The 55775-nt window shown below is 65.6% G+C and carries 51 protein-coding genes and 4 pseudogenes (2 of these 55 cut by a window edge); 20 read left to right on the top strand and 35 right to left on the bottom strand.

Annotated features, from left to right (window positions below):
* Window positions 1-1358 carry the 5' portion of a mannitol dehydrogenase family protein gene (locus tag CI805_RS15155; protein WP_260928937.1) on the bottom strand. The gene continues 61 nt to the left of window position 1, outside the view, so the window shows 1358 of its 1419 coding nt (coding positions 1-1358); its start codon is at window positions 1356-1358; its stop codon lies off the left edge, out of view.
* The gene (uxaC, locus tag CI805_RS15150; protein ID WP_260928936.1) at window positions 1358-2800 is read right to left on the bottom strand and encodes a glucuronate isomerase; all 1443 of its coding nucleotides are present in this window, start codon (window positions 2798-2800) and stop codon (window positions 1358-1360) included. The genes CI805_RS15155 and uxaC overlap by 1 nt, the downstream gene beginning before the upstream one ends.
* 79 nt (window positions 2801-2879) lie before the next feature.
* Between uxaC and CI805_RS15145 the strand changes: the two genes are divergently transcribed.
* Window positions 2880-4424, top strand: a complete 1545-nt coding sequence (locus tag CI805_RS15145; RefSeq protein ID WP_260929762.1) for a UxaA family hydrolase — start codon at window positions 2880-2882, stop codon at window positions 4422-4424.
* A 14-nt stretch (window positions 4425-4438) separates the two neighbouring features.
* Here CI805_RS15145 and CI805_RS15140 read toward each other — a convergent pair whose 3' ends face one another.
* The 4 genes from CI805_RS15140 to CI805_RS15125 all read right to left on the bottom strand — a co-directional run bounded on the left by CI805_RS15140 (window position 4439) and on the right by CI805_RS15125 (window position 8579).
* Window positions 4439-5284, bottom strand: coding sequence for a hypothetical protein (locus tag CI805_RS15140; RefSeq protein ID WP_260928935.1), 846 nt, complete (start codon window positions 5282-5284; stop codon window positions 4439-4441).
* On the bottom strand, window positions 5281-5754 hold the full coding sequence (gene ybaK, locus CI805_RS15135) for a Cys-tRNA(Pro) deacylase (RefSeq protein WP_260928934.1): 474 nt from the start codon (window positions 5752-5754) through the stop codon (window positions 5281-5283). Before ybaK ends, CI805_RS15140 begins: the two co-directional genes overlap by 4 nt.
* Before the next feature lie 66 nt (window positions 5755-5820).
* Window positions 5821-7263: a glutamine synthetase family protein gene (locus tag CI805_RS15130; RefSeq protein WP_260928933.1), complete on the bottom strand. Its 1443-nt coding sequence runs from the start codon at window positions 7261-7263 to the stop codon at window positions 5821-5823.
* On the bottom strand, window positions 7260-8579 hold the full coding sequence (locus CI805_RS15125) for an aromatic ring-hydroxylating dioxygenase subunit alpha (protein ID WP_260928932.1): 1320 nt from the start codon (window positions 8577-8579) through the stop codon (window positions 7260-7262). Before CI805_RS15125 ends, CI805_RS15130 begins: the two co-directional genes overlap by 4 nt.
* A 199-nt stretch (window positions 8580-8778) precedes the next feature.
* On the opposite strand from CI805_RS15125, the gene CI805_RS15120 reads away from it, so the two are divergent.
* Window positions 8779-9366, top strand: coding sequence for a TIGR00730 family Rossman fold protein (locus CI805_RS15120; protein WP_260928931.1), 588 nt, complete (start codon window positions 8779-8781; stop codon window positions 9364-9366).
* A gap of 194 nt (window positions 9367-9560) precedes the next feature.
* Here CI805_RS15120 and CI805_RS15115 read toward each other — a convergent pair whose 3' ends face one another.
* Entirely contained in the window at window positions 9561-10322 is a 762-nt protein-coding gene (locus CI805_RS15115; protein ID WP_260928930.1) for an SDR family oxidoreductase, read from the bottom strand.
* 132 nt (window positions 10323-10454) lie between these two features.
* Between CI805_RS15115 and CI805_RS15110 the strand changes: the two genes are divergently transcribed.
* Window positions 10455-11408 carry an AraC family transcriptional regulator gene (locus tag CI805_RS15110; protein ID WP_260928928.1) on the top strand — a complete coding sequence of 318 codons (954 nt, stop codon included), beginning with the start codon at window positions 10455-10457 and terminating at the stop codon, window positions 11406-11408.
* Window positions 11409-11560: 152 nt separating this feature from the next.
* Window positions 11561-12061 carry a TlpA family protein disulfide reductase gene (locus CI805_RS15105; protein WP_260928926.1) on the top strand — a complete coding sequence of 167 codons (501 nt, stop codon included), beginning with the start codon at window positions 11561-11563 and terminating at the stop codon, window positions 12059-12061.
* Between the two features lie 21 nt (window positions 12062-12082).
* Here CI805_RS15105 and CI805_RS15100 read toward each other — a convergent pair whose 3' ends face one another.
* The 4 genes from CI805_RS15100 to CI805_RS15085 are packed head-to-tail and all read right to left on the bottom strand — an operon-like array spanning window position 12083 to window position 16056.
* Complete coding sequence (locus tag CI805_RS15100) at window positions 12083-13546, bottom strand: aldehyde dehydrogenase family protein (RefSeq protein ID WP_260928924.1); 1464 nt, start codon at window positions 13544-13546, stop codon at window positions 12083-12085.
* Window positions 13547-13550: 4 nt separating this feature from the next.
* A complete protein-coding gene (locus CI805_RS15095) occupies window positions 13551-13970 on the bottom strand; it encodes a DUF3830 family protein (RefSeq protein ID WP_260928923.1) in 420 nt (139 codons plus the stop codon).
* A 35-nt stretch (window positions 13971-14005) separates the two neighbouring features.
* Window positions 14006-15214: a cystathionine beta-lyase gene (gene metC, locus CI805_RS15090; protein ID WP_260928921.1), complete on the bottom strand. Its 1209-nt coding sequence runs from the start codon at window positions 15212-15214 to the stop codon at window positions 14006-14008.
* 29 nt (window positions 15215-15243) lie between these two features.
* Entirely contained in the window at window positions 15244-16056 is an 813-nt protein-coding gene (locus tag CI805_RS15085; protein WP_260928919.1) for an SDR family NAD(P)-dependent oxidoreductase, read from the bottom strand.
* Window positions 16057-16310: 254 nt separating this feature from the next.
* Here CI805_RS15085 and CI805_RS15080 point away from each other — a divergent pair, with 254 nt between their 5' ends.
* The 4 genes and pseudogenes from CI805_RS15080 (at window position 16311) to CI805_RS15065 (ending at window position 21073) form a co-directional block, all read left to right on the top strand.
* On the top strand, window positions 16311-17321 hold the full coding sequence (locus CI805_RS15080; RefSeq protein ID WP_260928917.1) for an isopenicillin N synthase family dioxygenase: 1011 nt from the start codon (window positions 16311-16313) through the stop codon (window positions 17319-17321).
* Window positions 17305-17807: pseudogene (locus CI805_RS21150) on the top strand (hydantoinase/oxoprolinase N-terminal domain-containing protein); the annotation flags it as partial. The gene CI805_RS15080 and the pseudogene CI805_RS21150, both read left to right, overlap by 17 nt.
* A gap of 60 nt (window positions 17808-17867) precedes the next feature.
* Window positions 17868-19409, top strand: a complete 1542-nt coding sequence (locus CI805_RS15070) for a hydantoinase/oxoprolinase family protein (protein ID WP_409934987.1) — start codon at window positions 17868-17870, stop codon at window positions 19407-19409.
* Window positions 19406-21073 carry a hydantoinase B/oxoprolinase family protein gene (locus CI805_RS15065; protein ID WP_260928914.1) on the top strand — a complete coding sequence of 556 codons (1668 nt, stop codon included), beginning with the start codon at window positions 19406-19408 and terminating at the stop codon, window positions 21071-21073. Before CI805_RS15070 ends, CI805_RS15065 begins: the two co-directional genes overlap by 4 nt.
* A gap of 450 nt (window positions 21074-21523) precedes the next feature.
* Here CI805_RS15065 and CI805_RS15060 read toward each other — a convergent pair whose 3' ends face one another.
* The 4 genes from CI805_RS15060 to CI805_RS15045 all read right to left on the bottom strand — a co-directional run bounded on the left by CI805_RS15060 (window position 21524) and on the right by CI805_RS15045 (window position 23356).
* Window positions 21524-21661 (bottom strand): hypothetical protein, encoded by a 138-nt coding sequence (locus CI805_RS15060; protein WP_260928913.1) that lies wholly within the window; start codon window positions 21659-21661, stop codon window positions 21524-21526.
* A gap of 162 nt (window positions 21662-21823) precedes the next feature.
* On the bottom strand, window positions 21824-22216 hold the full coding sequence (locus CI805_RS15055) for a VOC family protein (protein ID WP_260928912.1): 393 nt from the start codon (window positions 22214-22216) through the stop codon (window positions 21824-21826).
* A gap of 127 nt (window positions 22217-22343) precedes the next feature.
* On the bottom strand, window positions 22344-22844 hold the full coding sequence (locus CI805_RS15050; RefSeq protein ID WP_260928910.1) for a LysR family transcriptional regulator substrate-binding protein: 501 nt from the start codon (window positions 22842-22844) through the stop codon (window positions 22344-22346).
* Window positions 22844-23356 (bottom strand): LysR family transcriptional regulator, encoded by a 513-nt coding sequence (locus tag CI805_RS15045; RefSeq protein WP_260928909.1) that lies wholly within the window; start codon window positions 23354-23356, stop codon window positions 22844-22846. Before CI805_RS15045 ends, CI805_RS15050 begins: the two co-directional genes overlap by 1 nt.
* Window positions 23357-23559: 203 nt before the next feature.
* On the opposite strand from CI805_RS15045, the gene CI805_RS15040 reads away from it, so the two are divergent.
* The 4 genes and pseudogenes from CI805_RS15040 to CI805_RS15025 all read left to right on the top strand — a co-directional run bounded on the left by CI805_RS15040 (window position 23560) and on the right by CI805_RS15025 (window position 28496).
* Window positions 23560-24348: an SDR family NAD(P)-dependent oxidoreductase gene (locus CI805_RS15040; protein ID WP_260928908.1), complete on the top strand. Its 789-nt coding sequence runs from the start codon at window positions 23560-23562 to the stop codon at window positions 24346-24348.
* Between the two features lie 37 nt (window positions 24349-24385).
* A complete protein-coding gene (allB, locus tag CI805_RS15035) occupies window positions 24386-25810 on the top strand; it encodes an allantoinase AllB (protein ID WP_260928907.1) in 1425 nt (474 codons plus the stop codon).
* A gap of 126 nt (window positions 25811-25936) precedes the next feature.
* Window positions 25937-26362 (top strand): GlcG/HbpS family heme-binding protein, encoded by a 426-nt coding sequence (locus CI805_RS15030; protein ID WP_260928906.1) that lies wholly within the window; start codon window positions 25937-25939, stop codon window positions 26360-26362.
* Window positions 26363-26373: 11 nt separating this feature from the next.
* Window positions 26374-28496: pseudogene (locus CI805_RS15025) on the top strand (malate synthase G).
* Window positions 28497-28574: 78 nt separating this feature from the next.
* On the opposite strand, the gene CI805_RS15020 reads toward CI805_RS15025, so the two are convergent.
* The 14 genes and pseudogenes from CI805_RS15020 to CI805_RS14955 all read right to left on the bottom strand — a co-directional run bounded on the left by CI805_RS15020 (window position 28575) and on the right by CI805_RS14955 (window position 42542).
* Window positions 28575-29849, bottom strand: a complete 1275-nt coding sequence (locus tag CI805_RS15020; RefSeq protein WP_260928905.1) for an MFS transporter — start codon at window positions 29847-29849, stop codon at window positions 28575-28577.
* Window positions 29850-29851: 2 nt separating this feature from the next.
* Window positions 29852-30280: a MarR family winged helix-turn-helix transcriptional regulator gene (locus CI805_RS15015; RefSeq protein ID WP_260928904.1), complete on the bottom strand. Its 429-nt coding sequence runs from the start codon at window positions 30278-30280 to the stop codon at window positions 29852-29854.
* 588 nt (window positions 30281-30868) lie between these two features.
* The gene (locus CI805_RS15010) at window positions 30869-31099 is read right to left on the bottom strand and encodes a hypothetical protein (RefSeq protein WP_260928903.1); all 231 of its coding nucleotides are present in this window, start codon (window positions 31097-31099) and stop codon (window positions 30869-30871) included.
* An 841-nt stretch (window positions 31100-31940) separates the two neighbouring features.
* Window positions 31941-33191: a replication initiator protein A gene (locus CI805_RS15005; protein ID WP_260928902.1), complete on the bottom strand. Its 1251-nt coding sequence runs from the start codon at window positions 33189-33191 to the stop codon at window positions 31941-31943.
* An 82-nt stretch (window positions 33192-33273) separates the two neighbouring features.
* The gene (locus tag CI805_RS15000) at window positions 33274-34410 is read right to left on the bottom strand and encodes a ParB/RepB/Spo0J family partition protein (protein ID WP_260928901.1); all 1137 of its coding nucleotides are present in this window, start codon (window positions 34408-34410) and stop codon (window positions 33274-33276) included.
* 97 nt (window positions 34411-34507) lie between these two features.
* Window positions 34508-35700, bottom strand: a pseudogene (locus CI805_RS14995) (AAA family ATPase).
* A 153-nt stretch (window positions 35701-35853) separates the two neighbouring features.
* Window positions 35854-36675 carry a TorF family putative porin gene (locus tag CI805_RS14990; RefSeq protein ID WP_260928900.1) on the bottom strand — a complete coding sequence of 274 codons (822 nt, stop codon included), beginning with the start codon at window positions 36673-36675 and terminating at the stop codon, window positions 35854-35856.
* Window positions 36676-36974: 299 nt separating this feature from the next.
* The gene (locus CI805_RS14985) at window positions 36975-37697 is read right to left on the bottom strand and encodes a response regulator (RefSeq protein WP_260928898.1); all 723 of its coding nucleotides are present in this window, start codon (window positions 37695-37697) and stop codon (window positions 36975-36977) included.
* A gap of 93 nt (window positions 37698-37790) precedes the next feature.
* Window positions 37791-38105, bottom strand: a complete 315-nt coding sequence (locus tag CI805_RS14980; RefSeq protein WP_260928896.1) for a hypothetical protein — start codon at window positions 38103-38105, stop codon at window positions 37791-37793.
* A 110-nt stretch (window positions 38106-38215) separates the two neighbouring features.
* Window positions 38216-38716: a spore coat U domain-containing protein gene (locus CI805_RS14975; RefSeq protein WP_260928894.1), complete on the bottom strand. Its 501-nt coding sequence runs from the start codon at window positions 38714-38716 to the stop codon at window positions 38216-38218.
* A 19-nt stretch (window positions 38717-38735) separates the two neighbouring features.
* Window positions 38736-39398 (bottom strand): fimbria/pilus outer membrane usher protein, encoded by a 663-nt coding sequence (locus CI805_RS14970; RefSeq protein ID WP_260928892.1) that lies wholly within the window; start codon window positions 39396-39398, stop codon window positions 38736-38738.
* A complete protein-coding gene (locus CI805_RS14965) occupies window positions 39305-41071 on the bottom strand; it encodes a hypothetical protein (protein WP_260928891.1) in 1767 nt (588 codons plus the stop codon). The genes CI805_RS14970 and CI805_RS14965 overlap by 94 nt, the downstream gene beginning before the upstream one ends.
* Window positions 41072-41197: 126 nt before the next feature.
* Complete coding sequence (locus tag CI805_RS14960; protein WP_260928890.1) at window positions 41198-41944, bottom strand: molecular chaperone; 747 nt, start codon at window positions 41942-41944, stop codon at window positions 41198-41200.
* A gap of 37 nt (window positions 41945-41981) precedes the next feature.
* Entirely contained in the window at window positions 41982-42542 is a 561-nt protein-coding gene (locus tag CI805_RS14955) for a spore coat U domain-containing protein (protein ID WP_260928889.1), read from the bottom strand.
* 227 nt (window positions 42543-42769) lie between these two features.
* On the opposite strand from CI805_RS14955, the gene CI805_RS14950 reads away from it, so the two are divergent.
* The 3 genes from CI805_RS14950 (at window position 42770) to CI805_RS14940 (ending at window position 45888) form a co-directional block, all read left to right on the top strand.
* Window positions 42770-43807: an alpha/beta hydrolase gene (locus CI805_RS14950; protein ID WP_260928888.1), complete on the top strand. Its 1038-nt coding sequence runs from the start codon at window positions 42770-42772 to the stop codon at window positions 43805-43807.
* Window positions 43808-44323: 516 nt separating this feature from the next.
* The gene (locus tag CI805_RS14945; protein ID WP_260928887.1) at window positions 44324-45229 is read left to right on the top strand and encodes an OmpA family protein; all 906 of its coding nucleotides are present in this window, start codon (window positions 44324-44326) and stop codon (window positions 45227-45229) included.
* A 203-nt stretch (window positions 45230-45432) separates the two neighbouring features.
* Entirely contained in the window at window positions 45433-45888 is a 456-nt protein-coding gene (locus CI805_RS14940; RefSeq protein WP_260928886.1) for a tRNA (cytidine(34)-2'-O)-methyltransferase, read from the top strand.
* A 150-nt stretch (window positions 45889-46038) separates the two neighbouring features.
* Here CI805_RS14940 and CI805_RS14935 read toward each other — a convergent pair whose 3' ends face one another.
* The 4 genes from CI805_RS14935 to CI805_RS14920 all read right to left on the bottom strand — a co-directional run bounded on the left by CI805_RS14935 (window position 46039) and on the right by CI805_RS14920 (window position 50963).
* Window positions 46039-48327: an FdhF/YdeP family oxidoreductase gene (locus CI805_RS14935; protein WP_260928885.1), complete on the bottom strand. Its 2289-nt coding sequence runs from the start codon at window positions 48325-48327 to the stop codon at window positions 46039-46041.
* Window positions 48328-48449: 122 nt separating this feature from the next.
* Window positions 48450-49250, bottom strand: coding sequence for an SDR family NAD(P)-dependent oxidoreductase (locus tag CI805_RS14930; protein WP_260928884.1), 801 nt, complete (start codon window positions 49248-49250; stop codon window positions 48450-48452).
* Window positions 49247-50104, bottom strand: coding sequence for a phytanoyl-CoA dioxygenase family protein (locus CI805_RS14925; protein ID WP_260928883.1), 858 nt, complete (start codon window positions 50102-50104; stop codon window positions 49247-49249). The genes CI805_RS14930 and CI805_RS14925 overlap by 4 nt, the downstream gene beginning before the upstream one ends.
* Window positions 50094-50963, bottom strand: a complete 870-nt coding sequence (locus CI805_RS14920) for a D-glutamate cyclase family protein (protein WP_260928882.1) — start codon at window positions 50961-50963, stop codon at window positions 50094-50096. Before CI805_RS14920 ends, CI805_RS14925 begins: the two co-directional genes overlap by 11 nt.
* A 132-nt stretch (window positions 50964-51095) precedes the next feature.
* Here CI805_RS14920 and CI805_RS14915 point away from each other — a divergent pair, with 132 nt between their 5' ends.
* Window positions 51096-51821, top strand: a complete 726-nt coding sequence (locus CI805_RS14915) for an SDR family NAD(P)-dependent oxidoreductase (RefSeq protein ID WP_260928880.1) — start codon at window positions 51096-51098, stop codon at window positions 51819-51821.
* Here the strand turns inward: CI805_RS14915 and CI805_RS14910 are convergent, their stop codons facing one another.
* Together CI805_RS14910 and CI805_RS14905 are read right to left on the bottom strand one after the other, a co-directional pair.
* The gene (locus CI805_RS14910; protein ID WP_260928879.1) at window positions 51822-52583 is read right to left on the bottom strand and encodes an MFS transporter; all 762 of its coding nucleotides are present in this window, start codon (window positions 52581-52583) and stop codon (window positions 51822-51824) included. It lies immediately after the preceding gene.
* Complete coding sequence (locus CI805_RS14905; protein WP_260928877.1) at window positions 52472-52993, bottom strand: MFS transporter; 522 nt, start codon at window positions 52991-52993, stop codon at window positions 52472-52474. The genes CI805_RS14910 and CI805_RS14905 overlap by 112 nt, the downstream gene beginning before the upstream one ends.
* 382 nt (window positions 52994-53375) lie before the next feature.
* Between CI805_RS14905 and CI805_RS14900 the strand changes: the two genes are divergently transcribed.
* The 4 genes and pseudogenes from CI805_RS14900 to CI805_RS14890 all read left to right on the top strand — a co-directional run.
* Window positions 53376-54608, top strand: coding sequence for a lipase family protein (locus CI805_RS14900; protein WP_260928875.1), 1233 nt, complete (start codon window positions 53376-53378; stop codon window positions 54606-54608).
* A 22-nt stretch (window positions 54609-54630) separates the two neighbouring features.
* Window positions 54631-55137: pseudogene (locus tag CI805_RS21145) on the top strand (urease accessory protein UreD); the annotation flags it as partial.
* Window positions 55138-55220: 83 nt separating this feature from the next.
* Window positions 55221-55490, top strand: a complete 270-nt coding sequence (locus CI805_RS14895; RefSeq protein ID WP_260928874.1) for a hypothetical protein — start codon at window positions 55221-55223, stop codon at window positions 55488-55490.
* Window positions 55481-55775: the 5' portion of an urease subunit gamma gene (locus CI805_RS14890; RefSeq protein WP_260928872.1), read on the top strand. It continues 8 nt past the right edge of the window; the window shows 295 of its 303 coding nt (coding positions 1-295); the start codon lies at window positions 55481-55483; its stop codon lies off the right edge, out of view. The genes CI805_RS14895 and CI805_RS14890 overlap by 10 nt, the downstream gene beginning before the upstream one ends.

Here is a 55775-nt window from a genome sequence, read left to right as displayed (position 1 = left end):
CTATCGGCGCCAAGATCGCCGAACACTTCCGTCAGCGCCAGCATCGCCCGCCAATCGCCGGCCCGCGCCAACAATGTATCGGCCAACGGATCGACGAGCGAACGACCCTCACGCGCCGCCCGGTCCACAAATCGCACCCATGCGGCAACCGGCAGTACCAACCGCTCGACACTGCGCCCCGCCGAAAGCGTATCGCGCACCGTCCCGAGCAGACGATAGGGCAATTTTTGCGATCCATCCCAGGCGATCTGCGAGAGCAGGTGACGGATCGCCGGATTGGCGAAGCGCGCCAGAACATCCGTGATATAGTGCCCAAGGTCCAGTCCGGGCGGCGGCGACACCGTAGGTGCGATGTCCTCACGCATCAGGCGCTCGACAAAGCTCGCCAGTTCGGCATCGGCCATCGCATCAGCGACGGTTTCGTGGCCCCGTCCCAGCCCGATGTAGGCAAGCGAAGAATGCGCGCCGTTGAGCAACCGTAACTTGGCCTGTTCGAACGGGCGGACGTCCGCTGCAAACGTAACGCCCGCGCATTCAAGTTCGGGGCGCTCTGTAACGAAGCGATCCTCGATCACCCACTGCGAGAAGCGCTCACGCTGGATCGGCCAGGCGTCCTCCAGGCCGGTTGCTGCCATAACCTGCGCGCGCAGGGCATCGTCGGTCGCCGGTGTGATCGAATCGACCATCGCATTGGGAAAGCTGGCCAATTCCGGCAATGCCTGCGCCAGTTCCGGATCGACTGCTTCAGCAAGCGAACGCACGGCGCCTTCCAGCTTTCGGCCATTATCGGTGAGATTGTCGCACGACAGTACCGTTATCGGGCCTGCACCGGAATGGCGCCGCGCCTGAAGCGCTCGCACCACCCAGCCGGGGAAAGAGGAAGGCTGCCACACGGGAGCGTTTCGGGCGGCATCGATGTCGGCCAAGATCGCGGCATTCCGGATATCCAGAGCACCGCCCGCGTCAAGGCAATAGCCCTTTTCGGTCACGGTAGCCGAGATAATCCGGGTCTGCGGATCCGCCAGCGCAGCCAGGATCGCCGCAGTCTGGTCCCCGGTCAGAACCTGCCCGATGCTGCCGATAACGCGATAGTCCGTCACGGCATCGAGCAGCGCCAGCGTGTAAAGCCCGCCTTGTGGATTGAGCCCATCGGCGACACCGCGCGAATGCAGGCTGACGCCGGTTATGCCCCAGCGCGGATCATGACCCAGCAGCGTGTCGAAGGCCGCCGCCTGATGCGCACGGTGAAACGCGCCGGGGCCGAAGTGGACGACGCCGGCGCGCATTCCTGCGCGGTCGTAACCCGGCTTTGCCACGCCTGCGGGCAGGGCAGACAGGGCTCCTTGCGACAGGCGCATCAGGCGCCGACCATTTCCGGCTGCGGCGCCTTCAGGCCATAGGCCTTGCGCACCAGCCCTACCGTCAGTTCCCGCGCAAGTTCAGCGGCCTGCCAGTCTTCCATGCGATGCTCGGCAACCAGACGCGCAAGGAAACCGCAGTCGATCCGCCGCGCAACATCGTGCCGCGCCGGGATCGAGAGGAACGCGCGCGTATCGTCGTTGAAGCCCACGGTATTATGGAAACCGGCGGTTTCCGTGGTCATCTCGCGGAAGCGGCGCATGCCTTCGGGGCTGTCATGGAACCACCACGATGGCCCGAGGCGCAACGCCGGATAGTGCCCGGCCAGCGGCGCCAGTTCGCGCGAGTACGTCGTCTCGTCGAGCGTGAAGAGGATCACGGTCAGGTCCGGCTCGTTGCCGAACAGATCGAGCATCGGGCGCAGCGCCTCGACATATTCGGTCGCCTGCGGAATGTCGGCGCCCTTGTCGCGGCCATGGCTGGCGTAAAGCTGCGCGTTGTGGTTGCGGCACGAACCGGGGTGGATCTGCATGGTCATGCCATCCTCCAGACTCATGCGCGCCATTTCGGTGAGCATCTGCGCGCGGAACAGCTCTGCCTCGCCTGCATCCGACTGGCCGGATACGACTTTTCCGAACAATGCCTCACACTCGGCCGTCGAGAGATTGGCGGTGCGAGGGGTGAGGAAACCATGATCCGTCGCCGTCGCGCCCATCGCGCGAAAATCGGCGCGGCGACGGCGGTGGGCGGCGAGATAGCCCTTCCAGCTCAACACATCCTCGCCCGAGAGTTCGCCGAAACGCTTGAGCGCGCTGGCGAATTCCTCATGCTCCGGGTCGATCACCGAGTCCGGGCGATAGGTGGTAACGACGTTTCCGCGCCAGCCCGAAGCGCGGATCGCCTTGTGATGCGCAAGGTCGTCATCCGCACCTTCGGTGGTCGCCAGCAGTTCGATATTGAACCGCTCGAACAGCGCGCGAGGCCGGAATTGCGGCGTTTTCAGCGCCTCCCCGATCAGGTCGTAATAGTGATCCGCCGTCCCAGCATCGAGCGTGATCTCGATCCCGAACACATGTGCGAACACGTGGTTGAGCCACATGCTCGACGGTGTTCCGGCGAACAGGTGCCAGTGGCTGGCGAACGTGCGCCACGCCTCGCGAGGATCGGTGTCCGGCAGCACACCACCTCGGCGCGGCACCGCCAGAGCATCCAGCGCAACCCCTTGGGAATAGAGCATTCTGAACAGGTAGTGGTCCGGCGCGAGCAACAGTTCGGTCGCGTTCGACCATGCCTCGTTCCCGGCAAACCACGCTGGATCGGTGTGCCCGTGCGGGCTGACGATCGGCAGGTCGGCAATGTCGGCATAGAGTTCGCGCGCGATCGCCCGTGTGGTCGGATCGGCGGGGAACAGACGGTCGGGATGAAGCGTGAGGCGGGGCATCGGGTTTCTCCTGTCGCCCCTCGACTAGCCGCTTGTGCCAACGCTGGCAATGGCGTAAATCCGCCATATGCGTGAAACCATGACCACCTCTCCGCCACTCCCTTGCGCACCCTCTCCCGCCACGATTCCCGAGGCCTTGCGCATTGCCGAAAGCGACGATGTGGCGGTCGCGCTGAAACCCCTTGAGAAGGGGCAGCGAACGACCTGCAGCGACACAAGCCTGATCCTGCGCGACGATATCCCCGCCGGGCACAAGTTCGCCGTGCGTGCCATCGAGCCGGGGGAAGCGGTCCATCGCTACCGCGCCCCGATCGGCACCGCCACTCGCCCCATCGCGGCGGGCGAGCATGTCCATTCGCACAATCTGGCAACGGCCCTTCGCGGCGAGCAGGGGTACGTCTTCACCGCTTCCGCCGCGCCCCTCTCGCCCTCTTCCGACCCCACGTCCGGCTTTGCGGGATACCACCGCGCCGATGGCAGCGTGGGCACGCGCAACGAGGTGTGGATTCTCCCGACCGTCGGCTGCGTCGGGCGTCTGGGTGAACGCCTTGCCGCGCGGGGCAACCTGCTCTGCGCAGGCATGCCGCAGATCGATGGCGTTCACGCCTTCAACCATCCGTTCGGCTGCTCGCAGCTCGGTGCGGATCTCGACGGGACCGCCGCGATCCTCGCGGCGCTGGCGATGAACCCCAACGCGGGCGGCGTGCTGCTGCTGGGGCTGGGCTGCGAATCGAACCAACTCGACGCGCTGCTAACGCGCATTCCGTCCGAGCGCCGCGACCGCCTGCGCGTGCTGCGTGCGCAGTCCGAAGCCGACGAGTTCGCCGCGGGGGAGACGCTGCTGGCCGAACTGCTGGAGGTCATGGCGCAGGACCACCGCGCACCTGCGCCGCTTTCAGCCCTGCGCCTCGGCGTCAAATGCGGCGGCTCGGACGCGATGAGCGGGCTGACCGCCAATCCGCTGATCGGGCTGATGGCCGATGCCGTGACACAGGCGGGCGGCACCGCGATCCTGACCGAAATTCCGGAGATCTTCGGCGCCGAAACCCTGCTGATGGAGCGCGCCACCAGCCGCGAGGTGTTCGACAGCCTCGCCAGGCTGGTCAACCGCTTCAAGCGCTACTTCATCGACCATGGCGAGCCGGTTTCGGAAAACCCCAGTCCCGGCAATATCGCAGGCGGCATCACCACGCTGGAGGAGAAATCGCTCGGCGCGGTGCAGAAGGGTGGCCTCGCGCCGGTGGTCGAGGTACTCGACTACGGCGCGCGGATCACAGCGCCGCTGACGCCGGGTCTTGTCGTGCTCGAAGCGCCGGGTAACGACGCGGTTTCCACCACCGCGCTGGCAGCGGCAGGGGCAACGGTCACGCTGTTCTCGACCGGGCGCGGTACGCCGCTCGGCAGTCCGGTGCCGACGATGAAGATCGCCTCGAACGCCGCGCTCGCCGCACACAAGCCGGGGTGGATCGACTTCGACGCCTCGCGGGTGCTCACCGCAGGCATGGACAAGGCCGCCGAGGCGCTGCTGGCGCGGATTCTCGCCATCGCCAGCGGCGAACCCGCCCGCAACGAGGCCAACGACGAGCGCGCCATCGGCATCTGGAAGCGCGGCGTGACCTTGTAAGTCAGCGCTTCAGATTAACGCGCGCGAGGCGCCAGCTTGCGATAGACCCCGGTGAACGTCACGTTCATGCCGCCACAGGCATCGACCGGGGTATAGGCGATCAGATAGGGGCCGAGCAGCCGGAAGCTGGCGCTGCAATCTTGCGCATCGTCCTTGGGAAACACCCGCGTCCAGTCGGACGCCAGCCCCTTTTGCGCGGACAGCGCGGGCCAGTGGAAGCCGTGATCGTACTCGCCACCCCCTATTTCGGCATCCACTTCGGCAACAAAGCCGCCCCAGCTGCCGGTCGGCTTTACATAGGCGGCGAAATTGCCGAGATGGACGCCGCCGTTGCGCACCCGTTCGGGATCGCCCGCGCCCCATGTCGCATCGCCCATGAACGAGAACACACCGGGCGTGGCACTGCGCGTCACGGTGATCTGCTGCTCCGCGCTGTCCTGCCAGTCGCCGATCCAGTCCTGCGCGCCGGGCATCGGGCCAGACTGCGGCGCTGGCACGTTCTCCAGCAGTCGCGTCTCGATCGCGCCGTCGCTCGGCGTACCGGTCGGTCCGACGAAATCGACCACGGTGAACGCACCCAAAGTATAAGACGCGACCGCCACGTCGCCGGGCAACAGGTAGCCCTTGCGCTTGCAGGCCGCCGTCAGGTTCGGACAGCCCGGCGTGACAACGTTCTGATAGAAATAGGCCTTGGCCCCCGGCTTCACCCGCACCAGCCATGCGTGGCGCATCGCCGCCTGCGGCTCGGCCTGATGGCCCTGCGGATTGTTGTAGAACACACCCGCCATCGCCGCAGCCGGGAGCGCCAGCAGCGGCAGGACGAGAACGGCCATGACCTTGCGCATGGTGCGGCGCCTCACGCCGCGATCCCCGCCGCTTTCGCCCCCAGCACCACGATCGCATCGCGGCCTGCAAGCCGCACCTGCAAGCCGCGCCGTCCGCCGTTGAGATAGATCGCCGGATGGGCCAGCGCGCTCTCGTCGATCACCACGGGCACGCGGCGGGTCTGGCCGAAGGGGCTGATGCCGCCGATCTTGTAGCCGGAAATCCGCTCGGCATCGGCGGGCTTCATCATCGCGGCGGCCTTCACCCCCAGCGCAGCGGCAACGCGCTTCAGGGATACCTCACCGCTGCTCGGCGCGATGGCGCAGGCGGGCTTGCCATCGGCCATGACCATCAGCGTCTTGAACACGCAGGCCGGATCGACGCCCAGCGCCGCCGCTGCCGCCTCGCCGATGCTGTCGACGCCGGGGTCGTAATCGTACTCGAAGGTCTCGAAGGCGATCCCGGCCTTGCCCAGCATCGCCGTGGCCCGTGTTGCTGTTGCCATGCCCGGCCATCCTTCCTCGTTGTGCGAGAGACGGACTACCGGGCGGGGCACGGCGAGGCAACACTCTCAGAACAGGTCGAAATACTCGCGCTGTTCCCAGTCGGTCACGGCCTGGTTGTAGCGCTCCACTTCGGCGCGCTTGATCAGCAGGAAGTGATCGACGAAATCGCTGCCCAGCTTCTCGCGCAGCAGCGTGCTGGCATCGAGGTGTCCGAGCGCCGCCTCCAGCGTACGCGGCAGGGTCTCGACATTCGCCGCATAAGGGCTTTCGACCGGGGCGGGCGGCTCCAGCCCCCGTTCGATCCCGGCAAGCCCCGTCACCATCTGCGAGGCTAGGTAGAGATACGGATTTGCGGCAGGCTCGCCCACGCGGTTCTCGATCCGGCGCAGCTTGGCGGCACCGTTCGCCAGTACGCGCAGCATCGCGCCGCGATTGTCCTGCCCCCAGGCGATCCGGTCGGGCGCGAGCGAATTGGGGCGATAGCGCTTGTAGCCGTTGATCGTCGGCGTCGAGAGCGGCGCAGCAGCCATGGCGCCCGCCAGCAGGCCTGCGAGGAACTGGCGACCGAGCGTGGACAGCCCCGGCGCGCCGTCCTGCGGCGCGAAGGCGTTGGTCCCGGTCTTCGTATCGCGCAATGACTGGTGCAGGTGCCAGCCGCTCGCCATCGCCTCGGGCAATTGCGGGCGACACATGAAGCTGGCGTGCCAGCCATGACGCCGGGCGACCTGCTTCACCATCGAGCGGAACAGCACCATGTCATCGGCGGGGCCGATCCCGGTGCCGGTCTTGAACACGAACTCGCACTGGCTCGGCCCGAACTCGACTTCCATCGAGTGCAACGGCAACCCAAGCGCAAGGCAATGCCCGCGCAGGATCTCGACCATCGGCTCGATCTGGTCATACCGCTGTTCGGTGAGGTAGTTGTACCCGCGATGCAGCAGCGAGACGCGCGGCGGGGCCGGCGGCTGTCCCGCCTGCTCGGGCGCAAGGCTGGCGTCTTCCAGCTTGGTGAGGTAGAACTCCACCTCCAGCCCGCTGACGTACTCGAACCCGCGTTCGGCAAGGCGGCCAGCCGCCTCTCGCGCCAGCCGCCGGGTGGAGGCGACCACCGGGCGGCCATCGTGATGGTAGAGATCGCACAGGACCCACCCGGCCCTGTTGGCCCAGCCCAGCACCTTGAAGGTCGCCGGATCGGGCACCATCACCACATCGCCGCCGCCCTGCAGATCGGCATTGCCGATCCCCGCGCCTGCCGCGAAGACCGGAACGACCGTGCGGTGCGCGGTGTCCTTGAGCAGCAGCGTCGAGGTGATCGCGCAGCCGTCCTCGAAGGCGCCTTTCAGCGAGGCCGCCAGCAGCGTCTTGCCGCGCGGGATGCCGTGCATGTCGGCGAAGACGAGGCGGATCGTCTCGATCCCCTCCGCCTCGACACGGGCGAGCACTTCGCCCGCAAGGCGACGCTGTTCGTCCGACCACAAGCCGTGGTCGGCGATGAAATCGGCACTCACTCAGCCGCGATCCCGGCGAACCACGGCGCGGCTTCGCGACGGCGCGCGTCGACCATGCGCCAGTAGGCCTCGAGATCGGCACCCTGTGGCGCCACACCGTCCACCGTACCCGGATCAGCGACAGCCCGCGCTTCCTCGGGCGTGAGATCGAGCAGCGGACGCTCGCCCTTCTCCACCGCGCGGATCTGCTTCAACAGGAGCTGGCGATAGGCGACGATGCCCTTGTCGGTCGTCCCCAGATGCTCGCGCGTGCGGTCCTGAATACGGCCCATTGACTCGACCGCCCACTGGTCGTGAACGTTGATGTCCTCGCCCATGCCGGTGTAGGTCTTGCTCTTCTGCTCGACCACATCGTAGCCGTAGTCGTTGTGCCGACCGAGACGCGGCTTGTAGTCGGGCAGTTCATAGAGCGTCAGGCGCTGGCGGCGCATCTCGGCCTTGTCCACCGCCTCGGTGAAGCTGGTGAAGGCGGCGTACCAGTAGCACGAATGATCGTCGATCGGGACGTGCCACTGGGTGATCGTCATCGTTTCGGACAGCGGGATCACGAAGGCCTGCGGGAAGAACAGGTTGGTGATGCGCACATGGGTCTGCCCCTCGGGCAGCGGGCGCAGCGCGGTCAGACGGAAGCCGATATCGGTGGGCGTGATCCTGATATCGGGGTTCTCGAACTCGCGCAGGACCTGGATCATGGTCATGTCGCTGTCGGCCGAGCGGGCGCGGAATTGCTTGCCGTAGGCATCCGCCTCCTCGTCCTCGAAGAAGCGGTGGAGGAAGCTGGCATGGGCCGGATCGATGCCGACTTCCAGCGCCTGCAGCCAGTTGCAGTCGAGATAGCCCTTGAACGCGAAGACGTGCGTCGTCGGCGCGGCGAAACAGTCGAGGCCGGGAAAGGCTGGCGGCTCGCCTTCCCCCAGGAAGCCGAAGATCATCCCCGCCTGCTCCACCACCGGATAGGCGCGCTGCTTCACGCGGCTGCACAGCTTCGATCCGGCAGGCTCGCCCGGCGTCTGGATGCAGTTGCCATCCACGTCGAACAGCCAGCCGTGGAACAGGCAGCGCAGGCCGCCGTCCTCTAGCCGCCCGAAGGCCAGATCGGCGCCGCGATGCGGGCAGTCGCGGTCGAGCAGGCCAAGCCGCCCGGCTTCGTCGCGGAACAGCACCATGTCCTGCCCCAGCACCTTGACGGCCTTGGCCGGACGCGGACCTTCCAGTTCCTCCAGCAGCGCGATCGGCTGCCAGTAGCGGCGCAGCAGCGCCCCCAGCGGGCGGTCCTTGCCGCTCAGCGTGACCAGATCGTTCTGTTCGGGTGTCATGGCTCTCGTATCCGTCGCTAAAATCCGGTGCCCCTGTGGCGGAGCATCTCTCCTCCTTCATGCCCCAGACCCGCGCCCGCGTGTGTTGCCGAGTGGAGGGCAGCGCGTTGCCGAATGCGACAACGCGCCCGCTTGAAGCGTTGCCGTTTCGGCCATACAGATCGAGACTATCCTGATCCTTCCTGTCGTGAGAGTCCCGATGAGCCAGCCAGTCCGCGAAATCCGTCATGTCGCCGTGTTCTGCGGCTCGAACACCGGGCTTGGCGATACTTACGAGAAAGCCGCCGCCGCGCTCGGCAGCGCGCTGGCGAAGCGCGGGATCGGCATTGTCTATGGCGGCACCCACAAGGGTCTGATGGGCATCCTCGCCGATGCGGCGCTGGCCGAAGGGGGCCGGGTCCACGGCGTCATCAACCAGCGCCTGTTCGACCGGGGCCACCTGCACCCCGGCCTGACCGAGCACGAGATCGTCCCTTCGATGCGCGTGCGCAAGGAACGCATGCTGGACGTGGCCGATGCCTGCATCGCGCTGCCCGGCGGCATCGGCACGCTGGAGGAATTCATGGAGGCCTGGACGCTCAACCAGCTGGGCGAGATCGACAAGCCGGTGGGCCTCTACAACGTCGGCGGCTTCCACGAACCGTTCATGGCCTTCATCGACACGATGATCGCCCAGAAGTTCCTGCCGCCCGAACACCGCAACGGCGTCGTCCTCGAAGGCGAACCCGACGCGCTGATCGACGCGCTGGCCGCCTTCGAGAAGCCGGTCGTGCCCAAATGGCTGTAAGCGGCTGAGGCACCTCGCCCGCGCCGCCTACCCGCCTCAGTGACTGTTTGGAAAATGCCTGATTGGCATTTTTCCGAAGCGGCACCGGCCCTCTCCCCCACCCTACCACCCAACGGTAGTATCCTGCGGGTGGTAGGGTGGGGGAGAGGGCCGGTGCCGCAAAATTCGGCCATGCCGAATTTTCAAACGGGCTCTCAGGCCACTTCGTAACCCGCCTTTGCCGCCCAGATCTTCGCATCGGCCCCGGCAGGCAGGCGCATCGGCGCGTCCGCGTCGGTCGCTGCACGCCAGACCGCTTCGGCCACATCGATCGGGTGGGTCAGCGGCTGATCCGAATTCTGGAAATTGGCGAAGATCGCGGCGGCAATGTCGGCATAGGCTTCTGGAATATCCATGCCCATGCGCTCACGCGCGTTTTCGCCGAACGATGTGGTGGGCGCGAGACCGGGCAGCACGATCCGGGCGCGCACGCCGAACGGCTCCAGTTCCAGCGCCACGCTTTCAGTGAAGGCATTCACCGCTGCCTTGCTGGCCGTGTAGACCGACAGCAGGTGCAGCGGCACCAGCGTGACCGTGGACGTCACGTTGACGATGGTCCCCGATCCGCGCGTCCGCATCTGCGGAATGAAAGCACGGGTCATGGCGATGGTGCCGAAAGTGTTGGTCTCGAAAACCTCGCGCACGTTGTCCATCGTCAGCCCTTCGACCGCGTTGAGCAGGCCAACCCCGGCATTGTTGACCACCACGTCAACCGGACCTGCGGCCTCGACCACCGCCGCAATGCTGCCCGCATCGGTGACGTCGAGCGGCAGGATGCGCAGGTTGTCGGCAGCGGGGAGAAGCTCTGCATTCGGCTTGCGCATCGTGGCGATCACGTTCCAGCCGCGGGTCTGGAACAGGCGCGCGGTTTCGAGGCCGAAGCCCGACGAGCATCCGGTGATGAGAACGGTGTTCATGACATGAAACTCCTGTTTGGGGCACCGTCCTTGCGGCGCATGACCCAGAGTAGGCATGCCGCGCCGGACCTTCCACGATCCATCGTCCGCCATTCATTTGAATTTGTCCGAATGCGTTCCTACCTCACCGGCATGACCGATCCTTGCGCCTTCGATCCCTTTCCCACCACCGCGCTGGCCCATGATCCGCTGACCCAGATCGTCGGGCTGCTGCGCCCCAGCACGACGTATTCCAAGCTGGTCGAAGGCCATGGCCGCTGGCGCGTGCCGCGCATCGGCATCGACCGCCCGTTCTTCTGCGCGGTGCTGGAGGGCGCCTGCTCTTTCCGACTGGAGGACGGCGAGCCGGTGGAACTGCGCGCGGGCGACTTCGCGCTGGTGCCCAGCCTCGTCAACGATTTCACCAACACCAGCCTCGTGCCGCCGCCGCCCGGTATCGACACCTGGCCGGTCGAACTGGCGCCGGGGCATTACCGCCTCGGCGAGCCGGGCGATCCGGTGACGATCCGCATGGTGGTGGGCCACTGCGATTTCGGCTCGGACGATACGCAGCTGCTGCTCTCGCTGCTGCCGCGCTTCGTCCATGTGCGCGGCGAGCCCCGGCTGACCACGCTGGTCGAACTGGTCAATGGAGAGGCCCGCGCCCGCCGTCCGGGGCGTGAAGTGGTCATGGCGCGGCTGATCGAGGTCCTGCTGATCGAGGCGCTGCGCACCACCTCCGGCCCCAGCGCCCCGCCCGGCCTGCTGCGCGGCCTTGCGGATGAGCGTCTTTCGGTGGCGCTGCGCGCGATCCATGCGGACCCGGTGCATGGCTGGACGATCGACGAACTGGCGCGCGTTTCGGCGCTCTCGCGATCGAGCTTCCACGATCGCTTCCGCCGTGAGGTGGGGCTCGCCCCGATGGAGTACCTCACCGCATGGCGCATGGCCCTGGCGAAGGACCTGCTGCGGCGCGAGCGCATCGGCGTGGCGCAAGTCGCCGCGCGGGTGGGCTATACCTCGGCCAGCACTTTCAGCACCGCCTTCACCCGCCACGTCGGCCAGCCGCCGATAGTGTTTGCAAAGGGGATGCCGGAACCGGTGTAGGTGGTATCCCGCGTGTCCGAAAGTTAACCGCACGGCATGACCAAAGCCGCTGGCGTTGGCTCACGCCAGTGCTACATTGCCGGATTGTAACGGGTGGGGTTAATATGACGGTCTGGCAAAAGCTTATCGGTGCAATCGCGTCAGCCTTGCTGATGGCCTCCGTGCCAGTCGTCCCTGCTTTGGCGAAGGGCACGCCGGTCGTCGGGCAGCTCGCGCCCGACTTCCAGTTGACGCTGATGGACGGCTCCAAGGTGCGTCTGGCCGACCTCAAGGGACAGGTCGTGGTGCTCAATTTCTGGGCTACATGGTGCGTGCCCTGCCGCACCGAACTGCCGCTGCTGGACAGCTACTACGCCGCGATGCGCCAGCACGGGCTCAAGGTCTTTGCCATCACCACCGAGGACTCACTGCCGCCCTACAAGCTGAAGGCGCTGTTCGCAGCCATGAGGATACCCGCAGCGCGCGGCATCAAGGGGCCTTACGCTCCGATGGAAGGCGTGCCGACGAACTTCGTGATCGATCGCGCCGGACGCCTGCGCTACGCAAAAGCCGCCGCGTTCGACCTCGACGACCTCAACAGCGTGCTGGTGCCGCTGCTGCAGGAAAAGGCGCCGCCCGCCACCCCACCTGCGGTCGCCATGGCGGGGAAGTAAGGCTCTCCTTCCCCGACTTCCTCACACCGATGTGTCAATCCAGATCGATTTGGTCTGGAAGTGCTCTTCGACATGCTGGCGGCCGTATTCGCGGCCCTGCCCGCTCGCCTTGATCCCGCCCGACGATACTGCAGGGTCGATCCGGTTGTAGCAGTTCACCCAGACCGAGCCTGCCTTGAGCGCGCGAGACAGCCGGTGCGCGCGGCCAAGGTCGCGGGTCCACAGCCCTGCGCCAAGGCCGAACTCGGTGGCATTGGCGCGGGCTATGGCTTCCTCTTCGCTGTCGAAGGAGAGCGTCGCCAGAATGGGCCCGAATATCTCCTCGCGCACGCAGCGCATGTCGTCCTGCGCGCCAAGCAGCACGGTCGGTGGGAAGAAGAACCCGGCATCCAGCCCCTCGCCCGACAGCCTGCCGCCGCCCGAGATGGCCTCCGCCCCCGCCGTCAGGGCATCGGCCATATGCGTCGAGACACGTTCCAGCTGGCGCGCGGAAACCAGCGGGCCAAGGTCGGTTTCGGGATCGAGGCCATTGCCGATCTTCAGCGCCGCGGCGATCCGTGCCACTTCCTGCGCGAACTCGCGGTGGACCGAGCGCTCGACGAACAGCCGCGTCCCCGCGCTGCACACCTGCCCCGAATTGGCGAAGGCCGCGACCACCGCCATCTGCGCGGCCTTTTCCAGATCGGCATCGGCGAACACCACGTTGGGCGACTTGCCGCCCAGTTCCAGCGACAGCCGCTTGAGATTGCCCGCCGAAGCCTGAACGATCCGCCGTCCGGTCGCCTCCGAGCCGGTGAAGGCGATCTTGTCGACGCCCGGATGCGCCGCCAGCGCCGCCCCCGCATCGGCGCCGAACCCGGTGACGACGTTGAACACACCGGCGGGAACGCCCGCCTCCAGCGCCAGTTCGGCCAGCCGCAACGGGGCAAGGCTGGCGTCCTCAGCGGGCTTCAGAACCAGCGTGCAGCCGCTCGCCAGCACCGGGCCGAGCTTGAGGACCGAGGCCCAGAGCGGCCCGTTCCACGGGATGATCGCCCCGCACACGCCCACCGGCTCCTTCACCGTGGCGACGAACAGCGCGGGGTCCGACGGCGCAGGCACGCTGCCCTCGATCGACCGGGCGATCCCGGCGTAATAGCGCAGGAGGTCGACCAGCAGCGCCACCGATCCACGCGTGTGCCGGATCGGCGAGCCCATCTCGGTGGTGTCGAGCCGGGCGAATTCCTCGCCATGGGCTTCGAGCAGATCGGCCAGCCGCAGGATCAGCGCCTGCCGGTCTGCGGGCGAGAACTTCGGCCAAGGCCCGCTCTCGAACGCCCGGCGCGCGGCGGCCACGGCAGCGTCGATATCCGCCGAGCCGCCCTTGGCGATCTGCGCCAACAGTTCGCCGGTCGCCGGATTGCGCGTCTCGAACCACTCGCCCGAAACCGGGTCGGTCCAGACGCCATCGATCAGCAGCCGCTTGCTCGTTACCTCCGCGTTCATGCGATCAGGCCCTCAACCGGAAGCTGACGCTCTGCGCGCCGTCCCACAGCACTTTCTTGCCCAGCTCCGGCAGGTGCTCCAGCCCCTCGACGATGGTCAGGAAGTGGATACCCGCGAGCGGCCCCAGCTTGCTGGCGAACGCGACGCCGCCATAGGCAAGCAGGATCTCGCATTCGCTGTACCCGCCGGGATAGAAGATGAACTGGCCCGGTGCCGGATACCGCGTGGGGTTCTCCCAGGGCAGGTCGTAGACGGCATCGCCCAGCGGAATCCACACGCCCTCGCCGCTCCAGCGAACATGGATCAGCTTCTCGTCGTAAGGCAGCATCGCCTTGAAACGCGCGGCGGTGACGGGGGCCAGTTCCTCTTCCAGCTTCGCTACGAAGCTGTAGGGGCCGGCGACAATATCGATCAGCGTGGTCATCGGTATATCTCTTCGGAAAAGGTCAGGCCAAAGAATCAGGCCGCAGCGGCCATGCGCGCGAAGGCGCGGGTCAGGTCGTCGATCAGATCTTCCACCGCTTCGAGGCCGACGTGGATGCGCACCGCAGGTCCGGGCGCCGACCACTCGGAGGCCGAGCGCAGCGTTTCGGGGTAGGTCGGCACCACCAGGCTCTCGTACCCGCCCCACGAATAGCCGAGCTTGAACAGGTCCATGTGGTCCATGAAAGCCGCGAACTGCTTTTCGGTGCAGGCTTCCAGCACAAAGCCGAACAGGCCCGAGGCGCCATCGTAATCGCGACTCCAGATCGCGTGTCCGGGATCGGAGGGCAGCGCGGGATGCATCACGCGATGCACTTCGGGGCGCGCGGCCAGCCACTCGGCAATGGCAAGGCCCGAGACATGGTGCTGCTTCATCCGCAGCGGCAGCGTGCGCAGGCCCCGCATCGCCATGTAGATATCGTCCGGCCCGGCGCAGTAGCCCGACTGCGAGGCGATCTTCTTGACCGGCACGAACGCCTCCTCGGTCGTCACCGCGATGCCCAGCATCAGGTCCGAGTGGCCCGAGATATACTTGGTGGCCGCGTTGATCGACACGTCCACGCCGCGCTCCAGCGGGCGAAAGTTGATCGGCGAGCCCCAGGTGTTGTCGAAGATCGTCTTGATGCCCCGCGCGCGGCACTCTGCGGTGATCGCGGGCACGTCGGTCATCTCGAAAGTCAGCGAGCCGGGGCTTTCGAGATAGACCACCTTGGTATTGGGCTGGAACAGCTCGACGATCCCGGCGCCGATGTTGGGGCGGTAGTACGTCACCTCGACGCCGAATTTCTTGAGCACGCTCTCGCAGAAATCGCGCGCCGGGCCATAGAGGCTGTCGACGATCAGCAGGTGATCGCCCGCCGCCAGAAACGCCGTCAGCGAGGCGCAGATCGCGCCGAGGCCGCAGCTGGTGGTGATCGCGCGATAGCCGCCTTCCAGCAGCGTAACCGCATCCTCGAACGCGCGCGTCGTCGCCGTGCCCTCGCGACCGTAGGTGAAACCGACGAAGGCGCCGGACGCGCGATCGCGGCGGGTTTCCAGCAGGTCCTCGACCGAATCGAACAGCACGGTCGAGCAGTGATAGACCGGCGGATTGACGACACCGAAGTTCGCCTTGGGATCGCGCCCGGCGTGGAGCGCCTGCGTCTCGCGGCGGAAATCGGTGAGATCGGTCTTGGGATCAGTCACGGGGGAATACTCCTTAAACGACGTGCCGGTTAAACAACGGTGCCGGAATCAACGACGATGTCCTGCCCGGTAATCATGCGCCCACTGGGGCCGACGAGATGCAGCAGCGCGGCGGCAATGTCTTCCTCGGTCACAAGGCGCCCCAACGCGGTGGTGGCGAGAAAGCGTTCGAGCGGCGCGCCTTCGGGCTCACCGTTGCGTGCGGCGCTTTCGCGGAACAGGCGATGGATGCGCTCACCCTCGACCCCGCCGGGCGAGATCATGTTGACGCGCACGCCATGCGGCGCCCCGTCGAGCGCGGCGGATTTCACCAGCCCGCGCAGCGCCCACTTGGAAGCGGCATAGAGCGAGAAGCCCGCGACGCCCTTGTGACCATACGTGCCGCCGATGGCGACGACCCTGCCACTTCCGCGCGCGACCATGCCCGGCATCGCGGCGGCCATCGCATTGACGACGCCCAGCACGTTGATGTCGAAACAGCCGCGATAGTCCTCTGCCGTGGCTTCCCACACCGGGCGGCGCGGCGCGCCGACGCCTGCGGTGCAGACCAGCATCTCGACCGGGCCGGAGGCCGCTTCGGCAGCCTCGACGGCGGCTTTCAGGCCAGCGGCATCGGCAACGTCCGCCGCATAGGATCGAACAGTCAAACCCTCGGCCGCAAGCGCCTCGGCCGCCGCCGCGCCGGTCGCCCCATCGCGCCCCACCAGCGAGACGGCGGCGCCTGCCTGCGCCAGCGCACGGGCAAGGCCCAGCCCGAGACCGCGCGTCCCCCCGGTGACGAGCGCATGGGAGCCGGCGAGGGAAGCGCCAGCAAGAATAGGCGAGTTTCCGGGTTCATTCATCGATGCGACATCCGCTGCGGGTTTCAATTCTTACAGGGCCCTGACCCTGAGGGCAGGTGGTAGCGCATCGCGCGCAATCGCCAAGGTGATGATTAGGCGACGGACCCGTCACTAAAAAGCACAGCGGGCACGCTTTGTGTTGCCCTAAACAGTTCACGGGACGAATTATCCGCATTGCGACGCAGATATCGCGAGCCGCTCCGGCCTCACCGCCGACAGGAAGCGCCGCGCAAGGACACAGGAGTTGGGCAGACATGAGCCGTAGCGAAAGAAGCGAGGACGATATTGCGGCAGCCGCCGTCGTCTCGCTGGAGGAAGTCCCCGTCATCGATTTCGCGCCGTTCCTGGCGGGCGATGCCGCCGCGCGACAGGTCGTGGCCGACGAGATCGCCCACGCCTGCGAGGAGATCGGCTTCTTCTACCTGACCGGCCACGGCGTGCCGCAGGATGTGGTCGATGCGATCTTCTCCACCGCCGCCGAATTCTTCGCGCTGCCCGATGCCGAGCGCGCCAAGGCCAATGCGACGCCCGAATGGTATCGCGGCTATATCCCGATGCCAGAGCGCCAGCCGATGTCGCGCAACACCCGCATGTTCGAGCAGTACCGCCTGCAGCACGAATGGGGGCCGGATGCGAAAGACATGCAGCACGCGCGCATCTTCGATCAGGTCAACCGCTGGCCCGAAGGGCTCCCCGCCTTCAAGGATGCGGGCGAGGCATATCTTGCCGCGATGCTGGGGCTGGGCCGCGAACTGCTGCGCGCCTTCGCGCTCGGCCTCGGGCTCGACGAGAACCGCTTCGACGATACCTTCCGCCAGCCGCCCTCGCAGCTTTCGGTGAACTATTACCCGGTGCTGCCGCTGGAGGCCGAGAGCGACGTCTCGAACATGATCTCGCACACCGACGAAGGGCCGTTCACGATCCTGGCGCAAGGCGCGGTCGGCGGGCTGGAGGTCAAGCGTCGCGACGGTGCGTGGATCCAGGCGCCGCCGGTCAAGGGCGCCTTCACGATCAACGTTGGCGACATGATGATGTGGTGGTCGAACGGGCGGTTTCTCTCGAACTACCACCGCGTGCGCAACCGTACCGACGTCGAGCGTTTCTCGGTGCCCTATTTCGCCAATCCCGACCGCGACGTGACCGTCGCCCCGCTGCCCGAGCTGCTGAACGGCGAGGCCCCGCGTTACGAACCCGTACGCGTGGCCGATCACCTTTCGCGCTTCTACAGCCAGCTTTCGAAGAACCCGCATGAAGCCTATTCCTGACATGAAGCCTACTGCCAAGATCGGTGCCGACATCGGCGGCACCTTCACCGACGTCGTTCTGGAAATCGGCGATCGCCGTCATTCGACCAAGCTGCTGACCACATACGACGCCCCGAACGCGCGCTGCTGGACGGGGTGACGCTGCTGCTGGACGAGGCGGGGATCACCCCTGCCGAGGTCTCGCTGGTGGTCCACGGCACGACGCTGGCCACCAATGCCCTGATCGAGCGGCGCGGGGTGACGCTGGCCATGCTCACTACCGAGGGCTTCCGCGATGCGCTGGCGCTGGGCACCGAAAGCCGCTTCGACCAGTACGATATCGGCATGGAAAAGCCCGAAGCGCTGGTGCCCCGCCGCCTGCGTCTGGGCGTGCCCGAACGGCTCGACGCGCTGGGCAACGTGCTGCTGCCGCTGGACGAGGACGCCGTGCGCGCCGCCGCCGCCACCTTCCGCGCCGAGGGGGTGGAGAGCATCGCGGTCGCCTTCCTGCACAGCTACGTCAACGGCGATCACGAGCGCCGCGCCGCCGCCATCCTGCGCGAGGAAATGCCCGGAGTCGCGATTTCGCTGTCGTGCGAAGTCTCGCCCGAAATGCGCGAGTACGAGCGTTTTTCGACCACCGCCGCCAATGCCTATGTCCAGCCGCTGGTCGATGCCTACCTGCGCCGTCTCGAAGGGCGGCTGACCGAGATGGGCTTCACCTGCCCGCTCTATCTGATGCTGTCCTCGGGCGGGCTCACCACCGTCGATACCGCCGCGCGCTTCCCGGTGCGTCTGGTCGAGAGCGGCCCGGCAGGCGGCGCGATCTTTGCAGCCTCCGTCGCCAGCGAATGCGGCGAGGATCGCGTTCTGGCGCTCGACGTCGGCGGCACCACCGCCAAGATCTGCCTGATCAACGACGGCGCACCGCAGACCTCGCAGGTCTTCGAAGTCGGCCGCGCCCACCGCTTCCGCAAGGGCAGCGGCCTGCCCCTGCGCATCCCCGTCGTCGAGATGGTGGAGATCGGCGCGGGCGGCGGCTCGATCGCCTCGGTGGACAGCGCCGGACGCCTCGCGGTCGGTCCGCATAGCGCAGGCTCGGAGCCTGGCCCCGCCGCCTACGGTCGCGGCGGCACCCGCCCGACCGTGACCGATGCCGATATCGCGCTCGGCCGGATCGATCCTTCGCGCTTTGCCGGTGGCAAGGTCACGCTTTCGCCCGAAAAGTCCGACGCCGCGCTGGCGGGCCTTGGCCTGTGGGACGGGCAAGCGAAGACATTGGCGGTTGGCGTCAGCGAGATCGTGGACGAGACAATGGCCAGCGCCGCGCGCGTCCATGCCGTGGAACAGGGCATGACACTCGACGAGCGCGCGCTGATCGCCTTTGGCGGCGCGGCCCCGCTCCACGCGGTCAGCTTTGCCGAGAAGCTGGGCATCGGCCGGGTGATCGTACCATCGGGCGCAGGCGTCGGCTCCGCCGTCGGCTTCCTGCGCGCACCGGTTTCCTACGAGGTCGCCCGCAGCCTCACCATGCACCTCGACCATGCCGATATCGCCCGCCTCAACGCCCTGCTCGATGAGATGGCGGGCGAAGCGCGCGCGCTCGTCTCCACTGGGGCGCCAGGCGCCGCGCAGACCGAAAAGCGTGTCTGCCTCGCCCGCTATCAGGGACAGGGCTACGAAATTCCCTTCGAATTTCCCGCCCGCACCCTCACCATCGACGACGTGGCGGTGCTGCGCGAAGGCTTCGAGAACGCCTATCGCGCGCAATATGGCGGCATAACGCTGGACCTGCCGATCGAGATGCTGACCTGGCGCGTCACCGTCAGTGCCGGGGGCTTCGCCTCGACGCTGGACGGCGCCGCCACGGCACCCGATGCCACCGCCACCCCGGTCGGCTCGCGCCGCGTGGTCGATCCGGCCACGGGTCAGGCGATGGACTTCGCGCTCTATGCCCGCGAGGCGATGCAGCCCGGTGAGCGCTTCTCCGGCCCTGCCCTCGTCGCCGAGCGCGAGACCACCACGGTCGTCTCCCCCCGTTTCGATGGCCGCATGGACGAGCGCGGCTATCTGGTCCTCACCCGCCGCGCAGCAGGAGTCCCGGCATGACCTCTTCTTCCGACGCGCTCACCCAGCTGCGCATGCAGGTGATCTGGACCCGCCTGATCTCGATCGTCGAGGAGCAGGCGCAGACGCTGATGCGCACCGCCTTCTCCACCACCGTGCGCGACGCGGGCGACCTTTCCGCCGCGCTGTTCGACCTTGAGGGCCGTCTGGTGGCCGAAGCCGTCACCGGCACGCCGGGCCACGTCAACTCGATGGCCGAGGGCGTGCGCCACTTCCTCAACAAGTTCCCGGTCGAGACGATGAAGCAGGGCGACCACTTCATCACCAACGATCCCTGGCTGACCGCCGGGCACCTGCATGACGTCACCGTCGTCTCGCCGGCGTTCCACGAAGGCAAGGTCGTCGGCCTGTTCGGCGTGTGCTGCCATCAGGTCGATATCGGCGGGCTGGGTCAGGGGCCGGACGGGCGTTCGATCTACGAGGAAGGCCTGCAGATCCCGCTGATGAAGCTGGCAGACGGCGGCAGGCTCAATCAGGACCTGATCGATATCCTGTGCCAGAACGTGCGCATGCCGATGCAGGTGAAGGGCGACGTGCTCTCCTACATCACCAGCAACGAAGCCGCCGCGCGGCGTCTGTCCGCGATGCTGGGCGAGTTCGCGATGGCCGATCTTCAGGGCGTGGCGGACTACATCGTCGCCCAGTCGCTCGCAGCCACGAAGGCGGAAATCGCCAAGCTGCCCGACGGCCAGTGGACCAGCACGCTGGTGATCGACGGCTACGACAAGCCCGTGACCATCGTCGGCACCCTGACCATCGCCGGCGATACGCTGACGATGGACTACGAAGGCACCGATCCGTGCCTGCCGCGCGGCATCAACGTGGTACTCAACTACTGCCGCGCCTATACCGTGTTCGGCCTGCGCTGCGTGATTTCGCCCGAAGTGCCCAACAACTTCGGTGCGCTCGATCCCTTCGTCGTGACCGCGCCCGAAGGCTCGATCCTCAACGTCCAGCGCCCCTGGCCGGTCGCCGCGCGCCATGTCATCGGCCAGATGCTGCCCGACGTGGTATTCGGCTGCCTCTCGCAAGCAATCCCGGACCGGGTTCCGGCGGAAGGTTCCTCGTGCCTGTGGTCGGTCCAGCTGCGCGGCAACCTTCCCGCAAAAGGGAACTGTCAGGCAGGCGATCCGTTCGACGCGATCTTCTTCAATTCGGGCGGTTCGGGCGCCCGGCCCGAGCAGGACGGCCTTTCGGGCACCGCCTTCCCCAGCGGCGTGCGCGCCATGCCGGTGGAAGTGACCGAAAGCGCCGCCCCGATCGTCATCTGGCGCAAGGAACTGCGGACCGACAGCGGCGGCGCGGGCGAGCGACGCGGTGGCCTTGGCCAGACGGTCGAAGTCGCCATGCGCGACGGTTCCGGCTTCGAGGTGCTGGCGATGTTCGAGCGGGTCGAGCGCCCCGCCAAAGGCCGCGACGGCGGGCATGACGGTGCGGCGGGCGTCGTCACCACCTCGGGCGGCAAGCCGATGCGCGCCAAGGGGCTTCAGACGATCCCGGCAGGCGAGCGTCTGGTGCTGGAAATCCCCGGCGGCGCAGGCCTCGGCAATCCCGCCACCCGCGCGCCCGACAAGATCGCCCACGACATCGCCGAAGGCATGGTCAGCGCCGAGGCTGCAAAGCGCGATTACGGGTTTGCGGGTTAGAAAAACGTGACTCGCCTCTCCCTGTCTCCAAGCAGCAGGGAGAGGATAATCCTCGACATGATCGGTCGTTGCGCAGCTCCAGTTTCATGCTAACTTTTTAAGGCATGAACTGGGAATTCGCTCCTCTCTCCATCGTTTTCGTTGCCATCTACGATTGGGGACTGGTCTCGCGCGCATCGATGATGATGCCCGGCACCGGTTATCGGTACTGGCCATTCCGGACACCAAAGGCAGTGAGCCTGGCTGCTCTTTGCCTTGTGACCTTCTTCACCGCCCTGTTGTTGCAGCCCCCCTCCCGGACAACAAGATTTGGGAAACGCTGCCGTTTTTCGGCATGCTTATCATCCACGGCATCATAACTTTTTTCGATCTGCTCCGTCAGAAGCGCATCTTATCGCAAGCCCGAAACGAAACAGGCTGATCGGGAATTGCTTCCGAACAACGGCCCCCTCACCCCTCCAGCCCGACTTCCGGCTCGATACCCACCTCGTGTTCGAGATCGGCGTCGTCCTCTTCGGACTCCGGGTCGTAGAGATCGGCACCGGGAATCGTCGGCAGCGATCGGCACTCGTTGAGATCGCGAGACATCTGCCTTGCGAAGCGCGATTACGGGTTTGCGGGGTAAGGCCAAAGCCCGTGCGACGCTTGAGCCTTTTCAAGGCGTGATGCGTCGCATCTCGGCGTCTTGACGAAGGAATCACCGCTCGCCTCTCTCGTAACAGGGAGAGGCGAGCGGCATTCGCCAGCCTCTCAGGCTAGCCTTTCGCCTATGTCGATCCGGTTGCCATCGGGATCGGCAAACACGAAGGCGCGCTGGCCGTAGTCCTTGTCGGCGAGGCCCTTGATGATGCGAACGCCCGCCGCCTCGCAGATGGCATAAAGGCCCGCCACATCGCTGACGAACATGTGCATGACATTGACCGTCGAAGGCGTGTGATCGGCCTTCCGGCTCAGGTGGATCTCGGCCTGATCCTTCTTCATCACCATGAAGCCAACAGGATCGCCATTCTCGAAGACCTTGCGAAAACCAAGGACGCGAGAATAGAAATCGTGAGCGGCGTGGATATCGCGAACACAAATTCCCGGCGCCACGCGCCCGAATACGATACCGCCTGACGCGGATTCCATCGCGGACTCTGCCATCGTCTCTTCCTTTTCAGGCAGGGGCGGCGGTGCGCATGCCGGTTACGGAGCGGTGTCCGGACCTGTTTGCTGCGGTGTTATCGCCGGTGTGTCAACGCCGCGCTTGTGTTATGCAGGGCACCTGCCCTCACCCCTCCAGCCCCACCTCCGGCTCGATACCCACCTCGTGTTCGAGATCGGCATCGTCCTCTTCTGACTCGGGGTCGTATATGTCGGCGCCGGGGATCGTCGGCAGCGAGCGGCATTCGTTGAGATCGCGTGACATCTGCTCGGCGAACTTGGCCGCGACCAGCGGCAGCGGGCGGCCTTTCAGCTGGCCGAGCACCAGCGGCCCGTAAGTGCGGTCGATATCGCTGATCCGGCGCACCGCGAAGCGCGGATCGTTGCGCCACACGTCGGCGCCGATATCGATCTGGAAGGTGATGAGATCGCTCGTCGCCACCAGTTCGCCGAGGAAATCGAAGCTGTTGGCTTCCACCGCGACATTCAGCTTGGCCGAGGCCGAGAGCAGCCGGTTCTCGACGATCTCGCGCCCGCCAAAGGCCATGTCGGGCATCGCCACTTCGTAGTGCGCGCATTCGCGCAGGCGCAGCACGTCCTTTTCGGCGAGCGGATGGTCCGCCGCCATCACCGCGACCAGCCCTGCCCGATCGACATGATCGGATGCAGTTCGGACGAGCGCAGCGGGCGGAAGATCAGCACGAGGTCCATCTCGTACTCCATCAGCGCGCGGACCGCCGTGTTGTGGTCCGTCACCGTGACCTTGAACTTCACGTTGGGGTGCTTCTTGCGGAAGTCCGAGACGTGGCGCAGCACGAAGCTGCGCGCCACCGCCTGGCTGCACGCGATCCGCACTTCGCCGCGCTGGAGCCCTTCCAGCTCCTCGATCTGCGAATAGACCCGGCGCAGTTCGGCGCCCTGCAACCTGATCCAGCCGATCAGCACTTCACCCGCCGCTGTCAGCCGCACGCCCGAGGTGTGCCGCTCGAAGATCATCGCCTTCAGATCGTGCTCCACGTCCTGAATGCGGCGCAGCAGCGCCGAGGGCGTGACGTTGAGGCGCTCTGCCGCCTGCCGCACCGAGCCCACGCGGGCGACTTCGTCGATATATTGCCAGATACGCTGGTTGCGTAGCGCCATGGGGCTGCTCCGTTCACATTTAGGCTACACCGCGCCGGAGGTTTAGCATCACTTCGGCAACGGCACATCCTTTATCAAAGCCGTGTGAACGGACAGATATGAAATGCCTTCAGTCAGTCTATATTTTACGAACAATAAATAATCAACAGCATTATTTTCGATGAGAGACCTTTTCGGACAATGCATTTTGCCATGGTGGATAGATGAATCTCGACCTTAAAGACAAAGTTGTCATTGTTACCGGCGCTGGAAAAGGCATGGGACCGGCCATTTGCCAGAGTTTCGCCGAAGAAGGCGCGAAACTCGTGCTGATCGGACGCGACACCGGTGCGCTCGATAGTCTGAAGGCTGATCTTTCGTCTTTGGTCGAGGCTCTCGTCGTGCGTTGTGATGTGACCGTGCCTGCCGATTGCGAGGCCGCCGTCGCCACGACCGAGGCCACTTTTGGACGCGTCGATGTGCTGGTGAACGTCGCAGGCGGCACCGGCCCTGTCGGCGCGACGGCGTGGGAGACGAGCCCGGAAGGTTTCGACGAGATCGTCCAGCTCAACATGGGCGGCTGCTTCCTGATGATGCGCGCGGTGCTGCCGGGCATGACCGGGCGGCGCTATGGCAAGATCGTCAACGTCGGCGGCACCTTCGGGATGCGCGGGCGCGCCGGGCGCATGGCCTACTCGGCCTCCAAGTGGGGCCTTCGCGGCATCACCAAGTCCACCGCGATCGAGGCGGGGCCGTACAACGTCAACGTCAACATCGTTGCCCCCGGCATGGTGGACGGGCCGCGTTTCCGCACCAAGGTCATGCCCGGCATGGCCGCCGCGCGCGGGATGACCGAGGACGAGGTGATCGCCGAACATGCCGAGGAATATGCGCTGCGCCGCATCTCCACTGCGCAGGACGTGGCATCCGCCTGCCTGTTCCTCGCCTCCGACGTCTCGCGCCAGATCACCGGCGTCGACCTGCCGGTCGACGGTGGCTGGGCCGCGCTCTGAGACCTTCTGAACCTTTGAATTCTTGACGGAAAGAACCATGAAAGCCGATATCGTCATCAACGGCGCCACGCTCGTCACCGACAGCGCCATGTTCGCAGCCTCGATCGCCATCAAGGACGGCGCGATCCTCTCGATCGGCGCGGCCGAAGCCATGCCCGAGGCCGGCGAGGTGGTCGACGCCACCGGCAAGTACGTGCTGCCCGGCGCCATCGACGCCCATGTCCACTTCCGCGATCCGGGCTATACCCACAAGGAAACCTGGGAGACCGGCACCGCCAGCGCGGCCATGGGCGGCGTGACGACGGTGTTCGAGATGCCCAACACCAACCCGCCCACCGGCACGGTCGATGCGCTCAACATGAAGCTGGAATCGGCGAAGAAAGCCTATGTCGATTTCGGCATCTACGGCCTGCTGGGCGAGGACAACCTCGACCAGCTGGAAGCCCTGATCGAAGGCGGCGTCGCCGGGTTCAAGTGCTTCATGGGCAATACGTTCGGCAACCTGCCCTCGCCGCCCAGCGGCGCGATCCTCGAAGGGTTCGAGATCGTCGCCAAGCACGGCTACCGCGTCGCGCTCCATGCCGAGAACGCCTCGATCATGGCGCGCCGCTCGAAGATCCTGCGCGAGAACGACTGCTGCGATCCCCTCGCCCACCTCGATGCACGTCCGCCCGTCGTCGCCGTCGAAGCCGTCGCCCGCGCGGCGATCCTCGCGGAATGGACCGGCGCGCGCATCCACGTGCTGCACGTCTCCTCGGGCGACGAACTGCGCCCGCTGCGCGAGGCCAAGGCGCGCGGCGTCGACATCACCGCAGAGACCTGTCCGCACTACCTGCTGCTGGACGAGCACGCCTATACCGAGAAGGGCTCGCTGATCCGCGTCAATCCGCCGGTGCGCGAGAAGACCCATCAGGACCAGCTGTGGCAGGGCGTTGCCGACGGCACGATCGACATGATCGCCACCGATCACGCCCCCCACAGCCATGCCGAAAAGCACAACGAGGATATCTGGCGCGCCGACTGCGGCTTTACCGGCGTGCAAACGCAGATGCCGCTGATGCTGACGCAAGTCGCCAACGGTCGCATGACGCTGACCCAATACGTGCGCATGACCTCGCTCGCTCCGGCCAAGGCCTTCGGGCTCTATCCGCGCAAGGGTGCGCTGCTGCCGGGCTCGGACGCCGATATCGTCGTCATCGATCCGACCAAGACGATCACGGTCGATTCCGCCGAGCTGAAGTCCAAGGGCTCGTCCACGCCGTTCCAGGGCTTCGAGACCACCGGCGCGCCGATCCATACGCTGGTGCGCGGACGTTTCGTGATGCGCGATGGCGAACTGTGCACCGACGCGATGGGCCATGGCCTCAACGTGCGCCGCGTGCAGCAGATGCCGACGCCGACGCCGAAGAACACCCACACCACCACCAGGGCCATTCTGGAAAAGCGCGGCAAGACCTACTGAAGTCAGGCTGAAATCAGACCGCCTTTCCTTTCCGCTTCCCTCACTCGGGCGGGCCCGCCATGATGCGGTGCCCGCCTTTTTTCTAATTTCTCACAATTGTTTAGAACAAGATACCGGAGCCCAGAGATGCCGATTTCCCTCCTTCAGGCCCAGACCATCGTTGCCGAAGTCCTGCTGAAAGCCCGCGAAATGGAGCTGAAGCCGATCACCGTCGCGGTGCTGGACCACGGCGCCAGCCTGATCGCCTTCGCGCGCGAGGACGGCTCTCCGCTGCTGCGCCCGCAGGTCGCCTCGGGCAAGGCCGCGACGGCACTGGCGATGGGCACCTCCTCGCGCAAGGTCGCGGAAATGGCGGCGGAACGCCCTTCGTTCGTCGCCGCGCTGGGTGCCATCGCGCCGCAGGGTATCCTCCCGGCGGCAGGCGGCGTGCTGGTGGTCGATGACGCGGGTCTGGCAATCGGCGCGGTGGGCGTCAGCGGCGATACCTCGGACAACGACGAGGTCTGCGCGCTGGCCGCCATCGCCGCCGCAGGCCTGACTGCCAAGGCCTGAGGAACGCTGCGATGACCACACCTTACGAAACCCGCGCCGGTCTCTCGGTAGACCCGGCGCTCTGCGCCTTCCTCGAAGCGGACGCCCTGCCGGCACCGGCATCGCACCCGAGGCATTCTGGACCGATCTCGCCGCTCTGCTCGCGCGCTTCACCCCGCGCAATGCCGAACTGCTGGCTACCCGCGACGATCTTCAGGCCAAACTCGACGCCTGGCACGAAGCGCACGCAGGCAAGCCACTCGACGAGGCGGAATACCACGCCTGCCTCACCGAGATCGGCTATCTGGTGCCGGAGCCCGCGCCCTTCGCCATCGCCCCGCAGAACGTCGATCCCGAACTCGCGAAGATCGCGGGCGCGCAACTGGTGGTGCCGGTGCTCAACGCGCGGTTCCTGCTCAACGCCGCAAATGCGCGCTGGGGCAGCCTCTACGATGCGCTCTATGGCACCGACGCCCTTTCCCACGCCGAATCCGGCAGCGCCCAAGGTCCGGGCTACGATCCGCAGCGCGGCGCCGAAGTGATCGCCTGGGGCCGCCGGTTCCTCGACAGCGCCGTGCCGCTCGCAGAAGGATCATGGACCGATTTCGCAGGCGGCGATCCGGTGCTGGCCGATCCTGCCGCGCTGATCGGACGCAGCGGCGCCAACCTGCTGCTGCGCCATCATGGCCTGCACATTGAGATCGTGATCGATCCCGCACACCCCATCGGCGCGACCGATCCCGCGCATATCGCCGATATCCAGCTGGAAGCGGCGGTCTCCACCATCGTCGATCTGGAAGATTCGGTCGCGGCGGTGGACGGCACCGACAAGCGCGACAGCTATGCCAACTGGCTGGGGCTGATGAAGGGCGATCTGGTCGCGACTTTCACCAAGGACGGGCGCGAGATGACGCGCCGCCTCGCAGCGGACTGTACCTATACCGCGCTGGATGGCAGCGCCCTTGCGCTCAAGGGCCGCAGCCTGCTGCTGGTGCGCAATGTCGGCCATCTGATGACCACGCCTGCGGTGCTGATGCCCGATGGCTCGGAAGCCTTCGAGGGGCTGCTCGACGCCGTTATCACTAGCCTGATCGCCCTGCATGACCTGAAGAGCGAGGGCCCCTTGCGCAACAGCGCGACGGGCTCGGTCTATATCGTCAAACCCAAGATGCACGGCCCCACCGAGGCCGCTTTCGCCAACGACGTGTTCGATGCGGTTGAGGACATGCTCGGCCTTGCCCGCCACACCGTGAAGATCGGCGTGATGGACGAGGAACGCCGCACCAGCGCCAACCTTGCCGCCTGCATCGCGGCGGTGAAGGATCGCGTGGTCTTCGTGAACACCGGCTTCCTCGACCGCACGGGGGACGAGATCCACACCTCGATGCGCGCAGGCGCCATGCTGCCCAAGGGCGCGATGAAAACCACCGACTGGATTGCCGCCTACGAGAACCGCAACGTGCAGATCGCCCTCGCCTGCGGCTTCGCTGGCGCTGCACAGATCGGCAAGGGCATGTGGGCCGCGCCCGACCGGATGGCGGACATGCTGGCGCAGAAGATCGCCCACCCGCAAAGCGGCGCCAGCACCGCCTGGGTGCCCTCCCCCACCGCCGCCGTGCTGCACGCCACGCACTATCACGCGCTCGATGTCGCTGCGCGTCAGGCACAGCGCAGTGCCGAGCCGGTCGCCCCGCTTGCCGACCTGCTGCGCGTGCCTCTCGCCGGTTCGGTCAACTGGACGCCCGAGCAGATCGCCCGCGAACTCGACAACAATGCGCAAGGCATCCTCGGCTATGTCGTGCGCTGGATCGACCAGGGCGTCGGCTGCTCCAAGGTGCCCGATATCGACGATGTGGGCCTGATGGAGGATCGCGCAACCCTTCGCATTTCCGCGCAGTCGCTGGGCAACTGGCTGCTGCACGGGGTGTGCTCGGCAGATGAGGTCGATGCGGCACTGCTGCGTATGGCCGCGAAAGTCGATGCCCAGAATGCAGGCGATCCGGCCTACCGTGCGATGGCGCCCGATCCGCAAGCCTCGGTTGCGTTCAGGGCCGCCCGCGCGCTGGTGTTCGAAGCTGTGGAACAGCCCAGCGGCTATACCGAGCCTCTGCTCCACCGCTTCCGGCGCGAACGAAAGGCGCTGGACGCCCTGTGAGACGCAAAGAAGGGGAGCCATGGGCTCCCCTTCGTTTTTGCGCAGCATTGGCGCTCTGAAGGCCTTCTGCGGGCCAGATCAGGCGGTGGAAGCAGCGCCCTTCCCTTCCCGACCGTGCACATGCTTGTAATGTAGTCCCACCGCTAGCGAGAGCAGTCCTGCCAGCACCGCCACGCCCAGCGACCAGCGCGGGCCCATCGTGTGGGCAACCCACCCTACCACCGGCGCTCCGATCGGCGTTCCACCGAGCGCGACGCCGACGCGGATCGCCATGACCCGCCCGCGCATCTCCGGCTCGCTCGATAGCTGCATCAAGGTGTTGGAACTGTTGGTGATCGTCAGCGAGGCCAGCCCCACCACCACCAGCGCGCCTGCGAACAGGTAATAGTCCGGCGCCAGTGCCGCCAGCGTGCAGCCGAAGGCGAACAGCGCCGATCCGCGCACCAGATAGCCGAAACCCGGCTCGTCGCGCCGTGCGGCCATGAAGGCCCCGGTCACGGTTCCCAGCGCCACGGCGGAACTCAGCAGGCCATACCCCGCCGCATTCGAGTGGAACACCTGCACGGCCATCGTCGAGATGAAGATCGGGAAGTTCAGACCAAACGTGCCGATCAGGAACAGCATGATCAGGATCGCGCGCAAGTCCGGGCGTTTCCAGACGTATCGGAACCCTTCCAGCAAGGCGCCCTTCTTGCGCGGGGCCCTCACCCCGGCGTTCAGCTCGCTGCGCCGCATGAACAGCAGCGAGATCAGCACGCCGATAAAGGAGATGCCGTTGATCAGGAACGCCCAGCCCGTCCCCACCGCGCCGATGCACAATCCCGCCGCTGCAGGGCCAACCATGCGGGCGGCATTGAACGAGGTGGAATTGAGCGCCACGGCATTCGCCAGATCGTCTTCGCCGACCAGATCGCCCACGAAGGTCTGGCGCGCCGGCGCATCGAGCGCGGCTGCCGATCCGAACAGGAACGCGAAAATGTAGACCTGCCACAGCTGGGCCACACCGAAGATGACGAGCAGCCCCAGTGCGAGCGACAGGATACCCATCGCGGCCTGCGTGAAGATCAGCAGCTTGCGCCGGTCCATCCGGTCGGCGGCAAGCCCCGACAGCGGCAGCAGCAGCAACTGGGGCGCGAACTGCAAGGCCATGACCAGACCGACCGCCCGCGCATCGTGGTGCGTCAGCTGGGTCAGCACCAGCCAGTCCTGCGCGGTGCGCTGCATCCACGTTCCGATATTGGAGATGACCGCCCCGCCTGCCCACAACCGATAGTTGTAATGCTTGAGCGAGCGCAGCGCCCCCTTGCGGGGAGCAGCGCTGCCTTCCGGTCGGGAATAAGGCGCGATGGTCATGGTCAGCTCTTCGCGATCCGGTTGAACACATCGAGTGCGATGCCCAGCGCATCCTTCTCTTCCTCGGTCAGCCGGGACACCGCCTGCCCCAGCCAGGCCCGCTTTAGCAGTCGCTGCTGTTCGCGGGCGGCAATACCCTCGGCCGTCAGTTCGTAAAGCATCTGGCGGGCGTCGTTGGGATCTGCCGAACGGATCACGAGACCAAGCTTTTCGAGGCTGCCGAGAGTGGAGCCCATCGACTGCGGCTTGACGCCTTCCAGCCTGGCAAGGTCGGCGGTTGTTGCAAGTCCTTGCTTGTGCAGGCGGATAAGCGCGGAAATCTGGGATAGCGTAAGCTCGTCAGGATTGGTTTCCGCCCGTAAGCGGCGGCGTAGGGTACCGATGGAGCGGAGCAGTTCCTCCACGAGATGTTCTGTTGGAATGTCGGTCATGTCCGGCGATATGGTCCTAGGAAGGTAAACTTGCAAGCTTACCTTCCGAAATTTTCAGGGAGTGATTCGCGCTGTTAAAAGGGACGCTCAGGAATGGGTTCTGTCCGTGCCTTTATTGAAGGCTTTTGCCGGTCACGACTGCCAATGTGGTGCAAACCGGGTTGCGGCTTGGCGACCTCACCCTTTCCTCGTCTCAAAGAGACTTCTGAAGGGTTAGAAAGGTTTTTAGAGGAATCTGTTACAAGGTTACCGGCCGCCAGCCTTCCCGTGACTCGCGCTTGGTCCATGAGTCGCGGAAAGGGGCCGTTCCTGTTGTGACGCTCCTGCGTTCCCGGAATGTCGACCGTGGTGTTCCCGTTGTGACGACCTTGCGTTCCCGATAGGCCGAACCCTTGGAATTGTCGCGTTCCCGGAGTGTCGAAGCGTTCAATCAGGCATGGGTTGTCCACAGCGATTGAATTACTTTCCCGACCCCTCGCCCGAAGGACGTTCAACTCTGCATGGTGGCGCGTGCTCCGCTCGGGGTGATCTGCAGATGACGGTTTATGACGCGACACTTCGGGAACGTGCGGGAGCGCGACAGATCTGTCAGGGCGTCCGGTCTTGGCCGGTGATCTGATCGCGATAGATGTGTTCCGGGTTTAAAGGACGCTCTGCCTGCGGGATGAAGTCCGCATGATCGGCAAGGCGTAGAAGAGCTGCTTCGGGAGCGTGATGGCACGGCGCGAGGCTGGCGCTGTATGCCGACAGTTTGGTTGCCGCCAAACAAGCGCCGTTGATGATGTGAGAGGCGCTTTTCCGCTTTATGGTATGACGCATGGAGCAGGTGCTCGCCCTGCCCTGCCCTGCCCTGCCCTGCCCTGCCCTGCCCCTCATCCTTGAGCACTTCCACGAAGCACTTGGAGAGCCGGACTTTGATGTTGGAGGGGATGCCGGAAGAGGACCGCATGAGCATGCCGGTTAGCGCTCCGGGAGAGGGGCTCGATACAGATCGCGACGTGGGTGATTGGCGGGTGTTGTGATCGCCCGTCCCAATCGCGGATCGTGAAACGGGTATAGGCGTGGTTCTGGTTCGTCTCACCTCCCTGGCGAAGAGCGCGTGGCGGGATACTTTGCAACGGTAGGAGCATCCGGCGGGAGATTGTGCAGTCAGCGATGAAGCATGTCGCCTTTGCGGCCTGACGCCATTCTGCCTCGATGTCACAGAGGCTCGGACCGTAGGCGCGGGCAGAGGGGGCTTGTCTGCACATTGCGCACCACGATGCTGCGGTTCCATCATGCGTGTGAGGGGAGCTTGAATGTCTGATCGAAAGGAACACGAGGGCTCTCCAGAACGCCGGGCCTTTGTCGCCTTTGTGATCTGATGCCGAGGAGGCCGGTGAGTGGTTCTCGGCAGCGGGAAAGGCACAGTGAACCTCGCCCAGGTCAGGGGCTTTGATGAAAGAGCGGGGGCTGAAGCTGGTTCCGGCCTGTCTGGTTCCGACGCGCTTGCGAGTGTCAGGAGAGAAAAGCGGACGGAACGATAGCCGGAGGCGTGCCGCTTCAGTTTCCTGCGGGAAAGCGGAACGTTCTGCACAGAGAAAAAGGGGGCGCGCCGACCTTTCCATAACGGGGAAAGATCGGCGTTAGCGTTGTACGGAAGCGGGGAAGGGGGCGCCGATCACCCGCGCAGTTGGTGGCCGTTTCTCGCGTGGTGGCGGCGAACCCATCCGATGAACGCGCGCTGCCAGTCTGCGGGCACGCGTTCGACGTCGGCATTGATCCAGCGCTCGAACTCGGCATGGAGCGCATGCAGGTCCCACCCCGGACATTCCCGGCGCAGGAGGTTGATGGTTTCGTCGGTCATGAAACCGCGTGTCGCTGCGTCCGAAAGACCGGCAACCGTGGAGCGAATAAGCGCTCGGGCATCGACCACGTCGGCAGGCTGCGGCGCAGAATTCTGCGGTTTCCTCGGGGAAACTTTTACAGAAGCGGGGCGACGATCGGCTGCCGGACCCGGATCGGGGGCAGGGGAGGGCGTGGACCGCGCAGACGGTGTCTTGTGCGAGAGCAGGGGGCCTTCCGCGCCGCCTTTGCCGTCAAGGCGCCGCATGCGGATCATCGGCTCGCCGTCCCGTGCCGTTTCGACCGACAGGGCATAGCCGGGAAGCTCGTCCTTTTCGGCGAGCTTGAGCATCTCGAACTTGAAGCGGCGGTACTGGCCTTCGGCGCCCGACTTTTCGAACAGAACGGGCATCGAGATGGCAAAGCCGTTCTCGCCCGCGCCACCGGCATGCTTGCGGGCGACCCTGTAGAGCCAGCGTTCCCGCCCGCCGGTGATGTCGAAGTAGGCGCGATCGATGGACAGCACGCCGCCCTTCATCGTCACGCCTTCCCAGAACCAGTTGGACAGCTCCAGCGTCATGCCGCGCGAACGCTCGGTGCGCTCGTCGACCAACTGGGTCCAGCCATCGAGCCACGAGAAGGTAGCCTCTCGCCTGTTGTCGGCACGAATGTTCGTCTTGATGGTCGTTGCGACGAGGCGGTCCAGTGCCTGCCCCAGCAGCTCATAGGCGCGCCCGGTGGTGGGACGGCCGATGGCCCGAAGCAGATCGTAGGGCATGATGTGCAGCGTGCGGGGAAGGTCGTTGCGCCCGCGCCGCGCCATGTCGGCCAGAACGCTGGCGCAGTAGATCAGGATGTCGGCATCCCAGATCGTCGCCATCCCGTAGTCAGGATTGGCGGAGACATGGACATGCACTTCGCCATCGGGACTGGTGTAGTCGATCGCCTTGATGCGTTTCGACTTCGCCAGACTGAAGAACGGCCGTTCCATCATCTCGCGCTGATCGCGCAGGGCCATGTCCGCCACATAGGGCAGGAACAGGTCGAACTTTTCGCTGGCGACGGCGGGTTCGCGGACAGGACTCATCGCCGCACGCCCTCCGGCACATGAAAGGCGATGATGTTTCCTGGAGGAAACTTTCCGATTGGCGCGCCCCCGGTTTTGACCATCAGACCACCGAAATCCCGTTGTCCCGCAGCGTCGCGAGGACCTGTCGCAAGGCATCGGCCAGTTGCTCGTCGCCGGCGCCGCTGGCCATCGGCACATGCAGCGTCAGGCCCTGGCGGTTGACCGACTTCAGGGACAGGATCGGGCGGCCATGCGCGTTGTTCACGTCGAAGGCGAAACCCTGTTCGCGCGGGCGACCGGGCGAGCCCGTTGCCGCCATCAGGCGGGCAAGCGCTGCCGAGCCGGGCAGGGCAAGCGCGCCCGAAGAGAGCGCCTTGATGTTCTCGGCGGCGATAGCCTCGGCCTCGCGACGGATGGCCTTGGCGCGCACCGGATCGTCGATGGCCTGCGCGAGCCGATAGGCGGGATTGAGCGTCAGTTCGTGAAGATCGGCGAAGGCGATCAGGATCGTGTCCGGAATCGTCGCCGCCTTGAGCATCTTGGAAAGCCAGCCCTTCGAGAGCTTGAGGCGTTCGGCCATCCGCACGGCGCGGCCGCCGTAGTGGCGCTGGATGGCATCGGCATAATTGCGCGCGCGCTCGATATCCGAGATATCCTTGCGCGCCCGGTTCTCGATGTCAGCGAGACGAAAGGCAGATTCGTCATCTAGATCAGCGACTTGCGCAAGCAGCCGCATGTCCGGATAGGAATGCGCCCGAAGCCAGGAAATGGCGAAATGGCGCCGACTGCCGGCGATCAGTTCGTAATCGTGATCGGGATCGCCACTGATGTGCCGCACGACGGCGGCCACGCGCTGGCCACCCTCGGCGAGAATCGAATCGATCAGATCGCGGCAGCTTTCTTCCGAAAGCTTCGACTGGATACGCGCGTTGCCTTCCCACACCCGCACGCGGGCAGGGTCGAGCAGCAGTTGTGTAACCTGGCGAACTTCGCCGCTGGCAACACGGGCAAGGGCATTTTCGCGGCCGAGCAAGGACAGACCGGCCCGCGCGGACGCGCGCGGGGCAGGGGAGGGGGCCGGCGCGTCGGCCTGTGGCGTCGTTACCGGCGCTGACGCTTCTTCGGACTTCGCCTGAGCGCTTGCGATGGGAGCATCGGCAGAGATCGCGCTCTGTGACGCGGCAGTCGCTTCTTCGGCAAGGAGGCTGGCGAGATAGTCGGACTGTTTGCGGGCCATCGGTCAGTTCCTCCCGGTGCGGCTTCGGCGGACGCCATGGTCCGTTCCCGAAATGTCGGGGTACATACAGAGAACATAAAGGGGCGTTGGGCCGCCGTCAGGCATTGATCACGTCCTGCTCGCTGGCGGGTTCGGCAATGCCCCAGCCCCGACGCACAAGCGCTTCGACCTGCGCCATCGCTTCATCGAGGTTGGCGCGGCAGCGCTTGTGGGTGCGCGGCGTACCGATGGGTTTTTCCAGTTCGTAGACCGTCATCATCCGCAAGGCGGCATGGCTGATCTCGGCGCTTTCCAGAATCGGAACGGGCAGGAGGGCCGGGCCGAAGGTCTGTTCCATGATCTGGCGGACCATGGCATGGCTGGGATCGTTGGAATCGAACTTCGAGCACAGCAGGCGCACGAAATCGTAATCGACCGAGATGCCTGCCTGCGCGAGCTGGCTCGTGACCTGATCCATCATCGAGAGGAACTGCACGGTCGAGCAGAAATCGGGCGTCGTGGCGGCCAGCGGCACGATAAGGGCGTTGGCCGCCTGCATCACGGCCAGGCTGATGGTGCCCAAGGCTGGCGGCGGATCGAGAATCACGACATCGTAGTTGCGCGCCAGATCGTGCAGGCCCTGCTTGAGCTTGCGGAAGCGCGAGGCGAGCACGGAGCCGCCATCCGCGCCACTGGCTGCCAGTTCATACTCGACATCGAACAGTTCGAGGTTCGAGGGAATCAGATCGACGTTCGGCCATGGCGTCTTCTGCACGGCATAGAGCAGGTCGGTCTGAGTCGGGTCGATCGAGAGATAGGGATAGAGCGTCTGTTCGCGCGTGATGTTGAAGTGCGGATTGAAACCGAACAGGGTCGTCGTCGTCGCCTGACTGTCGCAGTCGACGACCAGCACGCGATAGCCCTGCACGGCAAAGTAATGCGCAAGGTGCGTGGTGACCGTGGATTTGCCGACACCGCCCTTGAAGTTCTGCACGGCGATCAGCGCGGGATTGTCGAGCGGAGCCCGTGCCGGCGAGGCGCCGAGCACGTCGCGCATATTCAGCAGGTCTTCCACCGAATATCCCGGACGGCGGCCGTTCTCGGTGGGGCGGGGCGGGGAAGGCGCCCATCGTCCTCCGCCATGCGGATGCGATTCGTCGAGCAGCCCAGCAAGGCAGCGGCTTCGGCAATGCCGAAGCGGATATTGAGGCCCTTGCGCGATTCGGGCAGGAAAGCCTGACGGCGCAGGCGCTCGATCATGCGCTCGCCCGCCTGTGCCATTTCGGCAATGCGCTCGACTTCTGAATGCATCGAAGGGGTAGCCCGTTTCGTTGAACGTCTTTAAGTTCATATGCGCTTAAAGATATTCAGTCCAGCACCCCGCAGAACTCTATCATCAGAAAAAGCAAAGGCCCGCCTCGACAACTGTCGAGACGGGCCGAATCGATCTCAGCAGATTGGGGTTCAGAAGCCTGCCGAGACCGAAAACACCACTTGCGAAGCGGCGATCGAGGAGCCGTTCTTGCTTGAGGAGAAGTTGGGCTGAAGATACGCCGATTCGGATTTGCTGATATTGGTGTCCACATAGGCGACACCCAGCGTGACCGGGCCGAGCGCGTAGTCGGCACCGAGCAGCCAGTCGAAATATTCGCCCGTAGGCGCAACGCTGGTGCCGTTGGGGCCGAGGCCGGGGTTGCCGTTCGAATAGCCGAGATGCGCCTTCACGCTGAGAGCGGTGTTCGGCACTCCGGCGCTGGCATCGCCCCAGATATAGAAGTTATCCTCCTTCTGGCCCCGGCTGTAGGATGTGGCCGAATAGTTGCCGAGCGCCTGCTGTTTGGGCGCGTAGGCCACGCCGACCAGCGCCTTTACCGGGCCCAGGGTGTGCGAAAGCTTCACATAGGGCTCTGCGAAGTCGGTGTTGCTGGCGCCACCCGGATACATGTACCAGGTCAGGCCGACGTCGACTGTCGTGCCCGAGGAAATCTCGGTCGAATAGCCGCCGATCAGATCGAGTTCGGTGTTCGAGCCGCCGAAGGTGCCCCATCCGGCAAGGTTCGAGGCCCAGGTGCCGACATAGAAGCCGCTGGAGTGCGTGACGGTCAGGCCGCCCTGAACCGCCAGTTCCTTGTCGCTCTGCGAGACGCCGCGGAAACGGTAATCGCTGACGAGGGCAACGCTGCCGGTGACGGTGATGTCCTTGGGCGGGGCGGTGTCGCCTTCCTGCGCAAGGGCGGGAGTGGCGCACCCGGCAAGCGCCAGGGCGGCGAGAAGACGCATCTTCATAGTGTTGATTTCCCTCATGTTCTTATGGTGGTTCAAATGGTTCCACCCTGCGGAAGCCGGCGCCGTCGCGCTTGATGTGGCGAGGTCTTTTTCCCGGCTTCGCGGATCACCCTATCCGGAGGTGGTGTCCCGGCCTTTGCCCGAACGTGACAAAATGTTTCCCGAGGAAACTTTGGGATGGATTGCTGCGCGGTGAGGCGGGACGGCGAAAGCAAATGTCCTCAATTCGCGCGCGTGGAGCGGATTGAGGACAAAGGCGGCGGTCGGCAGTGGTGGCGGCAGAGAGAGCGGAAAAGGGGTCAGGCGCGTTCCACCTCGGCACGGAACATGTAGCCGACGCCGCGCACGGTGGTGATGACGGCTTCGGCCTCTCCGCTGCGCAACTTGCGGCGCAGGCGGCTGACCAGCACGTCGATGCTGCGGTCGGACTGGTCGGAAAGCCGGTCGCGCGAGAGTTCGAGCAATCGCTCGCGCCCGAGAACGCGCTGCGGGTGGGAGAGGAACGTGGCCAGAAGATCGAACTCGGCACCGGTCAGATCGACGATCGCATTCGTGGGCGATCGCAGTTCGCGCCGTGCCAGGCTGACGCTCCAGCCCTCGAACGTGATCGTGTCGCTGCTGGACGGTTCGGCGACGCCTGGTTCGCCCGGACGCGTGCGGCCACGGCGCAACACGGCCCCCACGCGCGCGGACAATTCGCGCGTGCTGTAGGGCTTGGGGAGATAGTCATCGGCGCCCAGTTCGAGTCCGAGAACGCGGTCGCTTTCCGTGCCCCGCGCGCTCACGAAGATCACCGGCACTTCGCTTTCCCGACGCAACTGCCGGAACAGGTCGAAGCCGTTGGCATCGGGAAGCATGACGTCCAGCACAAGAAGGCTGGGATTCTCCTCTCGCCAGAGGGTCCACATCTTGGCGCCTGTTTCGGCGGTGCAGACCTCGAAACCGTCCTGACGCAGCGCACGGGCAGTGAGGGAACGGAGGGCGTGATCGTCCTCGACGAGCAGGATACGGGGGGAAGTCATGAAGAGGTGGGGGCCGCCGTTATATCGGAAAGAAAGGGTGCCGGACGGGGTTTTCAGGGAACGGGAGTACTGTCGACCCCGCCCGGCAGGTTGTCAGCGAACGGCGACGGCGGTCGCCTCGAGGGTCGCATCCTCGCGCTGAGCTTCATGATGGCGGCAGGCGCGGCCCTTCATCGGGTCCGGGTGGCAGACCGGGGTCGGGCCAGCCTGGGTCTTGGCCTTGTGGGTGCGGGTGGGGGCGGTCATGCCCTTGCCCTGCGCGACGCGATAGGGAGAAGCAGGGCAGGCGGCCTTGGTGCCGTTGTCGTGAACCACGCAGCCGTAGCCGGCAGCGGCGGGAAGTACCGGCAGGGCGGTGACGGGCAGGGTGGGAGAAATGACAGCGGCAACAAATGCAAGCAGGGACATGAGGTTCACTCCAGGGGACTGTGTCTGTTGCCCTCCTGATAGCGGCGTGCCCGTGTCCGCAGATGGTCTCGTGCATGACAAAGTGTTTCTGCACGGTGTGTCGCAGTATTTCAGTACGTGACGGTGATCGTGACTGTATCGGTATAGGCCCCGGCGCGCACGAACTGGCGCGCGGGGATGCGGCCATAGGCGGTCGCGGTCGCACTGGACGAAAGCAGGCCGGTCAGCGACACCGTGACGGTGGAGGTGCCGCCGGTGCCGTTGCCCCACACCGTTGTCCGCGCTGTGTTGCTGTAGATCTGGTAGGTCAGGGTGTCCGCGCCCTTGACCATGCGCCGCGCGGCGGGATTGCCCGATTCGCCGCCGCTGAGCGAAATCACCGCGCCGCCGTTGATCTGGGCAAGCGAGGTGCAGTTTACCGTAACCGTCGCGTTGACATCGCGAGGAGCGGTGGTGCCGGCATCGTAGTTTCCGAAAGCCAGCCCGGTGGAGGTCACGCCGCACGAGCACAGCGCGCATACCGACACCTGAGCCTTTGCGGTCTGTACGGGCAGGACTAGAGTGCAGGTTGCCAGCATCGCCCGAACGATCGCGGCGCGGGGGGGAAGCACGCGGCTGGGCGTCTCGCGATCATGGGGAGGGACTCCGGATCTCGGGGCGGCAGGTCACGATCAGGGGCCTGGCCAATGTATCTGCCGGAGCATGGTCCGGCAGGGGCACGAGGCAGGCGCCCTGGGCCGCCCCGGTGATGCGCAACATGGTGTCCGGGGGCGGGTAGGAGGCGAGGAAAACGTCCCCGCCGTGGCCTGTCACTGTTTCGGCGCCTGTCCCTGTCCCGGTGAGGAACACCGATAGTCCCACAGGCAGAACCGCACCGGAAGGATCGCGTACGCGCAGGCGAACCGGCACGCTGCCCCGATCACCGAACGTGACGCGTGCCGCTTGTCGCCAGCCGGGTGTCACGACTTTTTCGGCGGTGTCGAGCGTGTCTTCCAGCGGCTGCTGGTCGGGATCGATGGAGATGCGGTTGGGCGAATAGGCCTGAAGTCCGGTGACGATGGCGCCGTGGCGCTTGTCGGTGCTGGAACCGGTCGGGCGGTTTTCCACCATGACCTCCACGCGCGCATCCGAGGCAACGTCCACGACAGCGAGCGCGTCTTCGATACGCGGGGTGGCGCTGACGGTTCCGCCCGCTGCGACTAGGCCGCCGCGCAGTTCGATCCGGGCCGACGCCGCGCCGTCGCGGTAGAGCCCGGCAACGTCGATCTCTCCCGCGCGTGTCCGCCATTGCACTTGCCCGTCGAGTGTCGGCCCATGCTTTGCTCGTATCCGCCTGCCAGATGATAGCCGAGGCCAAGATTGCCGGGCGGGCTGCGGTCGATCGCGGCAAGGCTGCGGCTGCGGTCCGCCGAAAGGCTGATGTTGCCTCCGCCGCCGAGCGGCACGGTGAGCCCGGCGATCAGGCTGGTCTCGCCACCGCCATCGCCTGTGCTTCGCATCGTGTGCTGCGCGCCAAGCGAGACATAGGCCTTGCGCCAGTTGCCGCTCCAGCCCAGCGAGGCGATGGCATAGCGCGATGCGCCCTGGCCGACACGGAGATAGCCAGCGGTCACGCTGCCGCCGCGCCCCAGGGCAAGGCTGCCGGAAAGCGCAAGTTCGCGACTGGCGCCGCTTCCGGGCAGGAGCACTTCACCCACCTGCCGGAACTGGGCGCTGCGCAGCCGATAGCTGGCGGTCAGCGAATAGCTTTGCGTCAATCGCTGTGCCTGTATCTGGGCGAGGTGGCCTCCACCGAGGGGGCCATGCGACAGGGCGCCGCCAAGGTTCACTTCGAGCAAGTTCGCGAGGAGGATCGTGCCTCCCGCGCTGCCCATGGCCACCCCGTCGCCGCCCTCGATCCGCGCTTCCAGCGTCAGGTGATCGGTCATGCCCCGGCGCAACGTGGCTCCCCCCATCAGTGCCCCGTAATCGAAGCTGGAGACGCCATAATTTCGGCGCAGCGCACCTGCTTCGACCGAAAAGTCGACGAGGCCGGGCCGCAACAGCCCCTGAGAAGCGTAGTAACTGCGCGTTACCGTCCGCACCGCGCCTGATATGTCGCGCAAAGTCATCGTCACTGTGCCCGCGCCGCTGAATTGCGGACGCCAGGCATAGGTGAAATCGCCGGGGGCCAGCGGAATATCGCGCCGGTCCTGCCGGGCGACAAGCTCCAGCGTGGAGGGCAGCACCGAACTTCCCGCGAGTTCCGGCAGCGGCCAGGTCAGCCATTCGGGGGCAAGCGCGAATTCCGTGCCCAGACGTATCCCTGCGATGCGCGCCGGTCCGGTCCAGGACGAGCCGCGCGTCAGGGTATCGCCCAGCACGAGCCGCAGGCGATGGGCGGGGAAGTCGCGCAGCCAGCTGCTGTCCAGCCGGACCGTCTGCGCGGCGCCGACGCCCCGACCGCCAGTTTCAAGTCCACCTGCCACAATGCCGCTTGTCGAAAAGACCCCCCATGCGCCGGAGATCGTACCTTCCAGCAATGCGGTGGCACGCGTGCCGCCTCCATCGTGCAGAACGTCGATGTCGTAATCCAGAAAGATCGCCGGGACGATCGGCGACAGCGCGACGGCATGGTCGACCTCGCCAAGATGGCGGGCAGCGAAAGCGGTGGCGGCCGCGGTGATGGCCAGCGTGCCGTCTTCAAGGAGATGCGCGGAAACCGGCCCCCCGGTCTTGGTGTCCAGTGTCAGATAGGGTTCGCCTTCCACGCTCATGATCGGTGCATCGGGTGCCGGCGCAAGGCCCAGCCCGCGGGCATCGGCAAGGCGCAGATAAAGGCAGTCGCCCGCCTGGAGGGCCAGCGCCGATTCGGGCTGATGCGCGCCGTTGAGCACCACGCTGACCGGCATCGGTTGCGCATCGGGCAGCGCAGACGCCGTGCATTCGGTTCGTGAGGTGATCGCTGGTGCCGGATCGGCACGCACGGCGCTCGGGAATGCTGCAAGGGCGATGCACAGAACGCCCGTTGTCGCGCCCCGGTGCAGGATGGCGGCCCGCCCGATCCGGCGTGAGGGAGTAGCGAAGAGGGCCACCTCCACACGGGGCCCGGCTCAGCGGGCGGGGACCACGGTCAGCGGGCCCTCCGGACTTTGTACCGTAACGCCGGTGATCCGCGCCGAATGCGGCGCAGCAAAACCGGCAGGCAGCGGTATCACCAGCCGTCCTTTGGGAAGAAGATAAAACCCCTGTTCGTAGGCTTGCGGTGCTGCGGCGGCAGGATCGGTGGTGATATTTACGCTGCGGATCTGCGCATGGGCGGTGCCGGTGTTCTCCAGCACCAGCGCAGGGGCGCCATCGGCCGTATTCCGCTGCGACCAGATCACATGAGGGGCAAGCCCCGGTGCGCCCCGGAATACGGGCACGCTGATGCGCAGCAGCGTCAGGATCGTGCCGCCGGGCGTCAGTCCGGCAGGCGGGGGGAGTTCGTCGAACACCAGTCGCCACGCTTGTTCTACCGGCGGGGCCTTTTCCATCGGCAACGCCTTCGTCCCTGACCACGTCGGTTCAGGTACGGCACAGCGGATCAACTGCGCACCGTGCGCCGGAAGCGTGACGATGCCGGGATTGACCCGGATCGCGCCGCTTTCGGTCAGGATATCCTCTCCGTCCTCGCTGCGGTCCCAGTCGTAGCCGCGGATCTGGACGCTGACGGGGGTATCGCCGTCATTGGCCAGAGTGAGGCTGCAAAAGCGCCGGTCGAGGGGCATCGTCACGCGGATCGGTGTGACGCGCAGGCTGCTTGCCCCTGCCGGAGCGACGGGAAATGCCCCGGACAGCGCAAGGCAAGCGGCGATCATGACCGACCTGCCCAGCGAGGCCCGAGACGCGGGCATCTCAATAATAGACCGTTGCCGTGACACTGTCGGTGTAGCTGCCTGCAGGTACGTTCTGGCGCGCGGCGATGCGACCGTAGACGGTCATGACGGTGGAGGTTGCCGTGGCCGTCGCCTGTGCGGGCGTGTCGGTGCCGGAAGTGTTGCCCCAGTTGGTGGCGTGCCCGGTGTCGCTGTAAAGTGCATAGCCTAGGCGGTTGGCGCCGTTCGCCATCTGGCGCGTCGTCACGGTGGCGCCGCTGGTGCTGCCTGCGTTCAGGCCCACCGTGAAGGGCGTGCCCACGGTGCAGGTGACGGTGATCGTGGTGTTCATGTCCTTGGGCGTGGAAGAGGTCGGATCGTAGTTGCCGAAGGGCAGGTCGGCGGCATCGATGATGCAGGCAGAGATCACCGTGGCGGTGACGGCCATCGGATCGGTGGCGGTCGCGGCTTGCGCGGACAGCGGAATGGTTGCTGCGGCGCCCAGTGCGAGCACGGCGGCAAGGTTGCGGAAACGCGGCGACGCCGGAAGGCCGGCGGCTGCACGCAGGGCGAGGGAAATGCGGGGTGCGACGTTTTTCATGGAATGTCCCTTAGCCCGGTCACTCCTGCGCAATCGCTTGCACCATCCCTCGGGCAAATCCCTAGCCGGATTATGCAATTTCCACGGAATCCTGCCTGTTGTCCGACATGATTGCCGCTGTCCGGCACCGGTGGTACGCAGGTCCACAAAGTGGTTCCGGCGAAGGAGAGAGCGATGGATCGGCGTGACATGCTGCGACAGGCGGGATGGTTGGGGCAGGCGCCGTTATGGCCGGATTGCCCGGTCCTCTGGCGCGCGCTCTGGCGGCGGGGCCTGCGGTATCTCCTGCGGTTTCCGATGCCGATCTGCGGTTCGATCTGGTCGCGCCCGAACTGCGCCCGGCGATCGAGGCGCTGGGGCGTGAAGTTGCGGCCCGGCCTCCGCTCTCCGCCGCCAGCCTTGCGACGTGGCGCGGCAGCCCCGGCATCGCCCGGCCCTCTCAGGGCAAGTATCCGGTCGAGATGAAAAGCCTGCCCCGGCCCGCCAGCGCGGGTGGCGGTGAGGTGACGGTCTATGTGATCAATGCAGGGCATCCGGGGCAGAAGCGCCCGGCGATCCTGCACACCCACGGCGGCGGCTATGTCATGGGATCGGCAGCGCGCTCGGTGCCGGGCCTGCAGGCGGTGTGCGATGCGTTCGACTGCACGATCGTTACGGTGGAGTACCGGCTGGCGCCCGAGACGACGTATGCAGGTTCGATCGAGGACAACTACACCGGTCTCAAGTGGCTGCACGACAATGCCGCCAGCCTCGGCGTCGATCCGGCGCGCATCGCGGTGATGGGAGAGAGCGCGGGTGGCGGCCATGCGGCGCTTCTGGCGATCACCGCGCGCGACCGGGGTGAAGTGCCGCTGGCGTTCCAGTGCCTCGTCTATCCCATGCTCGACGACCGCACCGGATCGAGCCGTGCGGTGCCGCCCTCCATGGGCCATCTGATCTGGACGCCTGCCTACAACCGCTATGGCTGGGAGGCTTTCCTGGGCATGAAACCCGGCGGGGCGAACGTGCCGGTCCGCGGCGTGCCCGCCCGCACGCGCGATCTGACGGGCCTGCCGCCTGCCTTTATCGGTGTGGGCGCGATCGACCTCTTCGCCGACGAGGACATCGAATACGCCCGCCGCCTGGCCGATACCGGTATCCCGGTGACGCTGAATGTCGTCCCCGGCGCCTATCATGCCTTCGATGGAATCGCCGCGCAGACCGATCTGGCGCGCCGATTCACCGATTCGAAGCTCGCCGCCCTGAAGCGCGCGCTGCTCGACTAGGGGGTTGGCCAGGGGGTCGATTAGGGGAGGTGCGGGGCCCGAAAGCCCCGTAATCCTTTGTTCCGCGCCATTCCCTCGGTTCATCGCAAGCAGAGGTGAAGATGTCGCAAGAATAGCCTGCTTAATACGTCTGTCAGGCGAATCCTGCTCCATTATCGACGCGAAAATTACGCGGTTTTACAGCAGTTGTCCGTCTGCAAGGGCGCTTTATCCCGATCGGCTTGAGTAATACTGCAAATGCGCAAATATCCGTTTGTGCAGCATGGTCCACTTCGGTTCGTCGCAAGATGTTCTCGAACCATCTGCACTGAGGCCCATCTTGTCGTGTGCGTTCATCCAGCCGCAAGGTATTTCTGAACAGTCAGGTCTTCCAAGGCGTTCAGGTGCAGCATTGTCGTTGCCCAAACCATGAACCCAAGGGGGCTCCGGTCGCCGCGCTCGCCATCCCGGCAGCGGCGCTCGGACGAGAAGCTGCGATCCCGCAGGCCCGACACACGAGTTTGAAGGAGTCGCGCAATGACTGTCATTTCCAAGCGTTCGAAAGTATTTCTTCTGGCCGCACTGATGACCACCGCCGCATCGGCCAGTATTGCCGTGCAGGCACAGGACCGCCCGAGCGATCCGGCCGAGGCCGATGTCGCAGCCACGGTCTATGGCCAGCGTCCGGGCGATGCGCCCGCCGATGCCTCGCAGATGACCGAAGGTCCCGAAGTCGAAGGCATCATTTCGGCGCGCAAGGGCGATCGCATCCAGGTGACGTCGGCCAACGGCCAGAGCACCATCGTCGCCGTTAACGACAGCACCCGCATCAGCGGCAAGGGCGGTTTCCTGGGGCTTGGCAACAAGAAGCTGGCGGGCGATTCGCTGATGAACGGCCTGCCGGTCAGCATCAAGACCATGCAGGGCGGCGGCGATCTGGTCGCCACAGAGATCAAGACCCAGAACAAGGACATCAAGACCGCCTCGATGATCCGCACCGGCACGGCGCAGGGCTTCGCCGAGCAGACCGCCGCCACCGAGGCGCTGCGCGGCCGCGTGGGCGATATCGACAAGTACAACGTCAAGAGCACGGTCAACGTGAACTTCGACACCGGCAAGTCCGACCTTTCGCCCGAAGCCAAGGCCGCGCTGTGTCAGACCGCGCAGCAGGCCGATGGCGTCGATAATGCCCTGCTTCTGGTGGTCGGCTACACCGACTCGACCGGCGGCGAAGACCTGAACCAGGCGCTCAGCGAAAAGCGTGCGACGCGCGTGGTGAACTTCCTGCAGCAGGCCTGCCACTGGAAGCCCTATCGCATGCTGACCCCCACCGGCATGTCGATGGCCGATCCGGTTGCCAGCAACGACACCGATCAGGGCAAGGCGGAAAACCGCCGCGTCGCGGTGAACGTCCTCGTCAGCAAGGCTGTCGACGGTATCTGAGACCGGGCGCGGTACTATTGACGGTCGCGGCGCATCGCGACCGGGAGACGGGGTGGGCCTTGGCCTGCCCCGTTTTCGTTTCAGGCCTGCCAACTGTCACGTCATGCGTGCAGCCTTCGACAGGCTCAGGCTGAGCGGGGGCAGGTGGTATTTGGTGCACGTAACCCTTGCCGCGTCTCTCATGCCCGCCTAGCAGCATGGCCATGCGCATCGCTCTTTACGAACCCGAGATCGCCGGCAACGTCGGCGCCGTCCTGCGGCTTGGCGCGTGTTTCGGCACGCATATCGACCTGATCGAGCCGATGGGTTTTGCCTGGGACGATCGCCGGGTGCGGCGCACCGCGATGGACTACATCGATCATGTGGAGATTACGCGCCACGCCGGGTTCGAGGCTTTCCGCCAGACTGCGCCGGGCCAGCGACTGGTGCTGTTCACCACCAAGGGCAGCGTTTCGGCCTACGATTTCGAGTTCCGCCCCGATGACGTGCTGCTGTTCGGCAAGGAAAGCGCAGGCGTGCCCGAGAGCGTCGCCGCCGTCTGCGACGCGCGCGTGCGGATTCCGCTGCGCGCCGAAGTACGCTCGCTGAATCTCGCGACCTCGGCGGCGCTCGCACTGGGCGAGGCCCTGCGACAAACGGGAATGCTGCCAGAGGCGTAACGGCTTCAGTTCCCTCCGTTCGTGTCGAGCCCCTCACAAGTTCGGGGTGAACAGCCGTTGTAAACGGCTGTCGAGACACGTCAGCGTGGCCGTGTCTCGACTACGCTCGACACGAACGGAAGGGGACTTGCCGCCATATTCTGGCTAACCTTACCCCGCCGCGCGCATCGTGACGGGGATCGACTTGTAGGCCGGCGTTCCGCTGGCCGCATCGTGCTCTTCCAGCGGGACGAGACAGTTCGCTTCGGGATAGTACGCCGCCAGCGAGCCGCGCGCGATGGCGTGGCGGATTACCGTGAAGCCCTTCAACGTGCGGCCCGAGGGCGTTTCCAGATCGACCTTCTCGCCATGGGCAAGGCCGAGCGTTGCCATGTCGACCTCGTTGGCGAAGATCACGTCGCGCCGCCCGGTGACGCCGCGATAGCGATCGTCCAGGCCGTAGATCGTGGTGTTGTACTGGTCGTGGCTGCGGATCGTGGTGAGCAGCATCGGCGGCAGCGTCTTGCTCGCCTCGCGGGGGTGAGCGATGAACTGCGCCTTGCCGCTGGGGGTAGCCCACACGCGATTGCTCGGCCCCACGGTCAGGCGGAAGCCGCCGGGCGTGCGGATGCGCGCGTTGAAGTCGCGGAAATCGGGATAGACCGCCTCGATCCCGTCGCGGATGCGGTCGTAATCGGCGACCATGGCATCCCAGTCTACCTTGGTGGCAGGCAGCGCCGCCTTGGCTAGCCCGGCGATGATCGCGGGTTCCGAACGGACGTGCGGCCCCGGCGCCTTCAGCTTCCCGCGCGAGGCATGGACCATCGACATCGAATCTTCCACCGTCACCGCCTGCGGGCCGCCTGCCTGCACGTCCAGCTCGGTGCGGCCAAGGCAGGGCAGCACCAGCGTTTCCTTCGCGGTGAGCAGGCAGGTGCGGTTGAACTTGGTGACGATGTTCACCGACAGGTCGAGGCTGCGCACGGCCTCGAAGCAGGCCTCGGGGTCGGGCATGGCAACGGCAAGGTTCCCGCCGAGCGAGAACAGCGCCTTCGATTCCCCGGCGCGCATCGCCGCGAAGGCTTCCACCGCATTGTGTCCGTGCTTGCGCGGCGAGGAGATGCCGTAGGTGGCATCGAGCCGCGAGAGCATCGCCTCGGTCGGGATCTCGGTGATGCCCACGGTGCGGTCGCCCTGCACGTTGGAATGGCCACGAAGCGGGCAGATCCCGGCGCCGGGCTTGCCGAACTGGCCGCGCAGCAGCAGCAGGTTGGCGATAGCCTGCACGTTGTCGGTGCCGGTGTGGTGCTGGGTGATGCCCATGCCGTAGCACACGATGACGCGCTCGGCGGCCATGTAGACCTTCGCCATATCCTCGATGGCATCGCGCGGCAGGCCCGAAGTGGTCTCGATCCAGTCCCACGAGGTCGCCTCGATATCGGCCTTCACCGCCTCGAAGTGCTCGGTGTGCTGGGCGATGAAATCGTGGTCGAGCGCGTCGGCGGCGATCACCAGCTTCATCATGCCCTTCAGCATCGCCATGTCGCCGCCGATCCGCACCTGATGATAGGCGGAGGCGAGCTGCGTCGATTTGGGCGAGAGCATCTCGCTGGGGTGCTGCGGTGACTTGAAGCGCTCCAGCCCGCGCTCGCGCATCGGGTTGGCAACGACGATCGGCACGCCTCGGCGCGAGGCTTCGGCCAGCGTGCCGAGCATGCGCGGATGGTTGGTGCCGGGGTTGTGGCCGATGCAGAAGATCGCGTCGGCGTGGTCGAAGTCTTCCAGCGTGACCGTGCCCTTGCCGATGCCGATCGACTTGGGCAGCCCGACGCTGGTCGCCTCGTGGCACATGTTCGAACAGTCGGGGAAGTTGTTGGTCCCGAATTCGCGCGCGAACAGCTGGTAGAGGAACGCGGATTCGTTCGAGGCGCGGCCCGAGCAGTAGAATTCCGCACGGTCGGCATGGTCGAGCGATTGCAGCACGGCCCCGGCGCGCGCGAAGGCCTCGTCCCAGCTGATGGCGACGAAGCGGTCGGTCACGGCATCGTAGGCGAGGGGCTCGGTCAGGCGTCCGGCGTCCTCCAGTTTGTGGTCGCTCCACTCCCACAGTTCGGAGGCGGTGTGCTGTGCGAAGAAATCGGGATCGACGCGCTTGACGGTGGCTTCCCACGTCACCGCTTTGGCGCCGTTCTCGCAGAATTCGAAGCTGGAGGTGTGGCGCGGATCGGGCCAGGCGCAACCGGGGCAGTCGAACCCGTCCGGCTGGTTCATCTGGAGCAACGCGCGGGTGTCCGGGCTGGACTTCATCTGCTGGCGAACGGTCTTGGCGACGGCGCGCAGGGCGCCCCAGCCACCGGCGGGTCCTGCGTAGTCGCCGATACCCTCCAGGTCGGTCTGGACCCCCTCTAGACCCGTGTTAGCCTCTTCTAGGCCCGTTTCAGTCCGCGCAGACTCGGTCATGGCTTTTCGTCCTCTTTTACCGGGGACGATATGCACCCGACGAGGCGGAAAGCCAAGGAATACTGCTGGTTTCAAGTGTGTTGCACCGGTTGCGAATACGTGCATCCCGGTGCAATCGCACGCTATAGCGTGGCGCCGCCGTCTACCACCAGTTCCTGTCCGGTGACATTGCGCCCGCCTTCGCCGACAAGGTAGAGCACCATGGCGACGATGTCCTCCATCTCGCTGGGGCGGCCCAGCGGAATGCCCATGTCGGCGACGTAGAGCTTGAGCGCCTCTTCCTCGGAAAGACCGCGAGAAACCGCGAGTTTGCGCCAGTTTTCCTTCATGCGCGGCACCGCGATGGGGCCGGGCGCGATGTAGTTCACCGTCACGCCGTCCGGCCCCGCCTCCAGTGCGGCGCTGCGCGACAGACCGCGCAGGCCCCACTTCGACGCGGAGTAGCTGGAGCGTCCAGCTCGTCCTCTAATACCATGATTTCCGCCGATATTCACGATGCGCCCTGCCTTCGCCGCGCGCATAATCGGCAGCAGACGGGAGAGCACGATGAACGGCGCGCGCAAGTTCGTCGCCACGGTGCTGTCGAATTCGTCGATCGAGAAGTCGCCGATTTCGGGCGATAGCGGCCCGGTATAACCGGCAGCATTCACCACCACATCGACGCGATTGCGAGACCAATCGAGGAAGGAATCCAGCGCATTTTCAATTGCTTGTGCGTCACGCACGTCGGCAGTCAGCACCAGCGCGCGGCGCCCTTGGGCACGTACCGTCTCGGCCACGGCTTCCATCTCCGCCGTACGCCGGGCGACCATGGCAAGATCATAGCCTGCCGCGCCCAGCGCCAGTGCGATCTCGCGTCCGGTGCCCGCGCTGGCACCGGTGACGAAGGCGACCGGGCGATCGGTGTCGGAGGCGTAACTCACTGTGCGTCCGCGAAAAACTTGCGCTTTGAACCCGCCTGGATCTTGTAGATCGAACTGCCCGCGCGTGAAGGGAAGGGCAGCTTCACATAGTTGTCCTCGAAGCGAACGCCCGTGGTCGAACCACCGGAAACAAGGCGGGATTCGTATTCGTCCCAATCGACCTTGTAGAACAGCGGAAATGCGTCGCTGGCAGCATATTCGTAGAACAGGATACGGCGCGGATCGCCCGAACGGTTCACGCTCGATCCGTGCAGCGTCATCGGGTGGTGGAAGCTGACCGTCCCCGGAGGCCCTTCGAGCAGCACGGCTTTCGACAGGTCCACCTGATCGATGTCGACCGCGCCGCAGAAAAACCCTTCCTCATCATGGTGATCGAGCAGGGGCTGCTTGTGGCTGCCGGGGATTACCTGCATCGCGCCGTTCGCGGCGGAAGCGCCATCGAGCATGATCGAGGCGACGCAGGTCGACATGTTGGTGTGCGGCGCGAAAGCCCAGTCCTGATGCCACTCCAGCGCGGCGCCGCCGTTGGCGGACTTCATGTTGATCTTGGTGTGCGACAGGCGCACCAGATCGCCGATGATCCGCGTGAGAATCTCCAGAATCTGCGGGTTTCCGGCCTGCTCGGCGTAGAAAGGATCGATGCGGTTGGGCTTCTTGATGCGCTGGATCGTGCGCAGACCGGCTGCGTCCGTGTCGAAATCGAACCACGCGTCGTCGGCTTCAACTGCGGCGGCGCGCGCGGCGACATTGTCGGTCAGCGCGCGCAGCTTGTCGAGCACCGGGCCTTGCAGCAGGCCGGGGACGACGACATAGCCGTGCTCGTCGTAGTGCGAAACGATCTCGTCAACATTCATCGGGCAGATCCTTGGTGGAAACGCTGGGCGTATTCAAATCGGGCAAATCGGGAAGCGGCAGATCGGTAACGACCATGTGCGCTTTGTAATGGGTGATGCACAGCGGCAGGCGCGCGGCGCGCACGGCATTCTGGCCGGTGGCGCCGCAGGCCCAGAAAACCGGAAGCTCACCGGGATGAAGCCGGGTAAGCCCATGGCCGCCATAGCTTTTTGCAAGGTCCGCAATACCAAGGTCTTCGGGTAGTCCTAGCGAGACAGGCGCGCCATGAAAGCGCGGGAATTGCGCTGAAAGGATCGTCGCGCGGATGGCGTCGGCGGGCGATAGGGCCCGCATCGAGACGATCAGCTTGCCGCAGAACGGTCCGACCGGCACGGTGTCGCGGTTCGTTTCGTACATGGCCGAGACGTTGCCCTCGTCGAGATGGCGCAGGCGAACCCCGGCGTTCTGCAGGATCGCCTCGAACGAGAACGAGCAGCCCAGCACGAACGACACCAGATCGTCGCGCCATACCGGGGAGGCATCGCGGGGCGTATCGATCAGTTCGCCATCGCGGAACACCATGTAGCCGCCGGTGTCGCGCGCAATGTCCAGGTCTGTGCCCAATGCCGGAATGGCGCGCGATCCAGGCTCGCTGCGACCGAGGATCGGTAGCGCCTGCGGGTTTGAGCGACAGTAAAGTTCGAAGGCGTCGGCATGGCTCGCGGGTACGGCTACCAGATTGCCCTGCACATATCTGCGCGCCACCAGATTGGTGAAGCCGGTGAAAGCGCCCGAGCGGATCGCGCGGCGCACCGCAACCGGGTCCGAAGTGTCGAAACCGGGATCGAGGTCTGTCGCGGGCAGGGCGCTCTGTGTCATGAAGGCTTCAATAGCACCATGGGTGTTGCCGAGAGTTGCTTTTTTGGGCCTCTCCCGTTGCCTAGGCGGCGATGGGACTTGGCTGGCGGGTGATGCCACTCAAGGATCGAAAATCAAGGAAGCGCGAGCATTATGGCAGGTATTCTCATCATTGGCGGCGCAGGCGGGCTCGGCGGCGAACTGGCGCGGTCCTTCGCGGGAGCCGGAGATCGGGTGTTGCTGGCGGATGAGGGGGAAGTACCGAGAGAGTTACCCGATGCGGTACGGTTCGAGGCAGTAGCGCTGGAGTCACCTGACACCGGCACCCAGGCCGTTGCTGCTGCGCTGGAGCATGCAGATAGGCTCGATACCGTGATCGTCGCGGCTTCCGCGATGGCCAGCGCGCCGGTTGCCGAATGGACCGCAGCCATGTGGGATCGTGCCTCTGCGGTGAACCTGCGCCTCCCGTTCCTGACTGTGCAGGCCGCTTTGCCTGCGTTGCGTATCTCGTCGAACGCCAGTGTGATCTTCATTTCCTCGACCGCAACGATGCGGGGGCAGCCGCTTACGCATGCTTATCAGGCCACCAAGGCAGGCGTTGCCGGTCTGGTGCGGAGTCTGGCCGCGGAACTCGGACCGGAAGGCGTACGAGTGAATGCGGTGCTTGGCGGTTGGCTCGATACGCCGTTGACGCGCGGATACTGGCAGATGGTGCCGGATGCGGAGACCGAACGTGCGCGGGTAGATGGGCGTATCCCCTTGCGTCGCCACGGTTCTGCGGCTGAGGCTGCCGCGCTGGTGCGCTTTCTGGCCTCGCATGAAGCAAGTTACATCAGCGGAGCGATGATGCCGGTGGATGGTGGCGATACGGCCGTCTGATCAGACGGCCGTGCTCAATTTCGGCAGGGCCAGCAGGCACACGACCAACCCGACGACGGCCAGCGCGATATAGGCCGTCCAGTGCGTCAGCGCGAAGTAGATCGTCGGAGTCAGCAGCGAGGCGAGCGAGACGAACTGGTTGACGAGGCCTGCCACACTGCCGCCGCCCAGGTCCTTGTTCGACAGTGCTGGCATTGTGGCCATGCATACGCCGGTAGCGGCACCATAGGTGAACAGCCAGGCCATCAGCCCGAAGATCGCGAGCGCAAGCGGGCTCGACGGCAGGAACAGGAGCGTCTGTGCGACGATGCCGAGCACGACGACCATCGCCAGCAGGCGGCGCGGCGGGAATTCGCGGCTCAGCAGCGCGCCGGTGACCGTACCGCCCAGCAGCACCGCGACGATCTTGGCAATGGCGACGATGCTGGCGGAAGCGGCCAGCGAAACGCCATGGACTTTCGCGAGGTAGGTCGGCGCGGCAAGGCTGGTGCCGTAGGAGATCATAGCCGGCATCGCCATCGCGATACCCAGCAGGAATACCGGAGGATGGCGCAGCCCGGCGAATAGCGCGGCCAGCTTTTCGCGCGCCGTGGCGCTGTGCTTCACCATGGCCGGAACGTGAGGCAGTGCAAAGGCGCAAACCGCGCAGATCAGCATGAAAGCACCATGCAGCGCCACCGCATCGCGCCAGCCTTCGCCTTGCGTGAATGGCGCTGCAAGAAGCAGGCCGAGAGCGAAACCGGTGGGGCATAGGTTGACCATAGCGTCATCGCGCGGGTGCGGGCGTGACCTTCGAGCGAGCCGATCAGCATGGCTGCACCGCCGTTGAGGATGCCGAGATAGCCGATGCCGGACAGCAGCACGCCTAGGTTGAGCAGCCAGATGTCATGCGCCATCCAGACCACGAGGTCGGAAAGCACGAAGACCGGCGAGGTCAGCAGCAGTGCTCTGCGAGGGCCGATGCGATCGACGAGCGATCCGCCGACAGTGGCGACGATGGTTGCGGGCAGCGAGAACAGGGCAATGGCAAAGCCGATCGCGGCCTTGGGGGCGCCGAGCGATGCCGTGACGGTCAGCGCCAGCGGAGAAAGGATGCCGACGAGCGCCATGCTGCCAAGGCCGATGGCGTAGACAATTGCCACCGTCGTCCAGTTGCCTTTGAGCAGAGGCATGGGCGCGTCTGCAGCACTGGCGGAAGGAAGGGGTGTGGCGGACTGGGCCATGGGCTTGGCTGACCTTGTTGATTGCTGCTGTATAGTAACTGGAAGGATAGGCCGGGTCTGCCGTTCGGCAAGGCCGGTTCGTATCCGGCATCAAGGCGTGTCCTTTTCGGTGCGTTGCCGGACATGGGTGTTTCGATGAGAAGGTGTTGCCGCCAGCGCAATGGGGCGATGCCGGATCGGGGAGGTATCGTCGCTGCTTTGTGATTAGGCTGATCGTGCGACGACTTCGTGCGCCCGGAACACTTGACCGGGGCGGATCGAAATGATGGAATGTCTTATGAAGCAATGGATTATCGCCCTGGCTGCTGTTGCGCTTGCAGCTATTCCAAATGTGCAGCCAGCGATGGCGGCTCCGGCTGCTGCCACGACCGACCTCGGTAATATAGACGGCGATGGCGGTGTTTCGCCTTTCTATCGTTGGAGCGGCAAGATCGGAACGCCCGGACACATGCTGCGTCAGGAAGCGTTGCCGGCGAACCTCCCGCAGCCCCAGGATGCTAGGGCAACCCGTATCCTCTATTCCTCGACCAGTGGTGTCGGGCGAGGAGCGATCATCGTTTCGGGCATGATGTTCATCCCGCAGGGTAAGGCGCCCAAAGGGGGCTGGCCCGTGGTGGCGTGGGCTCACGGCACCACCGGTTTTGCCGATCCCTGCGCCCCTTCGTGGACCGGTCCGTCGGCGCGTGACGCTGAATATCTCGGGCGCTGGCTGAAGGCCGGGTTCGCGGTCGTCGCCAGCGATTACGAGGGGCTCGGCACGCCGGGCGTCCATCCTTACCTGATGTGGCGTTCCGAAGGCCGATCGGTGCTCGATGGTGTTCGCGCCGCGCTGGCAGCCGGGAAAGGCACACTGGCGAACCGGGTAATTGTCGTCGGCCAGTCGCAGGGCTCGGGTGCCGCGCTGGGCACGACATATCTGGCGAAGAGCTACGCGCCGAAGCTGAATATACTGGGCACGGTTGCGACTGGCCTTGTCATGACCTTTGATACGCCGCACGATGCAGATTATGTCGCAAAGTCGAAGGCGATGACCGATGTCCACTTCATGAATCCCGGTTTCGGCATGCTGCGCATCGCTGGGATCGATCGTTCGCTGCATCATGAACTCGATCCGGCAGCTTTCGTCCAGCCCGCAGGATATCCGTTGCTCAAGGCCGCGCGCACGCAGTGCCTTCACGCTCTGTTCGACATGGCCGATCAGAACAAGCTGACCGGTGAGCAGGTCTTCGTGCCCGATCTCCAGCCCATCGACGGGACGATGGAGGCAAACTTCGAATTCAAGGACGCGCATATCCCCGGCCCGCTGTTTGTCGGTACGGGATTGGCGGACGACATGGCCGGGACGCAAGGCCAGTACAATGCGGTGAAGGCGATGTGCGCAGCCGGTACGAACCTGCAATGGCATACCTATCCGGGCGAGGATCACGGCAGTACCGTGAACACGTCTGCCAAGGACTCGATCCCCTTTGCGCTGGCCTTGCTGGCAGGCAAGCTGCCAACCTCGAACTGTGCGACGATCAGCCCGCCGGGGCCGGTACAGAAGCGCAATCCCGGCGTGAGTTGAGCCTCTGAACGCGCCTTTCCCTATGGCCACCACGACGGCCTCTGCACTTTCGGCTGTTCGCAGCCGAGGCGCGCTGGGTTTGACGTTTCGGCGTTTGGGGGACCGCACGGTGGCGGGCGAGATGTACCAGAGCGGTTGCCTGCGGGTGCGTCTTCCTCGGTTGACGATGCGGTCCGGCGAGGGGGAAGCGGTACTGATCAACACCGCAGGGGGCCTTGCCGAAGGCGATGTGATGGAGCAGCGGATCGGCTGGGAGGCTGGGGCGTGCGCGGCGATCACCTCGCAGGCGGCGGAGCGGGTCTATCGGGCGATGGACGTGGGCGCGCGAGTGTCGACGCGGCTGACGCTGGCGGTTGGCGCGGACGCGGCGTGGATGCCGCAGGAGACGATCCTGTTCGACGCCGCGCGATTGTCGCGCGCGATCGAGGTAGAGATGGCGCCCGACGCGCGGTTCCTGGGGCTGGAGGCGGTGGTGCTGGGCCGCACGGCGATGGGCGAGCGGATGGCGAGCGGGCACTTGCGCGATACGTGGCGGGTGCGGCGCGGCGGGCGGCTGGTCTATGCCGATGCGCTGGAGCTTGGGGTGGGCAGGGGCCGGACATTGCCGCCACGATGTCACGACCCGCGCTTGGCAACGGCGCGGGCGCTTTTGCCACGGTGCTGCGACTGGCCCCCGATGCCGCCGCATTGCTCGACCCGCTGCGCCACGCGCTCACCGGCGCGCAAGGGCGTGTTGCGGCGAGCAGCTGGAACGGTATTCTCGCGCTGCGTTTGCTGGCGCCCGACGGCGCGGTGCTGCGCCATGATCTTGCCCTTGCGCTGGAGGTCTTGCGCGAAGGCCTTCCCCGCCCCGTGTCTGGAGTTGCTGAGCGATGCGTCTGACCCCTCGAGAAAAGGACAAGCTGCTGATCGCCACGGCGGCGATGGTCGCGCGGCGGCGGCTGGAGCGCGGGGTGAAGCTGAACTATCCCGAAGCGATCGCGCTGATCAGCGACTTCGTGGCCGAAGGCGCGCGCGACGGCTTGAGCGTGGCCCACCTGATGGAAGCGGGCGCCCATGTGCTCACCCGCGAACAGGTGATGGAGGGCATCGCCGAGATGATCGCCGACGTGCAGGTGGAAGCGACCTTCCCCGACGGCACCAAGCTGGTCACCATCCACAGCCCGA

The sequence above is a fragment of the Novosphingobium sp. 9 genome (genome assembly GCF_025340265.1).
Lineage (GTDB): Bacteria > Pseudomonadota > Alphaproteobacteria > Sphingomonadales > Sphingomonadaceae > Novosphingobium.
Note: the sequence above shows the minus strand (reverse complement) of the source record. Positions and strands in the feature narration are given on the sequence as shown.

What these genes read in the sequence shown, in the direction of transcription:
- ybaK (WP_260928934.1), bottom strand. Translation starts at nt 5,754, where the DNA reads ATGGCAACAGCAACACGGGCCACGGCGATGCTGGGCAAGGCCGGGATC.
- CI805_RS15015 (WP_260928904.1), bottom strand. Translation starts at nt 30,280, where the DNA reads ATGACCGACATTCCAACAGAACATCTCGTGGAGGAACTGCTCCGCTCC.
- CI805_RS15005 (WP_260928902.1), bottom strand. Translation starts at nt 33,191, where the DNA reads ATGAGTCCTGTCCGCGAACCCGCCGTCGCCAGCGAAAAGTTCGACCTG.
- CI805_RS14910 (WP_260928879.1), bottom strand. Translation starts at nt 52,583, where the DNA reads ATGGTCAACCTATGCCCCACCGGTTTCGCTCTCGGCCTGCTTCTTGCA.
- CI805_RS15115 (WP_260928930.1), bottom strand. Translation starts at nt 10,322, where the DNA reads ATGAACACCGTTCTCATCACCGGATGCTCGTCGGGCTTCGGCCTCGAA.
- CI805_RS14895 (WP_260928874.1), top strand. Translation starts at nt 55,221, where the DNA reads ATGTCACGACCCGCGCTTGGCAACGGCGCGGGCGCTTTTGCCACGGTG.
- CI805_RS14950 (WP_260928888.1), top strand. Translation starts at nt 42,770, where the DNA reads ATGGCCGGATTGCCCGGTCCTCTGGCGCGCGCTCTGGCGGCGGGGCCT.
- CI805_RS15100 (WP_260928924.1), bottom strand. Translation starts at nt 13,546, where the DNA reads ATGAACGCGGAGGTAACGAGCAAGCGGCTGCTGATCGATGGCGTCTGG.
- CI805_RS15010 (WP_260928903.1), bottom strand. Translation starts at nt 31,099, where the DNA reads ATGCGTCATACCATAAAGCGGAAAAGCGCCTCTCACATCATCAACGGC.
- CI805_RS14985 (WP_260928898.1), bottom strand. Translation starts at nt 37,697, where the DNA reads ATGACTTCCCCCCGTATCCTGCTCGTCGAGGACGATCACGCCCTCCGT.
- CI805_RS15080 (WP_260928917.1), top strand. Translation starts at nt 16,311, where the DNA reads ATGAGCCGTAGCGAAAGAAGCGAGGACGATATTGCGGCAGCCGCCGTC.
- CI805_RS15055 (WP_260928912.1), bottom strand. Translation starts at nt 22,216, where the DNA reads ATGGCAGAGTCCGCGATGGAATCCGCGTCAGGCGGTATCGTATTCGGG.
- uxaC (WP_260928936.1), bottom strand. Translation starts at nt 2,800, where the DNA reads ATGCCCCGCCTCACGCTTCATCCCGACCGTCTGTTCCCCGCCGATCCG.
- CI805_RS15045 (WP_260928909.1), bottom strand. Translation starts at nt 23,356, where the DNA reads ATGGCGCTACGCAACCAGCGTATCTGGCAATATATCGACGAAGTCGCC.
- CI805_RS14925 (WP_260928883.1), bottom strand. Translation starts at nt 50,104, where the DNA reads ATGAATGTTGACGAGATCGTTTCGCACTACGACGAGCACGGCTATGTC.
- CI805_RS15065 (WP_260928914.1), top strand. Translation starts at nt 19,406, where the DNA reads ATGACCTCTTCTTCCGACGCGCTCACCCAGCTGCGCATGCAGGTGATC.
- CI805_RS15120 (WP_260928931.1), top strand. Translation starts at nt 8,779, where the DNA reads ATGAGCCAGCCAGTCCGCGAAATCCGTCATGTCGCCGTGTTCTGCGGC.
- CI805_RS14940 (WP_260928886.1), top strand. Translation starts at nt 45,433, where the DNA reads ATGCGCATCGCTCTTTACGAACCCGAGATCGCCGGCAACGTCGGCGCC.
- CI805_RS15095 (WP_260928923.1), bottom strand. Translation starts at nt 13,970, where the DNA reads ATGACCACGCTGATCGATATTGTCGCCGGCCCCTACAGCTTCGTAGCG.
- CI805_RS14980 (WP_260928896.1), bottom strand. Translation starts at nt 38,105, where the DNA reads ATGTCCCTGCTTGCATTTGTTGCCGCTGTCATTTCTCCCACCCTGCCC.
- CI805_RS15020 (WP_260928905.1), bottom strand. Translation starts at nt 29,849, where the DNA reads ATGACCATCGCGCCTTATTCCCGACCGGAAGGCAGCGCTGCTCCCCGC.
- CI805_RS15085 (WP_260928919.1), bottom strand. Translation starts at nt 16,056, where the DNA reads ATGAATGAACCCGGAAACTCGCCTATTCTTGCTGGCGCTTCCCTCGCC.
- CI805_RS15040 (WP_260928908.1), top strand. Translation starts at nt 23,560, where the DNA reads ATGAATCTCGACCTTAAAGACAAAGTTGTCATTGTTACCGGCGCTGGA.
- CI805_RS15050 (WP_260928910.1), bottom strand. Translation starts at nt 22,844, where the DNA reads ATGGCGGCGGACCATCCGCTCGCCGAAAAGGACGTGCTGCGCCTGCGC.
- CI805_RS14935 (WP_260928885.1), bottom strand. Translation starts at nt 48,327, where the DNA reads ATGACCGAGTCTGCGCGGACTGAAACGGGCCTAGAAGAGGCTAACACG.
- CI805_RS15070 (WP_409934987.1), top strand. Translation starts at nt 17,868, where the DNA reads ATGCCCGGAGTCGCGATTTCGCTGTCGTGCGAAGTCTCGCCCGAAATG.
- CI805_RS15145 (WP_260929762.1), top strand. Translation starts at nt 2,880, where the DNA reads ATGACCACCTCTCCGCCACTCCCTTGCGCACCCTCTCCCGCCACGATT.
- CI805_RS15110 (WP_260928928.1), top strand. Translation starts at nt 10,455, where the DNA reads ATGACCGATCCTTGCGCCTTCGATCCCTTTCCCACCACCGCGCTGGCC.
- CI805_RS14990 (WP_260928900.1), bottom strand. Translation starts at nt 36,675, where the DNA reads ATGAAGATGCGTCTTCTCGCCGCCCTGGCGCTTGCCGGGTGCGCCACT.
- CI805_RS15125 (WP_260928932.1), bottom strand. Translation starts at nt 8,579, where the DNA reads ATGACACCCGAACAGAACGATCTGGTCACGCTGAGCGGCAAGGACCGC.
- CI805_RS15030 (WP_260928906.1), top strand. Translation starts at nt 25,937, where the DNA reads ATGCCGATTTCCCTCCTTCAGGCCCAGACCATCGTTGCCGAAGTCCTG.
- allB (WP_260928907.1), top strand. Translation starts at nt 24,386, where the DNA reads ATGAAAGCCGATATCGTCATCAACGGCGCCACGCTCGTCACCGACAGC.
- CI805_RS14915 (WP_260928880.1), top strand. Translation starts at nt 51,096, where the DNA reads ATGGCAGGTATTCTCATCATTGGCGGCGCAGGCGGGCTCGGCGGCGAA.
- CI805_RS15060 (WP_260928913.1), bottom strand. Translation starts at nt 21,661, where the DNA reads ATGTCTCGCGATCTCAACGAGTGCCGATCGCTGCCGACGATTCCCGGT.
- CI805_RS14905 (WP_260928877.1), bottom strand. Translation starts at nt 52,993, where the DNA reads ATGCCTCTGCTCAAAGGCAACTGGACGACGGTGGCAATTGTCTACGCC.
- CI805_RS14960 (WP_260928890.1), bottom strand. Translation starts at nt 41,944, where the DNA reads ATGATCGCCGCTTGCCTTGCGCTGTCCGGGGCATTTCCCGTCGCTCCG.
- CI805_RS15105 (WP_260928926.1), top strand. Translation starts at nt 11,561, where the DNA reads ATGGCCTCCGTGCCAGTCGTCCCTGCTTTGGCGAAGGGCACGCCGGTC.
- CI805_RS15000 (WP_260928901.1), bottom strand. Translation starts at nt 34,410, where the DNA reads ATGGCCCGCAAACAGTCCGACTATCTCGCCAGCCTCCTTGCCGAAGAA.
- CI805_RS14955 (WP_260928889.1), bottom strand. Translation starts at nt 42,542, where the DNA reads ATGAAAAACGTCGCACCCCGCATTTCCCTCGCCCTGCGTGCAGCCGCC.
- CI805_RS14920 (WP_260928882.1), bottom strand. Translation starts at nt 50,963, where the DNA reads ATGACACAGAGCGCCCTGCCCGCGACAGACCTCGATCCCGGTTTCGAC.
- CI805_RS14945 (WP_260928887.1), top strand. Translation starts at nt 44,324, where the DNA reads ATGACTGTCATTTCCAAGCGTTCGAAAGTATTTCTTCTGGCCGCACTG.